This window comes from Aeromonas sp. 5HA1, assembly GCF_029237245.1.
Lineage (GTDB): Bacteria > Pseudomonadota > Gammaproteobacteria > Enterobacterales > Aeromonadaceae > Aeromonas > Aeromonas salmonicida.
This window is the reverse complement of sequence record NZ_JAACFW010000020.1, coordinates 1-57,671: the sequence shown is the minus strand read 5'-3', so window position 1 is coordinate 57,671 and position 57,671 is coordinate 1. Positions and strand designations below refer to the sequence as shown.

The 57,671-nt window shown below is 61.8% G+C and carries 44 protein-coding genes and 1 tRNA gene (1 of these 45 running past the window's edge); 25 read left to right on the top strand and 20 right to left on the bottom strand.

Translation table 11 applies throughout. The features are described 5' to 3' along the window. A protein-coding gene (locus GWQ27_RS17075) for an ATP-binding cassette domain-containing protein (RefSeq protein WP_275907852.1) crosses the window boundary here: on the top strand, positions 1-140 show its 3' end. 502 nt of this gene lie to the left of the window's left edge; the window shows 140 of its 642 coding nt (coding positions 503-642); the start codon falls outside the window, past its left edge; its stop codon occupies positions 138-140. A gap of 89 nt (positions 141-229) precedes the next feature. Here the strand turns inward: GWQ27_RS17075 and hypB are convergent, their stop codons facing one another. Further along, entirely contained in the window at positions 230-1,057 is an 828-nt protein-coding gene (gene hypB, locus GWQ27_RS17070) for a hydrogenase nickel incorporation protein HypB (protein WP_275907851.1), read from the bottom strand. Between hypB and GWQ27_RS17065 the strand changes: the two genes are divergently transcribed. Beyond that, complete coding sequence (locus GWQ27_RS17065; RefSeq protein ID WP_275907850.1) at positions 941-1,297, top strand: hypothetical protein; 357 nt, start codon at positions 941-943, stop codon at positions 1,295-1,297. The genes hypB and GWQ27_RS17065 overlap by 117 nt on opposite strands. On the opposite strand, the gene hypA is transcribed toward GWQ27_RS17065, so the two are convergent. The 16 genes from hypA to GWQ27_RS16985 form a co-directional block, all read right to left on the bottom strand. Continuing rightward, entirely contained in the window at positions 1,275-1,616 is a 342-nt protein-coding gene (gene hypA, locus GWQ27_RS17060; protein WP_275907849.1) for a hydrogenase maturation nickel metallochaperone HypA, read from the bottom strand. The two genes, GWQ27_RS17065 and hypA, sit on opposite strands and share 23 nt — an antisense overlap. A gap of 9 nt (positions 1,617-1,625) precedes the next feature. Next, the gene (gene hypE, locus GWQ27_RS17055; protein ID WP_163130189.1) at positions 1,626-2,630 is read right to left on the bottom strand and encodes a hydrogenase expression/formation protein HypE; all 1,005 of its coding nucleotides are present in this window, start codon (positions 2,628-2,630) and stop codon (positions 1,626-1,628) included. Next, positions 2,627-3,739 carry a hydrogenase formation protein HypD gene (hypD, locus tag GWQ27_RS17050; RefSeq protein WP_275907848.1) on the bottom strand — a complete coding sequence of 371 codons (1,113 nt, stop codon included), beginning with the start codon at positions 3,737-3,739 and terminating at the stop codon, positions 2,627-2,629. Before hypD ends, hypE begins: the two co-directional genes overlap by 4 nt. After that, positions 3,733-3,984 (bottom strand): HypC/HybG/HupF family hydrogenase formation chaperone, encoded by a 252-nt coding sequence (locus GWQ27_RS17045; protein WP_234579454.1) that lies wholly within the window; start codon positions 3,982-3,984, stop codon positions 3,733-3,735. The genes hypD and GWQ27_RS17045 overlap by 7 nt, the downstream gene beginning before the upstream one ends. A 5-nt stretch (positions 3,985-3,989) precedes the next feature. Then, the gene (gene hypF / locus GWQ27_RS17040; protein ID WP_275907847.1) at positions 3,990-6,419 is read right to left on the bottom strand and encodes a carbamoyltransferase HypF; all 2,430 of its coding nucleotides are present in this window, start codon (positions 6,417-6,419) and stop codon (positions 3,990-3,992) included. Next, entirely contained in the window at positions 6,416-8,317 is a 1,902-nt protein-coding gene (gene selB, locus GWQ27_RS17035; RefSeq protein ID WP_275907846.1) for a selenocysteine-specific translation elongation factor, read from the bottom strand. The genes hypF and selB overlap by 4 nt, the downstream gene beginning before the upstream one ends. A gap of 4 nt (positions 8,318-8,321) precedes the next feature. Continuing rightward, the gene (gene selA, locus GWQ27_RS17030) at positions 8,322-9,797 is read right to left on the bottom strand and encodes an L-seryl-tRNA(Sec) selenium transferase (protein ID WP_275907845.1); all 1,476 of its coding nucleotides are present in this window, start codon (positions 9,795-9,797) and stop codon (positions 8,322-8,324) included. A gap of 224 nt (positions 9,798-10,021) precedes the next feature. Then, positions 10,022-10,113: transfer RNA gene (locus tag GWQ27_RS17025), tRNA-OTHER, on the bottom strand. Between the two features lie 199 nt (positions 10,114-10,312). Continuing rightward, a complete protein-coding gene (gene hycI / locus GWQ27_RS17020) occupies positions 10,313-10,804 on the bottom strand; it encodes a hydrogenase maturation peptidase HycI (RefSeq protein WP_275907844.1) in 492 nt (163 codons plus the stop codon). Then, positions 10,804-11,217 carry a formate hydrogenlyase maturation HycH family protein gene (locus GWQ27_RS17015; RefSeq protein WP_021140363.1) on the bottom strand — a complete coding sequence of 138 codons (414 nt, stop codon included), beginning with the start codon at positions 11,215-11,217 and terminating at the stop codon, positions 10,804-10,806. Before GWQ27_RS17015 ends, hycI begins: the two co-directional genes overlap by 1 nt. Continuing rightward, positions 11,210-12,025 carry an NADH-quinone oxidoreductase subunit B family protein gene (locus GWQ27_RS17010; protein ID WP_021140364.1) on the bottom strand — a complete coding sequence of 272 codons (816 nt, stop codon included), beginning with the start codon at positions 12,023-12,025 and terminating at the stop codon, positions 11,210-11,212. Before GWQ27_RS17010 ends, GWQ27_RS17015 begins: the two co-directional genes overlap by 8 nt. Continuing rightward, positions 12,025-12,582 carry a formate hydrogenlyase complex iron-sulfur subunit gene (locus GWQ27_RS17005; protein WP_275907843.1) on the bottom strand — a complete coding sequence of 186 codons (558 nt, stop codon included), beginning with the start codon at positions 12,580-12,582 and terminating at the stop codon, positions 12,025-12,027. Before GWQ27_RS17005 ends, GWQ27_RS17010 begins: the two co-directional genes overlap by 1 nt. Positions 12,583-12,591: 9 nt before the next feature. Next, positions 12,592-14,310, bottom strand: coding sequence for a hydrogenase large subunit (locus GWQ27_RS17000; RefSeq protein WP_275907842.1), 1,719 nt, complete (start codon positions 14,308-14,310; stop codon positions 12,592-12,594). 65 nt (positions 14,311-14,375) lie between these two features. Beyond that, entirely contained in the window at positions 14,376-15,329 is a 954-nt protein-coding gene (locus tag GWQ27_RS16995; RefSeq protein WP_265433618.1) for an NADH-quinone oxidoreductase subunit H, read from the bottom strand. A gap of 1 nt (position 15,330) precedes the next feature. After that, positions 15,331-17,214, bottom strand: a complete 1,884-nt coding sequence (hyfB, locus tag GWQ27_RS16990) for a hydrogenase 4 subunit B (RefSeq protein WP_275907841.1) — start codon at positions 17,212-17,214, stop codon at positions 15,331-15,333. Then, complete coding sequence (locus GWQ27_RS16985; protein ID WP_265421516.1) at positions 17,214-17,909, bottom strand: 4Fe-4S dicluster domain-containing protein; 696 nt, start codon at positions 17,907-17,909, stop codon at positions 17,214-17,216. The genes hyfB and GWQ27_RS16985 overlap by 1 nt, the downstream gene beginning before the upstream one ends. A gap of 416 nt (positions 17,910-18,325) precedes the next feature. Between GWQ27_RS16985 and GWQ27_RS16980 the strand changes: the two genes are divergently transcribed. From GWQ27_RS16980 to GWQ27_RS16910, 15 genes are all read left to right on the top strand, one after another. Next, positions 18,326-18,994 carry a hypothetical protein gene (locus GWQ27_RS16980; RefSeq protein WP_275907840.1) on the top strand — a complete coding sequence of 223 codons (669 nt, stop codon included), beginning with the start codon at positions 18,326-18,328 and terminating at the stop codon, positions 18,992-18,994. A gap of 423 nt (positions 18,995-19,417) precedes the next feature. Further along, entirely contained in the window at positions 19,418-20,017 is a 600-nt protein-coding gene (locus GWQ27_RS16975; protein ID WP_265421514.1) for a 4Fe-4S dicluster domain-containing protein, read from the top strand. 55 nt (positions 20,018-20,072) lie between these two features. Next, positions 20,073-22,217 carry a formate dehydrogenase subunit alpha gene (gene fdhF, locus GWQ27_RS16970; RefSeq protein ID WP_275907839.1) on the top strand — a complete coding sequence of 715 codons (2,145 nt, stop codon included), beginning with the start codon at positions 20,073-20,075 and terminating at the stop codon, positions 22,215-22,217. 82 nt (positions 22,218-22,299) lie between these two features. Beyond that, on the top strand, positions 22,300-22,698 hold the full coding sequence (locus GWQ27_RS16965) for a hypothetical protein (RefSeq protein WP_275907838.1): 399 nt from the start codon (positions 22,300-22,302) through the stop codon (positions 22,696-22,698). A gap of 358 nt (positions 22,699-23,056) precedes the next feature. Then, on the top strand, positions 23,057-25,171 hold the full coding sequence (locus GWQ27_RS16960) for a sigma 54-interacting transcriptional regulator (RefSeq protein ID WP_275907837.1): 2,115 nt from the start codon (positions 23,057-23,059) through the stop codon (positions 25,169-25,171). A gap of 12 nt (positions 25,172-25,183) precedes the next feature. After that, entirely contained in the window at positions 25,184-26,008 is an 825-nt protein-coding gene (gene fdhD / locus GWQ27_RS16955) for a formate dehydrogenase accessory sulfurtransferase FdhD (RefSeq protein ID WP_275907836.1), read from the top strand. A gap of 196 nt (positions 26,009-26,204) precedes the next feature. Then, entirely contained in the window at positions 26,205-26,807 is a 603-nt protein-coding gene (gene recR, locus GWQ27_RS16950) for a recombination mediator RecR (RefSeq protein WP_042871452.1), read from the top strand. Positions 26,808-27,024: 217 nt separating this feature from the next. Next, a complete protein-coding gene (gene htpG, locus GWQ27_RS16945) occupies positions 27,025-28,938 on the top strand; it encodes a molecular chaperone HtpG (protein ID WP_265433626.1) in 1,914 nt (637 codons plus the stop codon). A 257-nt stretch (positions 28,939-29,195) separates the two neighbouring features. Next, complete coding sequence (gene adk, locus GWQ27_RS16940; RefSeq protein WP_021139171.1) at positions 29,196-29,840, top strand: adenylate kinase; 645 nt, start codon at positions 29,196-29,198, stop codon at positions 29,838-29,840. A gap of 105 nt (positions 29,841-29,945) precedes the next feature. Further along, a complete protein-coding gene (gene hemH, locus GWQ27_RS16935; RefSeq protein ID WP_005315225.1) occupies positions 29,946-30,920 on the top strand; it encodes a ferrochelatase in 975 nt (324 codons plus the stop codon). Between the two features lie 71 nt (positions 30,921-30,991). Continuing rightward, positions 30,992-31,384, top strand: a complete 393-nt coding sequence (locus GWQ27_RS16930; RefSeq protein ID WP_021139169.1) for an MAPEG family protein — start codon at positions 30,992-30,994, stop codon at positions 31,382-31,384. Between the two features lie 186 nt (positions 31,385-31,570). Then, on the top strand, positions 31,571-32,875 hold the full coding sequence (locus GWQ27_RS16925; RefSeq protein WP_058394055.1) for an inosine/guanosine kinase: 1,305 nt from the start codon (positions 31,571-31,573) through the stop codon (positions 32,873-32,875). A gap of 158 nt (positions 32,876-33,033) precedes the next feature. Continuing rightward, positions 33,034-34,665, top strand: coding sequence for a methyl-accepting chemotaxis protein (locus GWQ27_RS16920; protein ID WP_275907835.1), 1,632 nt, complete (start codon positions 33,034-33,036; stop codon positions 34,663-34,665). 113 nt (positions 34,666-34,778) lie between these two features. Continuing rightward, positions 34,779-35,141 (top strand): DUF2750 domain-containing protein, encoded by a 363-nt coding sequence (locus GWQ27_RS16915; protein ID WP_005315249.1) that lies wholly within the window; start codon positions 34,779-34,781, stop codon positions 35,139-35,141. A 180-nt stretch (positions 35,142-35,321) separates the two neighbouring features. Then, positions 35,322-35,816, top strand: a complete 495-nt coding sequence (locus GWQ27_RS16910; RefSeq protein ID WP_005315253.1) for a hypothetical protein — start codon at positions 35,322-35,324, stop codon at positions 35,814-35,816. Here the strand turns inward: GWQ27_RS16910 and GWQ27_RS16905 are convergent. Continuing rightward, positions 35,779-37,422 (bottom strand): GGDEF domain-containing protein, encoded by a 1,644-nt coding sequence (locus GWQ27_RS16905; protein ID WP_275907834.1) that lies wholly within the window; start codon positions 37,420-37,422, stop codon positions 35,779-35,781. The two genes, GWQ27_RS16910 and GWQ27_RS16905, sit on opposite strands and share 38 nt — an antisense overlap. Positions 37,423-37,609: 187 nt before the next feature. On the opposite strand from GWQ27_RS16905, the gene glgC reads away from it, so the two are divergent. After that, entirely contained in the window at positions 37,610-38,884 is a 1,275-nt protein-coding gene (gene glgC, locus GWQ27_RS16900) for a glucose-1-phosphate adenylyltransferase (protein ID WP_087755565.1), read from the top strand. A gap of 95 nt (positions 38,885-38,979) precedes the next feature. On the opposite strand, the gene GWQ27_RS16895 is transcribed toward glgC, so the two are convergent. Both GWQ27_RS16895 and GWQ27_RS16890 read right to left on the bottom strand, forming a co-directional pair. Then, positions 38,980-40,980: a hypothetical protein gene (locus GWQ27_RS16895; RefSeq protein ID WP_275907833.1), complete on the bottom strand. Its 2,001-nt coding sequence runs from the start codon at positions 40,978-40,980 to the stop codon at positions 38,980-38,982. 146 nt (positions 40,981-41,126) lie between these two features. Then, on the bottom strand, positions 41,127-41,678 hold the full coding sequence (locus GWQ27_RS16890) for a lipoprotein (RefSeq protein WP_275907832.1): 552 nt from the start codon (positions 41,676-41,678) through the stop codon (positions 41,127-41,129). 323 nt (positions 41,679-42,001) lie between these two features. Between GWQ27_RS16890 and GWQ27_RS16885 the strand changes: the two genes are divergently transcribed. The 7 genes from GWQ27_RS16885 to GWQ27_RS16855 are packed head-to-tail and all read left to right on the top strand — an operon-like array spanning position 42,002 to position 57,478. Beyond that, a complete protein-coding gene (locus GWQ27_RS16885; protein ID WP_275907831.1) occupies positions 42,002-43,195 on the top strand; it encodes an isochorismate synthase in 1,194 nt (397 codons plus the stop codon). After that, on the top strand, positions 43,192-44,862 hold the full coding sequence (locus GWQ27_RS16880) for a (2,3-dihydroxybenzoyl)adenylate synthase (protein WP_275907830.1): 1,671 nt from the start codon (positions 43,192-43,194) through the stop codon (positions 44,860-44,862). The genes GWQ27_RS16885 and GWQ27_RS16880 overlap by 4 nt, the downstream gene beginning before the upstream one ends. Before the next feature lie 23 nt (positions 44,863-44,885). Beyond that, complete coding sequence (locus GWQ27_RS16875; protein WP_275907829.1) at positions 44,886-45,794, top strand: isochorismatase family protein; 909 nt, start codon at positions 44,886-44,888, stop codon at positions 45,792-45,794. Beyond that, positions 45,791-48,880, top strand: coding sequence for an amonabactin biosynthesis non-ribosomal peptide synthetase AmoF (gene amoF, locus GWQ27_RS16870; RefSeq protein ID WP_275907828.1), 3,090 nt, complete (start codon positions 45,791-45,793; stop codon positions 48,878-48,880). The genes GWQ27_RS16875 and amoF overlap by 4 nt, the downstream gene beginning before the upstream one ends. Before the next feature lie 20 nt (positions 48,881-48,900). After that, complete coding sequence (gene dhbA, locus GWQ27_RS16865; RefSeq protein ID WP_059168046.1) at positions 48,901-49,650, top strand: 2,3-dihydro-2,3-dihydroxybenzoate dehydrogenase; 750 nt, start codon at positions 48,901-48,903, stop codon at positions 49,648-49,650. An 8-nt stretch (positions 49,651-49,658) separates the two neighbouring features. Next, on the top strand, positions 49,659-55,895 hold the full coding sequence (gene amoG / locus GWQ27_RS16860; RefSeq protein ID WP_275907827.1) for an amonabactin biosynthesis non-ribosomal peptide synthetase AmoG: 6,237 nt from the start codon (positions 49,659-49,661) through the stop codon (positions 55,893-55,895). Next, positions 55,892-57,478, top strand: coding sequence for an amino acid adenylation domain-containing protein (locus GWQ27_RS16855; protein ID WP_275907826.1), 1,587 nt, complete (start codon positions 55,892-55,894; stop codon positions 57,476-57,478). Before amoG ends, GWQ27_RS16855 begins: the two co-directional genes overlap by 4 nt. Positions 57,479-57,671 lie beyond the last annotated feature (193 nt).

Sequence of the window (57,671 nt, the reverse complement as noted above, 5' to 3'; positions counted from 1 at the left end):
TGATTGAGTGCGAGCAGCGCGGGCTTGGCATGCTGGTTTTCAGTCACCAGCAGGCGCTGCTGCGCCAGATCTGCCATCGAGTGCTGCGTTTTGGTGAGGCACCTGCTGAGCAGGAGTCGATGGTTTGCAATGTGGCCTGAGGGCTGGGGGAGCAGTCAGCACAATAAAACAGAGGGAGGCATCAGCCTCCCTCTCTTTATCTGCCGTTAGCAAACGGTGTTTAACCGGTTCAGGCACTGGCCAGCCAGTTCAGCCAGGCATCCATCCCTTCACCTGTGGTGGCGCTGACCTGGATCACCTGAATATAAGGGTTGACCCGCTTGGCGTTCTCGATGCAGCGGGCCACGTCAAAGCTGACGTAGGGGAGCAGGTCAATCTTGTTGATCACCATCAGCTGGGCGGCGGCGAACATGTCCGGGTATTTGAGCGGCTTCTCCTCCCCCTCGGTGACGGAGAGGATCGCCACCTTGTACTTCTCGCCGAGATCGAAGCTGGCGGGGCAGACCAGATTGCCCACGTTCTCGATAAAGAGGATGCCCCCTTCATTGGCGGGCAGCTGGTGGCAGGCGTCGTGAACCATTTTGGCATCCAGATGGCAGCCCTTGCCGGTGTTGATCTGCACGGCAGGGACGCCGGTGGCACGGATGCGATCCGCATCGGCGCTGGTCTGCTGATCCCCTTCGATCACGGCGCAGGGGCGCTTGTCAGCCAGCTGGCACAGGGTTTCGCACAGCAAGGTGGTTTTGCCTGAACCCGGGCTCGACACCAGGTTAAGCACCAGCTGGGCCGCCTCGTCGAAGTGCTCGCGGTTGTGGGCTGCCAGGGCATTGTTCTTGGCCAGCACATCCATCTCGATGGCGATCAGCTGGCGCTGCCCCATGCCGGGAACCGACAGTCCCGCTTCCCCTTTGCCATAGTGCAGATCACCCTGCTGATGGTCATGGTCATGGTCATGGCTGTGGTCATGCCCGTGATCATGAGAGTGGGGATGATCATGCTGATGGTCGTGAGGGTGATCATGGTGGTGCTCATGAGGGTGATCATGACCCTCTGTCACCACGGGGGCCCGCACACCGTGGTAGTGGTGATGGACATCTCCCTGATGGTGATAGTGGTGGTGAATGATCAGAGTACGTGGCGCGCTCTGCTCTTGGTCATGATGGTGATGTGCGTCATGAGCATGTTCATGGTCGTGATCGTGGGGGTGGGCATGGTTGTGCTTATCTTCATGGCCGGCGATCCGCGCCTGGCCGCATCCGCATACGCTACACATATCAACTTACCTCGATGTCGGTGATGCGCAGGCTGTTCCCCTGCGCGACGCGTAATTTGTATCCGCCACATTCGGGACAGGCTTGCCCGCGCTCGGTGAGGGTGACCGTCTTGTTGCAGTCGTAACACCAGGCCTCTGCCGCCTGGTGCTGAAAGTGGAGCTGGGCCCCTTCGACGGCGGTACCCTTGGCGGCGGCCTCGAAACAGAAGACGATGGTGTCCGGGTCAACGCAGGAGAAGCTGCCGACCTCGAGCCAGAGGGCGGTCACCTTGTTAAAACCCCGCTGGGTGGCCTGTTCGGCTGCCAGATCGATGGCTGCCATGGCCAGAGACATTTCGTGCATGGTGATTCCTTAACAGATCCGCGGGAGGAGTTCCCCCTGGGGCAGCTCCAGATAACGGCGGCTGCCCCAGGGGTTATTGAGGATCACCTTGTGACGCTCGCTCGCTTGCACCACACCGATCTGGCTGGCTGCGGGGTTGAATTGCTGCAAGATGCCCAGTGCGTCCTGCGCCTGTTCGGCAGGCAGGGCCAGCACCATGGTCCCCTCGTTGGCGAGATCATGGGGCTCGAAGCCGTAGAGCTCGCACAGGCCACGCACCGGATCGCACACCGGAATGGCGGACTCCTCCAGCTCGATGGCCACTTGGGAGGCGGTGCTCCATTCATTCAGCACGGCGGCGAGGCCACCGCGGGTGGCATCGCGCAGGGCGTGAGGGGTAATGCCAGCTTTTAGCAGTGCTTCTACCTGCGGCCAGAGGGTGGTGCAGTCGCTCTTGAGATCAGACCCCAGTTGCAGGGCGTCACGGGCCATCAGGATGCAGGCGCCGTGGCTGCCGATATCCCGCGACACCAGAATGGCGTCACCGGCCTTGAGGTTGCGTACCGAGATGCCCCGGCTCTGCTCAGGCAGCGGGAAGGTGCCGACCCCGCTGGTGTTGATAAAAATCTTGTCGGCCGCTCCCTTGGGCACCACCTTGGTGTCGCCGCAGACGATGCGGGCGCCGCTGTTGGCAAGCTCTGTTGCCATCGACTCGACGATGCGGGCGAGATCGGCGTAGGGGAAGCCCTCCTCGATGATAAAGCTGCAGCTCAGGTACTCGGGTTTGGCTCCCATCATGGCGAGATCGTTGGCCGTGCCAGCGATGGCCAGTTTGCCGATATCACCCCCCTCGAAGAACAGTGGCGAGACGGTAAAGCTGTCGGTGGTGAAGGCGATGGGGCCGCTCACCGGCAACAGGGCGGCATCCTCACCGCGCAGCAGGATCTCGTTGCCAAAGTGGCGAAAGAAGAGCTGGTTGATCAGCTGATTCATCTCGACACCGCCGCCGCCGTGGCTTAACTGAATTTCTCTCATTGGATCCCCATATATCGGTAGTAGGCATTGCAGGCCCCTTCGGAGCTGACCATGCAGCTGCCCATGGGCTGGGTCGGGGTGCAGCCCCGGCCAAAGACGTTGCACTGGTTCGGTTTGGCCAAGCCGCGCAGGATATCGGCGCACTGGCACGCCTTGTGGTCATCGATGGGAGTCTGATTGAGCGCGAAGTGGCGCTCCGCATCGCGCTTGGCAAACGCATCGCGCAGGCGCAGGGCGGAGGCGTTGATATCCCCCAGACCTCGCCAGCGAAAATGCTCGCGGGTCTCGAAAAAGCGCTCGACCAGCCGCTGGGCGGCTTTATTGCCACTGGCAGTGACGGCGCGGGTGTACTGCACCTCCAGGGCGTAGCGGCCTTCCACCTTCTGGCGCACCATCATCAGCAGTGCCTCCATCACATCCACCGGCTCGAAGCCGCTCACCACCACAGGCACCTGATAGCGTTGGACTATGGGCAGGTAGATATCGGCGCCTGTGATGACGCTGACGTGGGAGGGGCCGATAAAGGCGTTCACCTTGGCAACCCCGTCAGCCATCACAGCGTGAATGGCGGGCGGTACCAGCACATGGTTGATATGAAACAGCAGGTTATCGACCCCTTCGGCTTCAGCTGCAGCCAAGAGCGCGGCTGTCATCGGGGTGGAGGTCTCGAAACCGATGGCGAAGAAGACCACGGTTTTGTCCGGATTCTCTTTGGCGATGCGCAGGGCATCGAGGGGGTCATAGACGGGGCGAATATCGCTCCCCTTGGCCCGCTGTTGGGCCAGCGTGCCCTTGGAGCCCGGCACCCGGATCATGTCCCCCAGGGTGACCAGAATGACGTTGGGTTGGCGGGCCAGCTCGATGGCCTGATCGATGCGCTCTTTGGGCATGATGCAGACCGGGCAGCCGGGGCCGTGAACGAACTCGATGCTGGCCGGCAGCAACTGGTGCAGGCCGTACTTCATGATGGTGTGGGTATGGCCGCCGCACACCTCCATCACCCGCAGCGGTTCGGGCAGATCTTTGGCCAGTTCGGTAATTTGCGCGGCGAGGGCGCGGATGACGTCGGGCTGACGAAAGCCCTGAAACAAGTCATTCAAGGTCAGCATGGCAAGATATCCTGATCGGGCATCAGGGCCACCATCTGGCGGAAGCTCTCGAGGCTGGCCTGCGCCTCCTCTTCGTCAATCCTGCTCATCACAAAGCCGATATGGAGCAGCACATAGTCGCCAAGGTTGAGGGGCTCTTCGAGCAGCATACAGCTGACGCGCCGCTGCACCCCCAGGGTATCGACGGTGACGCAGTTATCTTCTGGGTGCAGCTGCACCACCTGAGAGGGGATGGATAGACACATGGATTTCAGGACTCCGACAAGGTGGCACAACCTGTTGTGGCAGGCTGGTGCGTGGCAATATGGTGGATGGCAAACCAGAGCTGACCGGCGGCGATGCCACCGTCATTGAGCGGCAGGGTTTCAGAGGTTAAGACCTGGCGGCCGGCTGCTTCGAGGCCGGGCACAAGCTCGTCCATCAGCACCCGGTTTTGAAATACGCCGCCCCCGAGCGCCACCGGATAGCCGGGGAAGCGCTCGGCCAGGGCGATGACCAGAGCGCTGATGGCGCGGATAAAACCGGCGGCCAGGCGGGCGGTGGAGGTGCCTTTGCGCCGCTCGTTGATGAGGGTATTGAGCAGCTCGGCCCACTCGATCTGCAGTGGCCCCTCCGCTGATTTGCTCAGGCCAAAGGCGAGGGGGAAGGGCAATTCATCGGGGGTCAGCTGCAAGGCAGCCGCCTCCAGCAAAAGTCCCGCCTCGCCCTCGTAATCGGGGGTGTCGATCACCCCCAGCAGCGCCGCCACCGCATCGAACAGGCGGCCGATGGAGCTGGTGTAAGGGGTGTTGCGGCCCAGGCGCCAGAGCTGATGCAGGTTGTTGATCCGCTCAGGTGGCAACGTGTTGATCAACGCAATATCGAGGGCGCTGATCTGCTCCACGTCATAGGATTCAAACAGCAGCCCCAGCAGCTGGCGCACCGGCTCGCGAATGGCCGCCTCGCCGCCGATGAGCTTGAAGGGCCTGAGGTGGGCAGCCCGCGTAAAGCCCTTCACATCTGCCAGCAGCAGCTCGCCACCCCAGAGGGTGCCGTCATCCCCAAGGCCGGTGCCGTCGAAGGCAAAACCCAGCACCGGGCCTGTGATCTCATGCTCGGCCATCACCCCTAGCAGGTGGGCGTGATGGTGCTGCACCTCAAGGTGGGTCGCACCCTGTTCGCGGCAATAGTGCTTGGCCCACTGATGGCTGAGGTAGCCCGGGTGGCGATCCGATACCAGCAGTTCGGGCTTGAGATCGTAGAGATCGCGAAAGGTAGCCAGGGTCTGCTCGAAGTGGCCCTGCATTGGCAGGCTGTGCAGATCGCCGATATAGGGGCTGTAGATGCGCTGGCGGCCAAAGGCCAGCGCCAGCTGGTTTTTCTGCTGCGCCCCGACTGCCAAGAGCGGCAAATTGACCGCCTGTTTCAGGCTGGGAGTGCAGGGGGCGTAGCCCCGGGCGAGGCGCAACGTCTGGCGCCGTCCACCTGCCCACTGCACCAGGCTGTCATCGCACGGGTGCAGTATGGGGCGGTTGTGATCCAGGATGCCGTCAATCTCGTCCCCGAGTTCCCTGACCACAGCATCGCATTCGATGAGGATTGGGCTGCCGCGACCATTGGCGCTGGTGGCCACCAGCGGTATGGCGCAGGCATCCAGCAGCAGTTGGTGGAGCGGGGTGTAGGGGAGCATGACGCCAAGGTAGGGGATGCCGGGGGCGATCCCCTCGGCCAGCGGCGCCGCTTGCTGTTGCATGAGATCTGACGGCCGATCATCCTTGGTGCGCTTGCGCAGCAAGGTGATGGGCCTGGCCTGGGAGCCGAGCAGTTGCCACTCTGCCTCGCTGCCGGTGACATGCAGTTTGGCCTCGGCAAGGGATCCCATCATCACCGCCAGCGGCTTGCGCGCGCGCCGCTTGAGCATTCGTAATCTGGCAACACTCTGTTCATTGCGGGCATCACATATCAGGTGATAACCCCCCATGCCCTTGACCGCAATCAGCGCCCCCGCCTGCAGGGCGCTTGCTGCGGCCTGCAGGGCATCCTCGCGCTCGGCCAAGGCATCGCCACGGCCGCTGCGCCAGCTGAGATGGGGCCCACACTCGGGGCAGCTCACCGGCTGGGCGTGGTAGCGCCTGTCCAGCGGGTTTTCATAGGCCGCCGCACAGCGTGGGCACATGGCAAAGCCCGCCATGGCGGTGTGGGGGCGGTCGTAGGGGAGGCGGCGGATGATGGTGTAACGCGGGCCGCAGTGGGTGCAGTTGGTAAAGGGGTAGTGGTGGTGGCGATCGGCCGGATTGGCCACATCCCGGGCGCACGCCTCGCACATCCCCTGATCCGGTGAGATGGCGACCGTGGCGGCGCTCTGTTGCTCGCTCGCTTTAATTTGAAACTGGCCATGAAACTGGCCGTTAAAGTCGGGATCATCGTCAAGGGACAGCGCCCGCTCGCTGAAGTGGTCGATGCGGCTGAGCGGCGGTGCCAGTTCCCGCAGCTCGCGGGCAAAGTCGGCCAGCTGCTCGGGGGAACCCTCGGCACCTATGGTGACGCCGTTGGCATCGTTCAAGACATAACCGGTAAGGCCGTGGCGCAGTGCCAACCCATAGACGAAGGGGCGAAAGCCGACCCCCTGCACTATACCGTCCATATGAAATTCGCGGCGCAATCGGGTGGCCGCAAGGTTGGGGACTAGGGTGGTTGTCATGCCAGCGCCTGTTGCACGGCATCTTGTCTTTCTGGCAAACGCAGCACCCGGCGCTCGTTCTCCTCGCGCCGCACCCAGCCATCCATCTCCATGCGCAGGCAGAACGGGATGGCGTATTTACGCGACAAACCGGTGATCTCCTTGAGGGATGCCATGTCGATCAGATCTCCCACCTGCTGGCCTGCCAGCACGGCGGCGACCATCTGGTTGTAAAGGGCAGCGTCGTAGTAGATGGGGCCATCGAGCTGCACCAGGTATTTGAGCCTTGCCAGATTGCGCAGCTGCTTTTGCAGGGCGCCTTTTTGTTGCAAGCCCTGCTGCAGGGCCGCGGGCAGTTTGCGGGTGATAAAGGGATCCAGTTCCACGCCGCCGGGGCCAAGTTTACCGGGCTCGTAACCCGCCTTGCCTTGATCTCGCACCACCTTGAGCACCAGCTGTGCCTCTTCCCCCAAATCATCTTCTGACTCGCCGCTGCCCGGCTGCCACTTGTCATGGTGCAGGCGAACAAGCTGCTCCCCCTTGAGTTGCTGGAGGAGGGCGTGAGTGACCGGCAAGGCGATGCCAAATCGGGTCGCAAGCTCGGCGGCGCTGAGCGGTTCGCTAGCCAGCGTAGCGAGCAACTGATCGCGGCTCTGGGCTAGCCAGTGGTTATCCAGCAGCCAGTCACCGAGAGGGGTGACCTGCTCGGGTCGCTGGTCAAAGCGGCTGGCCGCTACATAGCCGTTGAGCCCCAGCTGCAGGGCAGCAGGGTTGTAACCGGCGAGCACATTTGGCAGCTCGCCAAGCAGGGTATGCAGTGCCTTGCGTCTGGCGGGGTGGATATCGCCGCACCAGATGATGCGGGCACCGTGTAGCAGTTCGCTGCTGCCATGGCGAATGATGGCGAGCGGCTGGCCGAAAAAGCAGGGGATGGGAGTCGCAAAGATCAGCCGCGCCAGCCGGGTATCTTTTATTGGTACAAAGCGCGCCCGGCCATGCCAGCTGCCGAGGGCCACTTCGACCTCCTTGTTGTGCAGAGAGGGACGTAGCGTCTTGCTGCTCAGGCGCTCGGCGTTGAGTCGTACGATAAGGTGGGTTGCCGCCTCGCACTTGCTTGTTGCGCTGGTGAGGCAGTGACCACGGGCCACCTCCTTGTGGGGCACTTTTTTCAGGCCCACCGCCACCCTGCAGACGGCGCCAATTTCATCGACGCTCTGGTGATAAGCCTGCAGGGAGCGCACCTGCACTTCCCGATCGGCGGGGTAGAGGCGCAGCTTGTCTCCCACCTTGAGGCTGCCCTGCTGCAGGGTGCCGGTAAGCACGGTGCCGGTGCCATTGGCGGTAAAGACCCGGTCTACATACAGTCGCGGCGCACCCTGTTCGCGGGCAGCGTGCGATTCTGGTACATCGGCAAGCCGGCGCACGATGGCGGTGTGCAGGGCATCGATGCTTTCGCCGGTTTTGGCGCTGATGCTGACGATATCAGGCACCATGCCGCTCTCGTCCATCACCCGCTCCAGCAGGCTCTCTTCGAGGAGTGCCCGCTCGTCGGGTTCCACCAGATCGCACTTGTTGATGCAGACCAGCAGGCGCGGCACCCCCATCGCCTTGAGCAGGCGCAGGTGATCGCCGGTCATCGGCATCCACCCCTCGTCGGCGGCAATGACCAGCAGCACCAGATCCAGACTCCAGAGCCCCGCCACCATGTTGCGGATATAGCGCTCGTGGCCGGGCACATCGATGACGCCTATGGTGTTGCCCTGACCGTCGTCGAAGTGGGCAAAGCCGAGATCCTGGGTCATGCCGATGGCCTGCTCGTGGGCGCGGGCGGTGGTGATGCCGGTGAGGGCCTTGATCAGCAGGGTCTTGCCGTGATCCACGTGGCCGGCGAGACCGATAACGGCGCGATAGGGGGTCATGGGATCAGGGCTCCTCAGTTGCATTTATCGAGGCAGGTAGCAGCAGCTCGTGAAGCTGGGCGATTAAAACCGACATATCAGCTGGCAGCAGAGTCGCCATATTGAGCAGCACCTTCTGCTGGCGCACTGTGGCAATGACCGGCACCGGCAGTTCGCGCAGGGCATCTAGCAACTGCTGGGCCGGACGTGGGTCGGTGCATTCGAGCGCAGGTGCGGGGTAGAACTCGTCCGGCAGGGTACCGCCGCCCACCACCAACTGGGCGGGGACCGGCACAAAGCAGCCGGGCAGGGCGGCCATCAGCTGATCGGCCCGTGTCTGCATGGCGGCCGGGTTGCTCAAGGTGCGCTGGGCAATGCCCTCGCCGATGGGGGATTTGTTGAGCTTGTGAATGAGCAGGCGTTCCAGCAGGGAGTAGACGATGCGGCTCGGGCGGAAGGTGCGCATCATGGGGTGTTTTTCCAGCCGCTTGATGAGGTCGCTGCGGCCACTGATGATGCCCGATTGCGGGCCGCCCAGCAGCTTGTCGCCGGAGTAGCAGACCAGATCCACCCCCGCCTTGATATACTGGCGCACCGAGGTTTCGTCCGGTGCAAACTCCTCTGTGGTCAAGCCCGAGCCCTGATCCACCGCCAGCACCACCTGCTCTGGCAGGGCGCGGGCCACCTCGCCAATATCGGGGGATTCGGTAAAGCCGCGAATGGTGAAATTGGATTTGTGCACCATCAGCACCAAGGCGGTCTGATCGGTGATGGCATCGAGGTAATCCTTGGCGGTAGTGATATTGGTGGTGCCCACCTCCACCAGTTTGGCGCCGGAGAGCGCCAGAATATCGGGGATGCGAAAGCCGCCGCCAATCTGGATCTGCTCGCCCCGCGAGACGATCACCTCGCGCCCCTTTGCTATCTCCTGCAGCAGCAAGAAGAGCGAAGCGGCATTGTTGTTGACCACCAGCGAATCCTCCGCCTGGGTGAGGCAGCCGAGCAGGGGTGCGATCAGCCCCTTGCGCCCGCCGCGCTTGCCGGTGGCGAGATCCAGCTCCAGATTGTTGTATCCGGTGTTGAGGTCGCGTACCTCGTCCCACAGCTCGTGACTTAGCGGCGAGCGCCCCAGATTGGTATGCACCAGGGTGCCGGTGGCGTTGATCACCCGGGTCTGACGCTGGCGCAACTGCTGCTGGCAGCGCTTGGCAATCAGCGCTTCAAGGTGCTCGGGGGTAACCCCGTGCTGGCGAAACGCCTCGCTCTGGCGCAGCGCACTCAGGGTATCGCGCACCGCCTGGGTCACCAGCGGGCGGCTCAGCGCTTCAATATAACCGGCGAGAAAAGGTTGCTGCAGCAGCTGTTCCACTTGCGGTAGACGGCGCGCTTGTTGCTGGCTGGGCTGTGGCAGTGAATCTGGCAGTGAATCGTCGGCAGTCGGACATGATTCGGGCTGACTGTGGGAGTGGGCGATGGCTGGCGCGTGAGACGAGTTCGGCATGGGATTACCAGGGCAGTGCGTGGGTTTGAGATACGCGCAGCTTCGCCGATAGAAGGGCCGAGCTGACGGATTATTCTGCGCTGGCAATGTCAGCATGAATTAATGGTTGATTCATGCTGGCAAATTAACGATTGGCCAGGCTGAACACCGATGTCCGGATTATATTGGCAAGCAGTACGCACCTTTGTTAAACAAGGTGAATTCGACTATTCACTATATTAAATTGGCGGAAGAGGCAGGAATCGAACCTGCCAAAGCCTTCTCGGCTAACATCGGTTTTGTAGACCGAGGAGGCCACCAGACCCCATCAACTTCCGTAATGGCTGATATTTTGAGCCAGTAAAATCAGACTGGCAATGATTTTCTTCATATTTTACAGATGCTTGGTAAATGTGGTCTGACGTTGTTTCATATCAATAAAAGGACAGTTAGCCCGACGTTTGAATACAACGTCAGGCTCTTTTGATATCTCCAGTGTTACGAATAAATAACTTATTTAACAGCTGATAAAATAACTATCGCTCGTCATTGGTGATATTCCACTGATCCAGTCTTTCTATTAACAAGCTGGTATCTTTGGCGGCATCAAGATGCTGATAAAGATAATCCATCGCCTCGCTTACCATCTCGGTCATCGGGAAGGAGAACGCAACGATGGCCGGTTGTACCCCGACAAAGATCACCTCGGGGACAAAGGTCTTGAGCTCGTCGATCAGGAAATTGAGCGGCATATTGTGGGTCGAGAAGATAAACATCTCGGCGATGGTCTCGGGGGGGATCACCTGCAGGGTGCCCGCCTTCTCGCCGATCTCGGCGGCATCCACCAGCACCACCCGCTCCGGTTGCAGCTCCCGCACCTTGTAGACCATATTTTCCGGCGCTATGCCGCCGTCGATATGGATCCAGTCGGGCAGGGGGGCGGCTTGCAGCTTGTCCGCCAGATAAGGGCCGGCACCATCGTCCCCCATCATGGCATTGCCCACGGTCAACATGAGATTGCAGCCCATCAGCGGCTCCTTACCATCAGGTACATATGGGGGTCGTTATAGAGGGCGGTGAGCTGATCCATAAAGGTGTTGGTCCAGCCCAGCTCCTGCTCATCGAGCACATTGTCGGCTTTGCGCAGTCGGTCGAAGGCGCAGGCCAGCATATGGCAGTGCTCGCGATAGATGGTGATCTCGCCAAAGGTGAGAAACCCCTCCATCTTGCGGCGCGCCTCGCTGCCGGCTGGCAGCTTGGCCACCCAGTCGCGATAACCCGTTAGCGGGCAGACCAGATCGGCACTGAGGCAGTCGACGATGCCGAGGTGGTGGCCGATGGCGAGGCTGTAGTACATCACCTCCTTGGCTTCCTCGGGCACGTCGAACTGTTCATCCACAAACTTGCGCGAGAGGCGGTAGAAGAAAACCTGATCAGCCATGCACCGCCTCTCCCTTGCCTGCTGCCCGGTTGAGGCAGGCGTTTGCGAGGTTGTTGACGATCTCCGACAGGCGCGGGTCGTCGTGCTGATCGAGGTAGCTCTGGATACGCAGATCCACATCCTGCTGGGTCGCCCCTTCGAGCAGTGCCATAAACTCGTCGGCGATGATCTGTCCTTGCCGGTAACCGGCCATGCGGCGCGCTTCGCGCTCGATCATCACCCGAATTTCGTTGGGGATGCCGGTGTGGCGCAGTTCGACCCGCTCACCCGGTTGCACCTCGTGGCTGGTGGCTGTGAGTTTTTGCTCAAGCAGACCGAGCGCCACCGCAAAGCCGTAGATGGTGGCGGCAGGGGTGGGCGGACAGCCCGGAATATAGACATCCACCGGCACTATCTTGTCGGTGCCACCCCAGACGCAGTAGAGATCGTGGAAGATGCCGCCGTCACAGCCGCAGGCGCCGTAGGCGATGCAGATCTTGGGATCGGGGGCTGCCTCATAGGCGCGCAGGGCAGGGACTCGCATCGCCCGGGTCACAGCGCCGGTAAAGAGCAGGATGTCGGCGTGACGGGGAGATGCGACCACCTTGATGCCGAAGCGCTCGGCATCAAACAGCGGTGTGATGGTGGCGAAGATCTCGATCTCGCAGGCGTTGCAGCCGCCGCAATCGACCCGATAGACATAGGCCGAGCGGCGAATGTCTTTGAGCAGGGTTTTTTTAAGTTTGGTGATCTCGGGATCCTGTGCCAGCGGCACGGCGCGGGTATGGGCATGGCCGACAACCGGTTCTATGCCTTTGATCTTGCTCATCACATCCACTCCTGTTGTGTGGCTATCGGTGTGGCAATCGGTGTGGTCATGGCCGAGTCAGGCTGGCTCAGCATGCTCTGTTTTCGTTTGCAGTTGGGGCAGTGGTGCAGGCGCTCCGGGGTAGTGAGCGGGGTGCCAGCCTGCTTGAGGGTGTCCTCCACCAGCGCCACCAGCTTGCTCGGGGCAAAGTAGGTGCCGCACAGGGTGCAGGGGGCCAGCGCGAAGCGGGCCTCCTCATAGAGATCGGCCTTGTTGGTCACCGCCAGCTCGAACTCGGGGGAGAGGGCGATGGCATGGGTCGGGCAGACCTCTTCGCAGCGGCCGCAGAAGATGCAGCGGGCCATGGAGATCTCCCAGCGGCGCTCGCCAGTCTCCATATCGACCTCCATCACCAGCGCGTTGGCCGGGCAGGCCTTGGTGCAGGCGGCGCAGGCGATGCACTGATCCGCCTGATATTTCGGTTTGCCGCGAAAATCCCGGTTCACCTCGTAGGGGGTGAAGGGGTACTTGGCGGTCGGTTTGCCAGCCTTGAGGATGGTCTTGAACAGCTTGATCATGATGACCCCTTACTTGAGCGGAGAGTTTTTGCGGTCGATACCGTAGCGCTCGATCTCCTTGTAGGAGACCACGGTGGACTTGCCCTTCTTGGGGTCGACCAGGGTGACCCGATCGGTACAGGAGTAGCAGGGATCCAGACTGCCGATGATCAGCGGCGCATCGGCGACGGTATTGCCACGCAGCATGTAGCGCAGGGCGGGCCAGTTGGCGTAGGTAGCGGCGCGGCAGCGCCAGCGGAACAGCTTCTGGTTGTCGCCGGTCATGCTCCAGTGGACGTTCTCGCCACGGGGCGCTTCGGTAAAGCCCAGCGCAAACTTGCCCGGCTGATAGGTGAAGCCTTCGGTCAGCAGCGGCCCTTCCGGCAGGTGCTCAAGGCCAAACTCAATCATGTCGAGGGAGTCGTAGAGCTCGTGGATGCGCACCAGCACTCGGGATTGCACGTCGCAACCCGCCAGCGTCTGGATCTCCATCGGCAGCTCGCGATAGGCGGCAAAGTCGTGGACCCGGCGCACATCGCGCTTGAAGCCGCTGGCCCGCACCATGGGGCCGACGCAGCTGAAATCGCGGGCGATTTGCGGGTCGAGGCGGCCTATCCCCACCAGACGGGAGGTGATATTGGCGGTGTCGAGCAGCATGGCCACCAGGGGTTTGAGCTCATCACGGAGTTCGCGCACCAGCTGGGCGCCCTTGATGCGATCTTCCTTGAAGATGTCGCGGCGTACCCCGCCAATCAGGTTGAGGCCGTAGGTCTTGCGCGCGCCGGTCAGCAGCTCGGCCAGGGTCATGGACTTTTCCCGCACCCGGAAGAACTGCATAAAGCCGGTGTCGAAACCGGTGAAGTGGCTCGACAGCCCGATGTTGAGGATATGGCTGTGCAGGCGCTCCACCTCCAGCAGCACGGCGCGGATCATCTTGGCCCGCTCGGGCACCTTAATGCCCATGGCGTTCTCCACCGAGGTGGTGTAGGCGACGCTGTGGGTAAAGCCGCAGATGCCGCAGACCCGGTCGGTCAGAAACGCCACTTCGTTGTAGCCCATGCGGGTTTCCGCCAGCTTCTCCATGCCGCGATGGACATAGAAGAGGCGGTAGTCGGCGTCGATGATGTCTTCCCCATCGACAAACAGACGAAAGTGACCCGGCTCGTCCGAGGTGATGTGCAGCGGGCCCACCGGCACTATGCGGTTGGCCTCATTGCCCAGTTCATTGACGAAGGGGTAGGTCTCGGTGTCGGTGGTGGGCATCGGGCGCTGGCGATAATCCATGGCGTCCTTGCGCAGCGGGTGGATATTCTCCGGCCAGTCATCCGGCAGCACCAAACGGCGTTCGTCCGGCAGGCCGACGGCGCGCAGGCCATACATGTCGCGGATTTCCCGCTCGCCCCACACCGCCGCTGGTATGGTCGGGGTGATGGAGGGGTACTCCTGTTCGATGGCGTTGACCAGCACCCGGACTGTGATCCAGCTTTTGGTGTCGCCCTCCATGGAGAAGACGTGGTAGACGGCGAAGTGGCCGTTGAGGCTGCGCTCGTCATTGGCAAACGAAACCGAGAGCCAGCCTCCCTGCTTGTGAAAAATCAGGCTGGTGAGGGCCACCAGGCTGGTGGGCTTGACGGTCAGGGTGGCCTGATCGGCGGTCTGCCACTGCTCGTCGATGATGGCGTGGGGCAGTTGCGCTCGCAGTTGCTGGATATAGTCGCAACCGATGCGATCCTGGATGGCGATGGTCATGCAGTTCTCACTTTAAATTCGCAAATGATGAAATCGAAAAAAGCAGCTGTGATGGCGGGCATGAGTTATACCCCGACCAGATAGGCGAGCAGCGCCAGCAGGGCCAGCCCCAAGCCATAGCGGGTGAGCTTGTGGGTGCGCACGAACTGGGTGCGGGCCATGGAGTTCTCGATGATGCCCGCAAGTCCAAAGGCCACCAGCAGCTTGCAGAGCAGGATCAGGGCGGCCACCGCCAGCGCGGGCAGGCTCCAGTTCGCCGCCTTGCCGAAAGGCAGGAAGATCACCAAAAAGAGCTGCACCACCACTAGCTGCTTGAGGCCCATGCCGAGTTTGAGCAGGGCCAAACCGGCGCCCGAGTACTCGGTGAGCGGCCCCTCCTGCAGCTCCTGCTCGGCTTCGGCGCAGTCAAAGGGCAGCTTGCCCATCTCCACAAACACCGCGAAGGCGCAGGCGGCCCCCGCCAACAGGGTAGCGATGGGCGCGGCCAGCGGCTGGGTGGCGACGTAGCTGCTGATGTTGCCCAGATCCGAACTGCCCACCATCATCGCCATGATGAAGCAGGCGAGCACCAGAATGGGCTCCACCAAAATCCCTAAGGTCAGCTCGCGGCGGGCACCGATCCCGGCAAACATGCTGCCGCTGTCCAGCCCCGCCAGGGAGAAGAAGAAGCGGAAGATGGCGAACAGGTAGATGTCGGTGATGAGATCCCCGGCGATGGGAAAGGGGGACTCGTGGGTCAGGGTCGGCAGCGCCATCCCTACCAGCAAGAGGGCTGCGATCAGCAGCGCCGGCATCAGGTTGAAGATGATACCGGCAGGCTCCGGGGTCACCTCCTGGCGGCGCAGGAGCTTCCCGATATCCCGGTAATCCTGCAGCAGGCCGGGCCCCTGACGGGAGTGCATCTTGGCCCGCAGCACCCGGTTGAAACCGGTGGCCAGCGGCGCCAGCGCCAGCATGGCGATGGCCTGGGTCAGGGCGAGGGCAACCATGCCCCAGCTCGGCATTTCAAGAACAGGCATATCAGACTCCTACAGCCATCAGGATAAAGAGCGCCAGCACCAGGCCGTGCAAGAGCCAGCCAGCGGCCGAGGGAGACGCGCTCACCCCGTGCAGGGCGGTGGCCAGATCGAGCTGGGGCTGTTTGCGATAGAGCGGTGCGCAGAGCTGGCGCAGGGTATGGGTGACACCGCCGGAGGTGAGGCTCATGCGCTCCTCGTAGGCGTAACCGCAGGCCCACGGCGTACCGGCGTGACGACGACCCAGCTTGGGCCCCTTGAAGATGGCCACGACCAGCAGCGGGATCAGGAACAGCCCCAGCAGGGTGATGGCAATCACCGGCGGGGAGAGGATCGCCTGTGAGCTGTCGAGCGGCAGCAGGGTTGCGCCAGTGGCCACGCTCATCTGGCCCATGAGCTGAGAAGAGACGAGGGCCTGACCGTAGCCGCTGACAAAGGGGGCAATCCAGAGGGCGCCCAGACCCAGCACCAGACAGACCGCTGCCAGCAGCAGGGTGCCTGCCACCATGGCATTGGGTACTTCGCGGGCCTGACTCGCTTTTTCGCTACGCGGTGCGCCGCAGAAGCAGATGCCATACACCTTGACGAAACACATCACCGCCATGGCGCCGGTCACCGCCAGCATCACCACCGCCAGCGGGGCGACGACGGAGGTGCCGAGTTTGGTCATGGAGAGGAGCGCCTGATAGATAAACCACTCGCTGACAAAGCCGTTGAGGGGCGGCAGCGCCGAGATGGCCATGGCACCGATAAGGAACGCCAGCGCGGTCCAGGGCATCAGTTTGGCCAAGCCACCCATCTTGTCCATGTCACGGGTGTGGAGGCGGAACATCACGGAGCCGGTGCCCATAAAGAGCAGGCTCTTGAAGATGGCGTGGTTGAGCAGGTGATAAAGGGCGCCGAGCAGCCCCAGCACCACCAGCGCCGGTTGCTGGTTGGCGATGCCGATCATGCCGATCCCCATCCCCATCAGGATGATGCCGATGTTCTCCACCGTGTGGTAGGCGAGCAGCCGCTTGAGATCGTGCTCCGCCAGCGCAAACAGCACCCCGAGCACTGCCGAGCAGGCACCGAAGATCAGCACCATGTAGCCCCACCAGAGCTGGCTGGCACCGAGAAAATCGATGCTGACTCGCAAAATGCCGAACAGACCCAGCTTCACCATTACTCCAGACATCAGCGCCGAAATATGGGAGGGGGCGACGGGCTCTGCTACTGGCAGCCAGCCGTGCAGCGGCACGAAACCGGCGCGCAGGCCAAAGCCGCAGAAGCTGAGCAGGAAGACCAGGGATGCCAATGCGCCCGCCAGATGGTGTTCACGCAGCGCGGCGAACTCCAGCGAACCAGACTCGCGGCAGAGCAGCCAGAAGGCGACCAGCACCAGCGCCATGCCGATATGGTTCATCACCAGATAGAGGCGGCTCTGTTTGGCGGCATCCGGATTGGTCTTGACCAGCCAGTAGGTGGTGAGGGTCACCAGCTCGTAGCAGAGCAAAAAGCCCAATGCGTTGTCGGCCAGCACCATGCCCACCATGGCGAACAGGAAGAGGTTCATCAAGACGCCAATGGCCACATCCCCCTTGCCCTGATATTCGCGGATATAGGCAAAGGAGTAGAGGGAGACAGCCAAGCCCACGAGCGTGATCACCAGCAGCATCAGCGCGGCCAACATATCCAGATGGACCGAGCCCAGCAGCCAGATCTGGCCGTCGATCGGTGCATCTTGGGCCAGGGCCTTGATGGCGGCAACAACACCGACGAGCGAGCCCAGCAGGGCGAAGCCACTATTGAGACGGTTTGCCAGCCAAGGCTGCTTTTGCAGCAGCAGACCGGCGGCAGCGCCCAGCAAAAAGAGCAGGAGCGTGGCCATAACAAGGGGGGACAACATCAGCAGGCTCCTTCAGTGATTGAAGCGTCGGGTGAAACAGGCGCAGTCGTGGCGGTCGAGCAAGATGCGGTCGTGCAAGCAGAGGCCGAGAAGGCGGGGGCACCTTGCGGGTGAGCATTGGCCGCTTGCAGGCGGCGATCGCGGGCGGCGTTGGCACAGGCCATGTCGTTGACCATGCTCAGTGACTGGGAGGGGCAGGCACTGACACAGGCGGGGCCTTCGGCGCGAAACTCGCAAAGATCGCACTTGACCGCAATGCTGCGCACGCCCGGCTCCCAGCTCAGCAGATCTTCGCCAAAGCAACGCAGACCAGCGGAGGTGGAGGGGTTGCTGGAGCGGATGGAGCAGGGAATATAGGTGTCGTAGCTGTTGGCCATGGCCACCGGACGGCTGCCACCGCTCTGGATGGCGCCGAACGGGCAGGCCACTGCGCACAGGTTGCAGCCGATGCAGAGCGACTCGTTGAGCTGCACGCAATCGCCGGTCTGGCGAATTGCTTCGACCGGGCACACCTTGATGCAGGGGGCATCGTCACAGTGACGGCACTGAACCGGCATGGTCGCCTGCTCGTGTCGCATAACGGTTAAACGGGGGGCTTGCTGCAAACCTTGCGCCTTGTGAACCGTGCTGCAGGCCGCCATACAGGTGCCACAGCCGATACACAGCTTGGGGTCAGCGATAACGAAGCGGTTCATAGCCTACCTTGTCGTGTCGCGAACGGAGAGAATAGGGGCAGGATGGCAAAATGCGGGCCAAATCTGATAAGGCGCCAGAAATGAGTTTAACTTTATGTTTTTTAAATGATTTTAAATTTTGTGTTGAGCCGCGGCGAGGACGCGGCACAGTGTCGAACCGTGACGTTCGTCACTTGTGACGAAGGGCGAGAGAGGGTTCGTCACCCCGGAAAAGGCAGTATGAGTAGGGTGCAAAGAACGAAGTGAATTGCACCGCTAATTAAATGCGTAAGAGCAGAGGTGCAATGCGCTGCGCTTATTGCACCCTACGGTACTGGTTAGCTGATCTAGCCTTCAAGGAACCGCTGTATTATGCACTCTTGTGAGTGCTCTCCTCTTGGCCAGCGTGTACTGTGCCACAGTATTCGAGTTGTCGCTTGAATGCCTTTTTGTTTGCAGATTTGAAATTTTCGAGCATAGGGGGGAGAGGTGTGTTCATCGATTTGAGGCGTGTGTTTAAAAAATTACTTAAAGGGACGCATGAGCGAGCATCCCTGCATATGAGAGAAGTATTCAAAGGGAGTGGCTTTACCAGTTTGCCACCCTGTATGTGTGACCAATACCCTGTGCCAATTCCGCCTGGCATGACAATTGAGGCTTATGTAGTCCGATTCTTGGTATCAGAGGCGAGCCTGACGCGGTTATTCCAGATCTGCCTGCATGCTGGTTATGTGGTTAATCCAAATCTGAGCACTCAGGTCATGATGAAGAATGCGCAGCATTTGCCCGTCCAAAAAATGATGCTCTTTCTGTACCCCGCATTTGGAGGTGTCATTGTCTCGTTTGCTTGCAATGATCTTGACGTGCTTGCGGCGGTTCAGTGCAGTGCTTTGCAGCCGCCACTGCCAGCAGAGTCATTTCCCTGGTTTGAGCCCGAGAACGTGGGGTCACTACAGGGGGATGTGGAGTATTGGTGGGATTATCTGTGGTTGCCCTTCTGGGTTTCACTAAGTCTGCAAGAACAGGCTGATCTTGCGCTGGAGCCAGAGTGGCGTGAGTTTATGGAGAGTCATCATATACCTGATGATCCCGTGGTTGCGGGTTAACATCCTTCCTCTCCCTGTTCTGGTTTATCAAGGCCAGCATTCCTGCCGCGCTGACCTTATCCTTTTCTGCCCTACATCGTAACCACGTGTTTGTGAACGCTTGCCAGAGGTTTTCGACGTTCGATCTGGCGTGCCTGTCAGCCGGTGTCGAGCTCGTCACTTTTGTCGTGTCGATCACTGTTACGGCCTGCGGTTGTCATCGTCACCGGCCTGAAAACCTTCGTCTACGATTCTGATTACTCCTTTATTTTCAGTTGCTTGCTAACTTCATTTCGCTCATTTCCTTTTCTGGTCTGATAAATGCTTTGTGGGTGAGCCGGCTGCGTCGTCGGTGTTTGAGTGTATTGCCCCCTGAGGTGATGACACTTGGGCACGCCGGGCGATGCCAGTGCGGCAGTAACGAACCATTTAGGATCCCTCTCTATGAACAGCTTCGTGATTGCAGATCCCAGTCTCTGTATTGGGTGTCGTACCTGTGAGGTGGCGTGCGCCGTGTCACACCAGTCAGGTTCCTGTACGGGAACCCTTGAGCGGGGAGGCGGCCTGCATCTTGCCATCGAGGATGGACATCTGGTCTCCAAGGACAGCTATTTTCAGCCGCGCCTGAAGGTGATTGTGGGCAGCAAGGTGACCACGCCCGTGCTCTGCCGCCAGTGTGAAGACAAGCCGTGCGCCATGGCCTGCCCCAACAATGCCATCGTCAGCGAGGATGGCTGCGTCAAGGTCATACAAGCGCGCTGCATCGGCTGCAAATCCTGCGTGGTGGCCTGTCCTTATGGCGCCATGAGCGTGGTGATGAAAGAGGTGGCACCCGCAGCGGATGCGCTGTTCAAGCGCCCGCAGACCAAGGCGCAAGCCTTGAAGTGCGATCTTTGCCGTCATCGCGAGGCCGGCCCGGCCTGCGTCGAGGTGTGCCCCACCCAGGCACTGCGTCTGGTGACCCCCGAGATCCTGGAGACGCTAAGCCGGCAGAAACAGCTGGCCAGTGTCGAGGCGATGGCGTCCTGTTTGCCCGGAGCGTGAGGTCCACCCATTGGTGGTGCCCTCCGTTTATCGTAAACAAACAAGAGTGTGAGTCATGAAAAAAGTCATTACCGTCTGCCCTTATTGCGGCACCGGTTGCAAGATCAACCTGCTGGTTGAAAACGACAAGGTGGTGGGCGCCGAAGGCGCCAACGGCCGAACCAACGAGGGGCAGCTGTGCCTCAAGGGGTTCTACGGTTGGGATTTTCTCAACGACACCAATCTGCTGACCCCCCGTCTCAAGAGCCCCATGATCCGCCGCGAGCGCGGTGGCAAGCTCGAATCCGTCTCCTGGGATGAGGCTATCGCCTATGCCAGCAGCCGTTTGGCGGCCATCAAGGCCAAGTATGGTGCCGACGCCATCATGACCACCGGCTCTGCCCGGGGCCCGGGCAACGAAGCCAACTATGTGATGCAGAAATTTGCCCGCGCAGTGCTGGGGACGAACAACGTCGACCACTGCGCGAGGGTGTGTCACGCACCCTCAGTCTCCGGTCTGGAGACAACTGTAGGCAACGGCGCCATGAGCAACGCCATTCCCGAAATTCAAGATGCCAAGTGCCTGCTGGTGTTTGGTTACAACGCTGCCGATTCTCACCCCATCGTGGCGCGCCATATCCTCAAGGCGAAAGCCAGGGGCGCCAAGCTGATCGTCTGTGATCCCCGCATGGTGGAAACCGCCCGTATCGCCGATCAGTGGCTGCCGCTCAACAACGGTTCCAACATGGCGCTGGTCAATGCCTTTGCCAATGTGCTGATCACGGAGGGGCTCTACGACAAGGAGTATGTCGCCAACTACACCGAAGGGTTCGAGACCTTCAAGGCCACGGTAGCCAGGTACACCCCGGAATACGTGGAGGGGATCACCGGCCTCAAAGCCGCGGATATCCGCGCCGCCATGCGCACCTATGCTGAGTCACCCGCTTCCATGATCCTGTGGGGCATGGGGGTGACCCAGTACGGTCAGGCGGTGGACGTGGTGAAAGGGTTGGCGAGTCTGGCGCTGCTGACCGGCAACTTCGGTCGCCGCGGCACCGGCTGCGGCCCGGTGCGCGGGCAGAACAACGTGCAAGGCACCTGCGACATGGGGATGCTGCCGCACCAGTTCCCGGGCTATCAGTCCGTGAGCGACCCCGCCATCAGCGCCAAGTTTGCCAAGGCGTGGGGCGTGCCGTCCCTTTCCCAACAGCCCGGTTATCGTCTGACCGAACTCAGTCACAAGGTGGAGGAGGGCAAGTGCAAGGCCTTCTACATCTTCGGTGAAGATCCGGCCCAGACCGAGGCCGACCTGGCCCAGTTCAGGCGCACCCTGGGCGGCATGGATCTGGTGATAGTGCAGGACATCTTCATGACCCAGACCGCCGAGATGGCGGATGTGATCCTGCCCGCCACCAGTTGGGGCGAGCACGAGGGGGTTTACAGCTCGGCGGATCGCGGCTTCCAGCGCTTCTACAAGGCGGTGACGCCACCCGAGAACGTGAAGCCGGACTGGGCAATCTTCTCGCTGATGGCCACCGCCATGGGGTACCCCATGGAGTATCGCGACACCCAACAGATCTGGGACGAGATGCGCGCCCTTTGCCCGCTCTATACCGGGGTCAGCTACGACAAGATGGCGGATCTCAAGAGCGTGCAGTGGCCTTGCCCGACCGAGGATCACCCGGGCACCAGCACCCTGTTCGAGGGGAATGTGTTCACCACCCCGAGTGGCAAGGGTCAGCTGATTGCCTCCGAGTGGCGTGCGCCGCTGGAGCAGCCTTGTGCTGAGTATCCGCTGGTGCTCTCCACCGTGCGGGAGGTAGGACACTACTCCTGCCGCTCCATGACAGGCAACTGCTCGGCGCTGCAGACCCTGGCCGATGAGCCCGGCTATGTGCAGATCCACCCGAGCGATGCGCAAAAGCTTGGGGTGAAGGATCAGGCGCTGGTGTGGATCTCGTCGCGACGCGGCAAGGTGATCACCCGGGCCAACTACAACGAGCGGGTCAACGCCGGTGTGGTCTACATGACCTACCAGTGGTGGATCGGGGCGTGCAACGAGCTCACCATAGAGCACCTTGATCCCGTCTCCTACACCCCCGAGTACAAGTACTGCGCGGTGAAGATTGAGCGTATTGAGGATCAGCCCGAGGCGGAAGTGTACGTCCAGACTGAATACAGCGCGCTCAAGGCGAAATTGCGCAGCGCCGCCAAGGGGTAATCGTCGTTAAATAAAGTGGATCCAGGCTCTGTTCACAGGGCCCGGATCCTCTCATCCTTTTTTCAGCTGGCAGGTGTCCTTCATGAAAAATGAATTAACTCTCTCATTCGGGATCTTTTATGTTTCCGCTTATTTTCTGGTGATGTTATTGGGGCTGGTCTGCTTTTGGTGGTATGACGAGTTGATATTTCTGCTGGGGTTTGGTTTCTTCGGCTGTTTTATCGCCGCACGCATCGCCATGGGCGCCGTGCTGGCGGCACTGAGCGTGCAGCTGGCCTGGTTGATTGCCTTTCTCTCCACCACCTTGATCAACTGCCTGCTGATGAGTCTGATGACGCTGTTCATCTACCTGACCCATCAGGCCGTCTCGGCAGAAATAGCCGACAATATCAGTGGGTTATTGATGGCCTTTCAACTGCTGTCGGCCGGTTTCATCCTGGGTGGACTCAAGCTCTATCACTACCAGATCATCTCATCTTGACCCTGGCAGCATGGGGGCTGTTTGGTCACGATATGCAGCGAACGGTGCCGATAGTGCGGCTTTGATAGCGCTGTGGCGATAATGATGTTTCGATAGTGGCGCAATATTGACAGTCGATGCTGACATATTTCAAGGTGGTGAGTGGATATAGGTCAAGGCTGGCTTGGTTGTAATGCCAGTGGCACTACTTTATTATGCGTCAGCCAGTGCGGCGCTATTTCAAAGCATGTTAGTTTTTATAATTAAGCGTTAAGTTTTTAAAAATTAATTATAACATCTGACGAATATGGCTGACGCTGTGCTTACCGTCGTGGCTGACTGCAATCTTTTGCCCATACAGATGTAACGTGAGGCCAGAATGCTGAATGTGAGTGCCATTCCGTTAACCGACATATCCCCCATCTGGGATGACGGCTTTCTCTCCCTCTCCAAGAACCTGCTCTCCGCCGTCACCCTGGATGATTTCATCAAGAAGCTGAACCGGATTGACGCCTGTTTTGGTGGTGTGACCCGGGTCAACCTGATCCTCAATCTGGGGGCGGGGGAGGAGGCCCTCTTCTACTTCATGGGGGAGAAGGGCCCCAAGCACCTGGTCTGCGCCAAGGCCGATCTCTATTTCTCCAGGGAGCAGGCCATAGTGCTGCCCGTGGCCCGCTTTCAAAACCGCTGCGAGTGGCTGGCGGCGGCCGGAGTGTATGAGGGGTTGCAATCTTATTGCCAGCTGCCCATCACCACGGCACGCAGCCATCTGGGGGGCGTGGAGTTCATCAGCCCGCAGGCCAATGCATTCCCGATGGAGACCCTGGCCAAGCTGACCCAGTTGGCGGCCATCGTCGCCATTGCGCTCGAAAACGTGCTCGACAAGGAGCGCACCCTGGAGCAGGCCAACTCCCTGCGTCTGGAGCGCGACAGCTGCAAGATCCTGGTGGATGTCACCAATGCGGTGATTAAATTGGTGCGCATCGCCGAGCTGCCGAGGAGCCTTTTCTCCATACTGCAGCACCACTTCGCCATCAGCAGCCTGTGTCTGGCGGAGTACAACGCCACCTCCGACAGCTTCAAAAGCTATCTGGTCAATCAGCAGGAGTGCGATCAGCCCGGCATCATCAACCACTCCTGTTTCGAGAAGAACTGTCTGCAGGGTGCGCTCGGCCATAGCGAGCCCTTCTTCATCTATCGGGAGCAGGGCCACGGCTGCGATTCGAGCTGCCGCTTCAGCACCCAGATACTGCCGGCCGATGCGGACAGCTCCTGCATACTGCCGCTGCGTTATCGGGGCAATCTGCTGGGGGTCTTGATCCTCTCCCACCCGGATGCCGATTTTTTTGCTGACATCGACATCTCCCTGCTGGAGCAGGTGGCGGCCCGCACCGCCATTGCCATGAACAACGTGCAGGCGCAGCAGGAGATCTCCAACACCAACGGCGCCCGCGAGAAGACGATCCGGGTGGCGGAGCTCGAGCCCAACGCCGATTTTTCCAGCATCATCTATCAAAGCGCCGCCATGGAGAGCGTGCTGGAGAAGGTGAAACTGGTGGCCCAGAGCGATTGCTCCGTGCTGATCCTGGGGGAAACCGGCACCGGCAAGGAGCTGATCGCCCAGGCCATCCATCGGCTGAGCGCCCGCCGCGAACAGGAGATGGTGAAGGTGAACTGCGCCGCCATTCCCACCGGCCTCATCGAGAGCGATCTGTTCGGCCACGAGAAGGGGGCCTTTACCGGCGCCCTGGCCCAGCGCATCGGTCGCTTCGAGCGGGCCCACAAGGGCACATTGTTTCTGGACGAGGTGGGGGACATGCCGCTGGACTTGCAGCCCAAGCTCTTGCGGGTATTGCAGGAACACGAGCTGGAGCGGGTCGGCAACAGCAATCCCATCGCCATCGACGTGCGGCTGGTGGCGGCCACCAATTGCGATCTGCTCTCCATGGTCAAGAACAAGCGCTTTCGCAGCGATCTCTACTACCGGCTCAACGTCTTTCCCATCGAGTTGCCGCCCCTGCGCGAGCGGCGTGAAGACATACCGCTGCTGGTCAACTTCTTCATCAAGAAGATCGCCAAGCGGATGCGCCGCAACATCACCTCGATCCCGGCCGATGCCATGAAGATGCTGGTGTCGCTCCCCTGGTACGGCAATATCCGCGAGCTGGAAAACATCATAGAGCGCGCCGTGGTAATGACCCGGGGCCATGTGCTCAACCTCTCCCCGGATGAACTGATGCCGCTCAAGGGCTTTCACAAGATTGAGACCCTGGTCTATGACGAGCCCGAGCGGGCCTTGTTCAAGGGCGGCAACGGCCAGCCTGACGGGGTGGAGGACGAGCGCCAGACCATCATAGACACCTTGCGCGAATGCAACGGCATAGTCGCGGGGGAGCGGGGCGCCGCCAACCGGCTCGGCATGAAACGCACCACCCTGCTGTCGAAGATGAAACGGCTCGGTATCTCGGCGAAAGCCCCCCAGACCCTCAACTAAGGGGCACTACAGATGTTGCTCGAACTCGATAGCGATACCCCGCAGGCGCTTTGCGCCCACCGGGAGGTGGTCCATTACCAGCGCGATGGTGTCACCACGGACAGCGCCATGCAGCTGCCCTGCGAAACCCCGGTGGCGCTGGTCTACAACGGCATAGCCCACAGCGTCATGATGTGTTCAGCCGCCGATCTGGAGGACTTTGCCATCGGGTTTTCCCTCTCTGAGGGGATCATCGATGGCCTGCAGGACATCCACGATATCGAGCAAGTTGACGGCTGTCAGGGGATCGAGCTGCATATCACCCTGGCCAACCGCTGCATTCATCGCCTCAAAGAGAAGCGGCGCACCCTGGCCGGGCGCACGGGGTGCGGCATCTGTGGCAGCGAGAGCCTGGAGCAGGTGGTGCGCACCCTGCCGCAACTGCCGGACAGCCAGCGCTTCGAGGTGACCCTGATCGACAAGGTACTGGCGACGCTGCGGCCCTTGCAGTTGCTGGGGCAGAGCACGGGCGCCACCCATGCCGCCGTCCATGTGGACGGTGAGGGCAATATTCTCGCCATTCGCGAGGACGTGGGGCGCCACATAGCGCTCGACAAGCTGGTGGGGCACCTGTGCCGCACGGGGCGGCGCGACGGCGCCATCCTGGTGACCAGCCGCGCCAGCTTCGAGATGGTGCAAAAGTGCGCCAGTGCCGGGGTGGAAATCCTGCTCGCCATCTCGGCCGCCACCGAACTTGCGGTCGAGCGGGCGGAGCAGACCGGGCTCACCTTGGTGGGCTTTTGCCGCCCCGGCCGCGCCGAGATCTACAGCGGTCGTCAGCGCATCGGGCTGGGGTAGTGCAGCCATGGATGCCGGGTTATCCGATCGGTGGTTTGAGAGGGTTGGCAGGCACAAGGCCATTGGCGGACGGGGGGCGGCTCGGGTATAGTCCTGCGCCAACAAGATTGGTTCGGCCGGGCGAAGAGCAACCCGCACCCGCAAGGGGTGCCTGAGGTCGCCGCCCGCCAACACAGCGTCAAAGGATACTTAGCCCATGAAATTCAGCCCCCTGCTGGATGAGATGATGAAGGCCCTGCAGGTGCTGCCGGGTGTCGGCCCCAAGTCGGCCCAGCGCATGGCCTTTACCCTGCTCGAGCGCGAGCGCAGCGGCGGCTTGCGTCTGGCCCAGCTGCTCAACCGGGCGCTGACCGAGATAGGCCACTGCAGCCACTGCCGCACCTTCACCGAGAATGCGCTTTGCGAGATCTGCGCCAATCCCAAGCGCGAAGAGAGCGGCTTGCTGTGTGTGGTGGAGAGCCCGGCGGATGTGGCCGCCATCGAGCACACAGGCCAGTTCTCCGGCCGTTACTTTGTGCTGATGGGCCACCTGTCCCCCCTCGATGGCATCGGCCCCGAGGAGCTGGGGCTGGAGATCCTGGAGCGGCGTCTGAAGGCGGAGTCCATCAGCGAGCTGATCCTGGCCACCAACCCCACCATCGAAGGGGATGCCACCGCCTGGTATATCGCCGACATGGCCCGTGCCGCTGGCGTCAAGGTGAGCCGGATTGCCCACGGCGTGCCGGTAGGGGGCGAACTGGAGCTGGTGGATGGCACCACGCTTTCTCATTCCTTGATGGGGCGTCAGCCCCTTAATTGAGTCCGCGTCAGCCCCTGAACTGAGTCCGCGCCAGGCTCACTGTTTCTTAAACCCGCTTCGGCGGGTTTTTGTTTGGCGGCTGTGCGGCGCATCGGGAGCGTTGGCGTAAAAATCGCCATTCGCACTGCCAAGATATTTTTCCCCCTTGAAATGGGGATCCCAGGCCCCATCTTGTATCAGGAATATGTTCAACCCGAATCGCCTGAGGATAGTGTCGATGACCCAAAGCGTTCATGCCGAAACCCACGGGTTTCAGACTGAAGTCAAACAACTGCTGAGCCTGATGGCCCACAGCCTCTACTCCAACAAAGAAGTGTTCCTGCGCGAGCTGATTTCCAACGCCTCCGATGCGGCGGACAAGCTGCGCTTCAAGGCGCTTTCCGATGCCTCTTTGTTTGAAAACGACGGCCAGTTGCGCGTTCGCCTGGTGGTTGATAAAGAAAATCGGACCCTGACCATCTCTGATAACGGTATCGGTATGACCCGTGATCAGGTGATTGAGCATCTGGGCACCATCGCCAAGTCCGGCACTGCCGAGTTCTTCAAGAACTTGTCCGGTGATCAGGGCCGCGATTCCCAGCTGATCGGTCAGTTTGGTGTGGGCTTCTACTCCGCCTTCATCGTCGCCGACAAGGTGACTGTGGTCTCCCGCGCCGCCGGTACTGCTCCAGAGCAGGGCGTGCAGTGGGAATCGGAAGGGGAAGGCTCTTTCACCGTGGCCGATGTGACCAAGGAAGGCCGTGGTACTGACGTCATCCTGCACCTGCGTGCCGAAGAGGAAGAGTTCCTCGACGACTGGCGTCTGCGCGCCGTGGTTGCCAAGTATTCCGACCATATCAGCGTGCCGGTGGAGATGTTCAAAGAGGGCACCCCGGATCGCGAAGAAGATGGCGAGACCGTCGTCGGCACGCCGGGCGAGTGGGAGCAGGTCAACCGCGCGACTGCACTCTGGACCCGCAATCCGAAAGAGATCAAGGACGAGGAGTATCAGGAGTTCTACAAGCACGTTGCTCACGATTTCGAAGATCCGCTCTTGTGGGGTCACAACCGGGTGGAAGGGGCGCAGGAGTACACCAGTCTGCTCTACGTGCCGGCCCGTGCACCGTTCGACCTCTACAACCGCGAGCAGAAGCACGGCCTGAAGCTTTACGTGCAGCGCGTCTTCATCATGGATGACGCCGAGCAGTTTATGCCGACCTACCTGCGCTTCGTCAAAGGGGTGCTGGACTCCAACGATCTGCCCCTCAACGTCAGCCGTGAAATTCTGCAAGACAACAAGGTGACCGTCTCCCTGCGCAAGGCCTGCTCCAAGCGGGTGCTGACCATGCTGGCCAAACTGGCCAAGGATGACAGCGAGAAGTACGCCAAGTTCTGGAGCGAATTCGGCAATGTCTTGAAAGAAGGCCCGGCCGAGGATTACGCCAACCGCGAAGAGATCGCGAAGCTCTTGCGCTTTGCCAGCACGGCGGGCGAGGGCGAAGCCCAGACCGTCTCTCTCGAGGATTATGTTGGCCGCATGAAGGAAGGCCAGCAGAAGATTTACTACATCACCGCCGACAGCTTCGCCGCTGCCAAGAACAGCCCGCACCTCGAGATCTTCCGCAAGAAGGGCGTCGAAGTGCTGCTGATGTGGGAGCGTGTGGACGAGTGGCTGATGAGCCACCTGACCGAGTTCGATGGCAAGCAGCTGGTCTCCGTCACCCGTGGCGAGCTGGATCTGGGCGATCTGGAAGATGAAGCGTCCAAGCAGGCGCAGATCGATGCCGAGAAGGCCAACGCCGGTCTGGTGGAGCGGGTCAAGACCAGCCTGGGTGAAGCGGTGAAAGAGGTACGTGTCACCCACCGTCTGACCGATTCACCGTCTTGCATCGTCACCGATAACCACGGCATGAGCACCCAGATGATCAAGCTGATGCGTGCCGCCGGCCAGCCGGTGCCGGAGCAGAAGTACATTCTGGAACTGAACCCGGATCACGCTCTGGTGAAGAAACTCGACACCATCGAAGACGAGGCGCTGTTTGGCGAGTGGGTTACCCTGCTGCACGAACAGGCCCAGTTGGCAGAGCAGGGCGGTCTGAATGATCCGGCGAGCTTCGTCTCCCGTATCAACCGTCTGCTACTCCAGGCATGATGTTTCGGCCCACTGCATGCAGTGGGCTTTTTTTATGTGGCGCTTGTCCGACAAGGGGCAAGCGCCTCTCTTCGTTATTGAGGGGCGCTGCATTTTCACTCATTTTTTCAGGGCAGCATTGCGGCTCGAGTCGCATCGCCGCTGCGGGAACATGGTGAAAAATAAGCCACTCACACGGGGCAAGCTTGTGAAAATGAGCGAAACCGTGTAGTTTTTTGCCTTCTCAAGAATTGAATAACCAATCAATAGGAGCGTGTATGCGCATTGTTCTGTTGGGGGCTCCGGGTGCCGGCAAAGGTACTCAGGCTCAGTTCATCATGGAAAAACACGGTATTCCGCAGATCTCCACCGGCGACATGCTGCGTGCGGCGATCAAGGCGGGCACCGAGCTGGGCCTCAAGGCCAAAGCCGTGATGGACGCAGGTCAGCTCGTCTCTGACGACATCATCATCGGCCTGGTCAAAGAGCGTATTGCCCAACCAGATTGCGCCAACGGCTTCCTGCTGGACGGTTTCCCGCGCACCATTCCCCAGGCGCAAGCCATGAAGGATGCCGGTGTCGTGGTCGATTTCGTGCTGGAGTTCGATGTGCCGGACGAAGAGATCGTCAAGCGCATGAGTGGTCGTCGCGTTCACTCCGGCTCCGGCCGTACCTACCACGTGGTGTTCAACCCGCCGAAAGTGGAAGGCAAGGATGATGTGACCGGTGAAGATCTGGTGATCCGTGCCGATGACGAAGAGACCACAGTGCGCAAGCGTCTGGATGTGTATCATCAGCAGACTGCGCCGCTTATCGGTTTCTACGGTAAAGAGGCGGAGGCGGGCAACACCCGTTACGTCAAGATTGATGGTACCCAGCCGGTGGATCAGGTCAGCAAGCAGCTGGCGAGCATCCTGGGCTAAGCCCGACATTGCGAAAATGAGCAATGGCACTGTGCCATTAGACAAGGGTCCATGCAGGGCCCTTTCTTGCATTCAGATAGAACAACAGAAAGACAGGAAGCAATCGTGACCACAAAAACCGGGATCTTGCTGGTCAATCTGGGTACCCCAGCCGCGCCAACCACGGCGGCCGTCAAGGCCTTTCTCAGCCAGTTTCTGCACGACCCGCGAGTGGTCGACTTGCCTCGCTATCTCTGGTGCCCGCTGCTCCACTTCATCATATTGCCAACCCGCTCCCCCAGAGTCGCCAAGCTTTATCAGCAGGTGTGGACCGAGCAGGGTTCACCCTTGATGGTGATCAGCAAGCAGCAGCGTGCTGCGCTGGAGCAGGAGCTCAAGCGAGAAGGGGTCGATGTGCCGGTGGAACTGGCCATGACCTATGGCTCGCCCTCCATGGACGATGGCTGGCAGGCGCTCAAGGCCAAGGGGGTCAACCGTGTGATACTGTTGCCGCTCTATCCGCAATATTCGGTCAGCACCACAGCCTCTGTGTTTGATGCCTGGGCCAAGGCGATGAAGAAAGAGCGCAACCTGCCTGTGGTGCGGCTCATTCGTGATTACCATGCCCACCCCGAATACATTCAGGCGCTGGCTATGAGCGTGCGCCGCCATTGGGAGCAGAAAGGGCAGGGCGATCATCTGCTGATGTCGTTTCACGGCATTCCCGAGCGTTACGAAAACGAAGGCGACCCTTATGGTCACCAGTGTCGTCGTACCGCCGCCTTGCTGGCCGAGGCACTCGAGCTTGAAGCCGGGCAGTGGACGGCTTGTTTCCAGTCCCGCTTTGGCAAGGAGGAGTGGCTCAAACCCTACACAGATGTGACCATCGCCGGTTTGCCGGCAGCGGGCATCAAGCGGCTCGATGTGGTCTGCCCGGCCTTTGCCGCCGATTGCCTCGAAACCCTGGAAGAGATCGAAGTGCAGAACCGGGAGATCTTCATGGAAGCCGGTGGCGAGCAGTTTGAATACATACCAGCGCTCAACAGCGATCAGGCTCACATTCGCATGATGGTCTCCCTTATTTGCCGCGAGCTGGCATGATGGTCTCTTTCATGTGCCGCCAGCTGGCATAAGTTTCCCGCGTTCAGAACCCAAGGATAAGGAGTGTCATGATGATGCATATCACGTTGATTTACGCAGGCCTGCTGGGGCTGCTGTTTCTGTTGCTCTCCTTCTGGGTGGTCAAGCGCCGTGCCCAGTTCAAGGTGATGATAGGGGAAGGGGAGGCACCCGAGATGCGCTCCGCGATCCGGGCTCATGGCAACTTCGCCGAGTATGTGCCGCTGACTCTGCTGCTGATGGCCCTGTGTGAACTGGCTGGGGTGGGGGCGTTCTGGCTCCATGTCGGCGGTCTTTGCCTCCTGGTGGGGCGCATCCTGCACGCCATCGGTATCCAGATCCCCAAGGCCCCCAACATGCCGCGGTTGTTTGGCACCCTGTTGTTCTGGCTGGCACTGGGGCTGTTTTCTGTGCTGGCACTGGTGCAGGGACTCTCGTTCGGCTGATCGCCTCGTCTCGGCCGACCCGAAAAACCACCTCCCGGCGAGGTGGTTTTTAAGATGAATCCTGGTAAACGTTTTCCTCTGCAGCCCTTGTCTATACTGACCCCATATTTTAATCAGGCGACTTTTCGGCACGGCGGATTGTGTTAAAATCCCGCCCCTCTTTCCCCCAGAGCACAGAAGATTGCCATGAAATTTCCCGGTCAGCGCAAGTCCAAACACTACTTCCCGGTCGACAGACGCGATCCTCTGATCCCGCAAAATCCCCTGCTTACCGAACTGGGCAAAGCCTATGTAGTGGGTATCGATCAGACACTGGTGGACATCGAAGCCCATGTGGATGAAGACTTCCTGAACCGTTATGGCCTGAGCAAAGGCCACTCGGTGGTGATCAGCGACGACGTGGCCGAGCGTGTTTACGAAGAGCTCAAGGCCAACAACATGGTGGTGAGTGAGTTTGCCGGTGGCACCATTGGCAACACAATGCACAACTACTCAGTGCTGGCCGACTCCCATTCCATCCTGCTCGGGGTCATGAGCCAGGACATCCGCATCGGCAGCTACGCCTACCGCTATCTGTGCAATACCTCTTCTCGCGTCAACCTCGACTACCTGCAGCCGGTCAACGGCCCGGTCGGTCGCTGCTTCACCTTCATTACCGAGGGGGGAGAGCGCAGTTTCGGCATCAATGCCGGCAAGATGGATCACCTCGATGTGGCGCACATTCCCGAAGCCATCATCAAGGAGTCCTCCGCTCTGGTGATCACCGCCTATCTGGTGCGCGGTGAAGATGGCACGCCCATGAAGGAGGCCGCCATGGCCGCCGTGCGCTACGCCCGCGAGGCCGGTGTGCCCGTGGTGCTGACTCTGGGCACCCGCTTCGTGATTGAAGGCAATCCCCAGTGGTGGCGCGACTTCATCGCCGAGAACGTGACAGTGCTTGCGATGAATGAAGATGAGGCAGAGGCCCTGACCGGCATCGCCGATCCCCTCGGCGCCGCCGACAAGGCGCTGGACTGGGCCGACATGGTGCTCTGCACCGCAGGCCCCATCGGCCTCTACATGGCGAGTTACACCGAGGAAGACTACAAGCGCGAGACCACCCATACCCTGTTGCCCGGCGTCATTCCCGAGTTCAACATGTATGAGTTCAGCCGCCCCATGGCCCGTGACAAGTGCCGAAATCCGGCGCGCATCTACTCCCACATCTCCCCTTACATGGGGGGCCCGGAGAAGATCAAGAACACCAACGGGGCAGGGGATGGTGCCCTGTCTGCCGTGTTGCATGACATGGTAGCCAACGATTACCACCGGATGAATGTGCCGAACTCCGCCAAGCACCTGTCCGAGTTCCTGACTTACTCCTCCCTGGCCCAGGTGTGCAAGTACGCCAATCGGGTGAGCTATGAGGTGCTGGCCCAGAGCAGCCCCCGTCTTTCCCGTGGTCTGCCCGAGAAGGAAGACAGTCTGGAAGAGGTTTACTGGGAGCGTTGATCCCCCCGTTTTCCCGTATCGAGAAAGGCGCCCAACAGGGCGCCTTTCTGTTTTGGGGCTGGATCATGTTTCTGACGCTCAATTGGCTATGGTCATGGACATTTATCAAGCTGGCGACATATGTTGTTAACAAACTGTACCAAGGTCGGGTTCACGCTATGTTGAGGCAATGGAGTATTGGCCACCGGTTATTGCTGGTGGCGTTGATGGTGCTGGTCATAGTGGCTGCGCTCCTCGTTACCTGCCTGCGGGTTTATCATCAGGGATTGATGGCGGAGAAGAGCAATCAGACCCGCGCCCAGGTGGAGACCGCCTACAGTCTGGTCGCCGGTTTCGAGGCGAGGGCAAGACAGGGTGAGCTGGACGACGCTAGTGCCAGGACCCAGGCTCTGGCGGCCCTGCGGGGATTGCGGTATGGCCAGGACGACTATTTCTGGGTCAATGACAGTCACCCCACCATGGTGATGCATCCTATGAAACCCGAACTCGATGGCAAGGATCTCTCCGGGGTGGAAGACAAGCAGGGGCTCAAGCTGTTTGTTGCGTTTGTCGAGCGGGTCAAGCAGCAGGCTGCCGGCGGTGAGGTGGCTTACTACTGGCCCAAACCCGGCGTTGACGAGCCGGTTCGCAAGATCTCCTACGTCAAGCTCTTTGCCCCCTGGGACTGGATCATAGGTACCGGTGTCTATGTGGATGATGTCGATGCCCAGTATCAGGAAGTGCTGCGCACCCTGCTGGGGATCGGTGCCGTCTTGGCCTTGCTGTTGCTGGGCGCCGTGACCCTGATTGGGCGCAGCATAGTGACACCGCTGACTCAGTCCGTCTCGGCACTGGGCAATATTGCAAAGGGTGAGGGGGATCTGCGTTTTCGTCTGCCAGAGAGCGGACGAGACGAGGTGAGTCTGCTGTCGGCCAATTTCAACCTCTTTGCCAACCAGATGGCTCAGCTGGTGGCTCGCACCCAGCAGATCGCCTATCAGAACCGGGAGGCGGCTCATCAACTGGAGCAGGTCGTGGTGCGAACCAGCGCCATCGTCACGGATCAGGAACAGGATACCCAGCGGGTCGCCGACGCCATGGCCCAGATGACCATCAGCAGTCGCGCCGTCGGCGTGAATGCCGAGCAGGCCGCAACGGCAGCCGACACGGCGCAGCACCTGGCTCAGCATGGCCGCCAGGTCGTAGCGCAGACCATTGCCACCATAGGGCAACTGGCCGATGAGATGGAGGAGACTGTGCAAGCGGTGGCGCGCCTCGAGCAGGACACCAAGCAGATAGGCTCAGTGCTTGACGTGATCAGGGGGATCGCCGAGCAGACCAACCTGCTGGCGCTCAATGCGGCCATTGAAGCGGCGCGGGCCGGTGAACAGGGGCGTGGATTTGCGGTGGTGGCCGATGAGGTGCGTACACTGGCAACCCGCACCCATAACTCGACCGACGAGATCCGGCAGATGATCCAGCGGTTGCAAGAGGGGGCTGGCAAGGTGGCGACCGGGATTGGGCAGTTGCAACAACTCTCGCGTTCGACGGCAGAGAAGGCCGGGGATGCCGAGGGCGCCATCGGCGATATTGATGAGGCGGTCGGCACCATCATGACCATGAACAATCAGATAGCCGAGGCCGCCGGCGAGCAGAGTCGATCGACGGACGAGATCACGCAGCGCCTCTCCGCCATCACTCAGCTTGCCAACAAGGCACTTGCTGAAAATCAGCGCACAGGGCAGGCGGCAGGTACCTTGGCTCACTCCAGCGATGAGCTGAGTGCCCTGGTGGGGCGATATCGCACTTAATGAGGGGGGCTCCCGCCTTTTTAGGGATTTGACTTGAGTCTGGGGGGCTTTTGGGACACCATCTGCCCCATTCTTGGCCAGCACTGGCCGACAGCCTGTAAGAGAGAGACCCCATGAGCAAACTAACTGACAATCTTGACGCCAATTTCAAACTGTTCATCGAAGAAGTCCGCGAGTCGGGTCAGGTCTGGGGCTTGCGTTACGGTGAAGACTGGGTTGTCTGCCGCTCTGCCGAATTCGAAGATGCCGATGTGATGCCGCTCTGGTCCGCCGAAGTAGATGCCCGCCTGCACTGCGTAGACGAGTGGGCTGACTACGAGCCGGAAGTGATCGAGCTGGAAGAGTTCCTCGACATCTGGATCAACGACCTGAACGAGGATGATGTGCTGATCGGCCCGAACTGGAACGCCGATCTGGAAGGCCAGGAGCTCGAGCCCATCGAGCTGGCCAAGGCGCTGGTTGAACTGGACGCCTGAACAGTTCTGCATTGACGGATGGCCCCTAACAAGGTCACCGGCAGCAACAAAGAACCGATATCCGCAAGGATATCGGTTTTTTTGTGGCCCAGCGCCATCATGATGGATTAAAAGGCGATTTGGCTTTGCACCTGTCAGGGGGATGGTCCATCATCACTCTTTTGCTGATCGGGAGGAGCCATGTTTGTATTTGACGTAACCGGCGTTGCAGGGGAGCGTGCCGAGATCCGGGTCCAGGCGCTGGACTGGGGGCAGACAGGCCCTGTCACCTTCAGCTGTGATGACGATAAACTGGCGGTGCTGCTGCTCACCGACTGTCGCTGTGATGCGGTCGGCTTCTTCAATCTGCTGGCCGGCAGCAAGCCCCTCTATGTGGAACAGTGGCTCTCTTATTTGCAGGAGACTGGCCGTATCGCCAGGCAGAGCAGCCAGCTGGAGAGCCCGGCCCAGACCGATTACCTCGCCAGAGCCGGCTTTGAACATGAAGAGCTCAATGCGCTGCTTGGTCAAATCTATCAGGTGGCGGGTTTCAATCGCCTGCAGATCAACCGTTACCTCAAGAATCGCCACAATCCCACCACCCTGGCGACCCGTTACGATCAGAAAGAGCTGGAGCGCTATCGCCAGCTCAACGATATCATTCTGACTCTGCTGAAGTTGAAACGTCCTCAGTAAACAGCCCCAGCTGGCTGATGTCCGGTCGCAGCGGTTGCGGCCTGGCGATAAGATAGCCCTGCAATCCGTCCACATACATGCCTTGCAGCAATTGCTTCTGCCCCAGTTGCTCCACCCCTTCCGCTATCACCTGGCAACCCATGCGGTGTGACACATCGACGATCATCCGCACGAACTGCTGGTTGGTCAGATCCTGCTCCAGCCCTGTGATGAGGGCGGGATCCAGCTTGATGTAATCGGGTTTGAGCTCACGAAACAGGTTGAATGACCCGATTCCCTTGCCGAAGTTGCAGATGGCGGAGCGACTGCCGTTGCGCCTGAGCAGCTCGAACACCCGTTTGGCCCCCGTCATGTTGCGCTCCAGATGCTCCTCATCCAGTTCGAACACCAGATTGGCGCTTGTGTTGGGATCCTTGAGCAGCTGCCTGTCCAGCCAGATCAGGAAGGTGCTGTTCTGCAACAGGTTGCTGGAGAGGTTGATGCCCCAGCGGCTCTGGTTGGCGCCAAATGCCCGGTACTGGCGCATGATGTGAACCACCAGCATCTGTTCCAGCTTCATCACCATGTCGAGGCGTTGGGCCATGGCAAACAGGGTGTCCGTTGGCAGCACAGTGCCGTCAGCACTGCTGAAGCGGGTATAAATCTCGTTGTAGGCCAGCATGCTGCGGTGCATGGATTGAATGGGTTGATAGGTGAAGCTTATCCGTTCCTGATCCAGCAGCTCGTTGAGCACCAGTTTCCAGTGGTGCTGACCCTGCAAGTCGACTACCTCATCATCGTCCTGCTGGATGGCCCAGCCGTTGACTGTCTCCGTCTGGGCGCGAGCGAGTGCCAGATCGGCTCGCGCCAGTAGGGCTTCTATCTTCTGCCCGCTGCTCAGGCGCGTCAGCCCCGAATAGGCAGCGCTTTCCAGCTCGTGCTGCTGTTGATAGTGGTCAAAGGCAATTTTCAGATCTCGCCCGAGCAGGGGGGGGGGTATGTTGGCCACCGGCTGCACCAGCACGGCGAAGTCGGCCCCCGAGATACGGTAAACCTGATGGCCGGGAAAGCGGCTCACCACCCGGGTGATCAGATTGGCGATGTCCTTGATATAGGCATCCCCCGACTGAAAGCCGCGCTGGGCATTGAGTTTGCCAAGCTCGGTGGCACGGATCAGCACCAGGGTGGCGCTCTGGGTATCCTGATCCCGTTGCAGCAGGGCCGTCATGTCACGGCGAAATGCGTGGCGGTTTTGCAGCTGGGTCAGCTCATCCTGAGTCGCCAGATTGTGCAACTCGTCTATCTGGCGATGGGCATCAAGATCGGCTTCATTGAAGTGAGAAAGCAACTGCTGCAGTGCAGCCTGGGCCTCTGCCGTCTCCAGAACCGCAGGGTCACGCAGTTGCAGGGCTTTGATCCAGACGCGGTCCTGCTGGGCCCGCTCGGCATTGCGGGCACGATAGGCCAGCATGAACAGCAGTCCGAAACCGAGCAGGGAGGTGCCAAGAATGAGTGTCAGGGTGAGAGGGGTTGCCTGTGCGGCGAGCCAGATGCCTTGCAACAGCAGCAGAGGAGCACAGGTGACGGCTGCGATCAGTAACAGGTTACTCCCGAGCTTGTTCAACATCTTGTCATCCTTGATGATGTTTGTGATGCTGAAATTCTAACCAAGCTCACGACGCAAAGCATGGGATACCGCTCAACTCCTGGAAAAGGGCCAATTGAAATCGGCTAAATGTGAGTGAAACCACTTTCATAAGCCCTTAAAAAGGCGAAGATGGGTTGAAAATAGATCAAACAAGGCAGAGGTAATTATGTTGTTAGAACCCGTAAATACTGCCAAAGCACGGCAACTATTGAATCAGAGTATGGCCTTGGTGCTCGCGGGGGGACGCGGCAGTCGCTTGAAGCAGTTGACTGACAACCGCGCCAAGCCTGCCGTCCATTTCGGCGGCAAGTTCCGGATCATCGATTTCGTGCTCTCCAACTGCATCAACTCCGGCATTCGCCGGGTGGGTGTGGTGACCCAGTACAAGTCCCACAGCCTGCTGCGCCACCTGCAATCGGGCTGGTCCTTCCTGCGCTACCAGATGAACGAATTCATCGACCTGTTGCCCGCCCAGCAGCGGGTGGACGAGGTGCACTGGTATCGCGGCACCGCCGATGCCATCTATCAGAACGTCGACATCATTCGCGACTACGGTCCCAAATACATAGTGGTGCTGGCGGGGGATCACATCTACAAGATGGATTACGCCGCCATGCTGCTCGATCACGTGCGCCTCGGCGCCAAGGTGACAGTGGCCTGTATCGAGGTGCCGCGCGCCGAGGCGTCTGCCTTCGGTGTCATGGACATAGACGAGCAGCGCAAGATCCGCGCCTTCGTGGAGAAACCGGCCAATCCACCGGCCATGCCCGGCTGCGAAGATCGCTCCCTGGCTTCCATGGGCATCTATATCTTCGAGGCGGAGTACCTCTATCAGCTGCTGGAAGAGGACATCAACAATCTGGAGTCCAAGCATGACTTCGGCATGGACCTGATCCCGCGCATCGTGGGCGAGGGCAAGGCGTTTGCCCACCCCTTCACCATGTCCTGTGTCGGTGCCAAGGAGGGGCAGGAACCCTACTGGCGTGACGTGGGGACCCTGGATTCGTTCTGGGAGGCGAACATGGATCTCGCCTCCGTGGTGCCCGAGCTCGACATCTATGACGAGAGCTGGCCCATCTGGACCAGCCAGAACATGTCTCCCCCCGCCAAATTCGTGCAGGACAGAAACGGCCAGCATGGCATGACCATCAACTCCATGTTCGCGGGGGGATCGATTGTCAGCGGCTCTTTCGTACTCAACTCTGTGCTCTTTACCAATGTGCGGGTTCACTCCTTCTGTACCCTGGATCAGGCGGTAATTTTCCCCGGTGTCGAGATAGGTGCCGGTTGCCGTCTGCGCCGGGTTGTGGTGGATAAAGGCTGCGTGTTGCCAGATGGACTGGTGGTGGGTGAAAACGCCGATGAGGATGTACGTCGCTTCTACCGTTCAGAGCAGGGAATCGTGCTGGTGACCAAGGAGATGCTGGCCAAGCTGGCGTGAGAGAGAAGCTTGAAACTGTGTCAGACGTTGTAATGCAAAGGGAGCCGAATCGGCTCCCTTTCTTTATGGGCTGATCGCTGGATTTACTCGCGGACTTATTTTTCGCTCACAATGGCCTTGGCGGCCATCACCATGGCGGTGCCGTGCTTGCCACCGGCTGCGGTGACTTGCGGCACGCCATCTTCGTCGGTGTCGCCACCGGCCCCTTCGATGACGTTTTCACCGGAGTCGCCGATCCACTCGGCCATCTGCATGCCGCCGTTGACTGTGCCACGGAACCAGCCCACATAGCGCTGGGTCAGCTGTGCCAGCTCCAGCTCGGGGGCCTTTTCCGTGCCTTCGTTGCGCAGATTCAGCATGGCAGCACGCAGGGCGCCGGAGATGGCGGCCTGGGTCCAGGGAGTGTATTCACCCTGCTTGCCCGCAAGCCAGGTGCCTGCCTTGGCATTGAAGTACGCCTTGTCGGTTGCGATGAACAGCTCGCGTGCTGCATTGCGGTACTTGGCATCGGAGGTGGCGAGGAAGGCCGCGGTCAGCCCGCGCACGGCGGCAAATTGCGCATCCACGGATTGACCCGCATCCGGCTTGCCACCCAGAGTCAGGCCGTCATACACCAGGCCGTTCTTGCCCATCAACTGGCCAAGAATGAAATCAGCCTGCTGGCGAATGAGCACCAGCGCCTGCTGGCCTTGCGCGGTTTTCAGATCCAGCTCGCCGTTGTCACCGGCGGCATAACCGACCGGCAGAGCATCCTGCGCCCGCTGGAAAATCTGCAAGGCGACCAGGGCGTAAGCGGCGTCGAAAGTGGTGACGTGCTTGCCCTGTTTGCCGGCCTGCCAGCTGTCGACCAGGGTGCCGGCTTTTGGTTCGAAGTGCAGGGCGTTGAGGTTCTTGAACACCATGCCGGAGAGATTCAGCGCCAGGGAGAAGGCATCTTCCCCAGCCACCAGCTTGGCGGCATCGCTGCCCTTGTTGGCAGCAGGCGCAGCGGCGAACGGGGCACCGTCAAACACGGCGTGGAAGGCCGGGTTCTGGTTGGTGTTGGCCGTGCGTTGATCGCTGAAGGCGTAGAATTCGGAGAGCGGCCACAGCATCATCCAGGCATCGCGCAGCTGGGCTGAGCTATCCACCACCTCCAGCTTGCCGATGGCGCCCACCTCATTCTTGCTGGTTTCGGTCACTTTCACCTGATGGGGGAAGTAGACGATACCCTTGGACGGATCGTATTGCGGTGTGATGTTGGCACCCAGCTGCTTGCCATCGAAGCCGAGCTGGCCCTGCATGATGGCCAGCTTGTCGATGGACTGCTCGGTCAGCATCATGCCGTTGAAGCCGTCGGCGGCAGAGACGCCGAGCTTGTGCTTGCCGTCCTGATCCATGGTGGCGGACTCGGCTTCTACCTCTTCATCGCTCTCGGCCACGTGCATGCCGCCGAGGAAGTCCTGGGACCACATTACTTCCTTGAGCAGTATGCCGCCCACGGCCGCTGGGTTCAGCAGGTTGTCGGCACCGCTCCAGCGCAGGGTGGCGTAGTCACGAAAATAGGCGGGCACCTGGGTCTTGACGGTTTTCTCGGTGCCCTTGGCGGTCTTGATGGTGACCTGATCGCCATTGACCGGGGTGGTGTTTACCGCCTGGGCAAACTCCGGATTGGCGGAAGCATAGGGCAGGGAGAGGGGATACATGCCCTGTGGCACTTCATCGGCCGGGAAGCCGACGGCCTCGGCCATGGCCAGCACCCGCTTGCCGAGGTCGGCCAGGGTGCCGCCGCGGGCCAGGTTTTGCGGACCGTTCACCAGATGGGGGCCCATGCCGGACTGATAGTTCAGCGCGTACATGGCCTCTTCGGAATATTCATAGGACTCGATGCCTGCGGCGAAGTCGAACGGGGTCGGCTCATCGGCGCGGTTGGCATCCAGCACATCCAGATCCAGTCCCAGCGCTTCGGCCAGCGGCTCGCCGGAGAGCTCGAATTCGGTATAGGCCAGCATGTTGGCGGCTGTGTTGAATGTCTTGTCTTCCACCTTGACGGCAGCCTGTGCGGCGCCACTGAGCAGTGCGCAGGCGATCGCCTGTACCAGTACGGTTTTTCTCATGTCCCTTCTCACCATATGTTTGATTTTATTATGACGCTTCTCATGAATCTAAATGAGAATGGTGTGCATTATGAGACAAAGGGGGGAGCTTGAGAAGAAAAAACCGCGCCCCGGGGGTTGAAGAGAAGAGGGGCGCGGCCAGAGGGTCACAGCAGCTTGAAAGGGATGACCAGTCGACCCGGTTCTACCTTGAGTGCTTCTATCTTGTCTTTGATCCTGGCTTCGTTTTTGCGACTGCCATCCAGACGGTAGACGGGGGTCTGGGAGAAGAACAGGGAGAGGGACTGGTTGAAGGTGGAGAGCAGGGGAGTGAGGGCGGCGCCCACGTCGGCTGGCTCCGTCTTGACCGAGACGAGCTCCAGATCGCGCAGATAGATGGCACCCTGCTCGGCCACATAGTCGGGGCGGGCGCTGAGGGAGAAGCGGATCTTCATCTGCTGGCTGCCAAGGGGGCTCATCACCTGCAGATCACCGGCAGCATCCAGCTCTACCCGATCGGCGCGGCTGCGGCCGATGCGGCTCTGCATCTCGTCGAGACGAACCTTGCTCGACATGATGCCAGGGATCCCCAGCTGTTTTTCGAAGGCGACCCTCTCTTTGAGGTATTGGTTGATTTCGCTTTCGCTGACGTTGTACTGGGTGAGCGAACAGGCTGCCAGCAGCAGGCTGAGGGGAAGCAGAAGCAGGTGCTTTAACATCGACAGTTCCGTGAGTTGAGATACATGACCAAAAAGATGGCGCCATCTTAGGGGGAAACGCCCCTGGCTGCCAGCATGAGCACCTAGCCCCGTTTTTGTCGCAGCCTCATATGGGGTGTGAGCTGCGTGTTCATACGAGTAACTGCGGGTGTAATGACAAGGCAGCCCGCGGCTGGCGCGGCCCACCCAATATCCACAGATAAGTTCCCGTTTTAACGATATAAAAATCCCATTGACCGGGTGATTTCAAAGCGAGTATTTTACCGCCGCACAAATACAAATTGATAATCATTATCATTTTGAATCATGTTTGAGGGTGTAACGTGGATACTCTTGTGATGGAAAATAGCGCGCCTGCCCAGGCTGCGTCCCCGCCCGATTTCTGGTTTACCTCAGGTCAGGGCACTATCAGTGCCTACGACCTGGGCCAGCCTATCACCACGCCCGCCTGTGAATGGCCCTTGCTGGAGCGACAGATAGCCCGGGCGCTGGCGGCGGCCGAGGCCGCAGGGCAAGCCAATCCGCTGCTGATCGGTGCCTTCGCCTTCGATCCGGCCGAAGCCTCCTGCCTCTATGTGCCTGGTCGCTATGAACGGGGCGTGCGCATGGCCTCCGAGCCGATGACGTTTGCAGCCAAAGCCGCCCTGGCCAGCGCACCTGCGAGCAACCAGGTCATTTCGGTACAGAGCACACCGGCGGCGGCCGAGTTCAAAGCCTCGGTCAGCTCGGCGCTGGATGCGTTTGCACAAGGTCGTCTCTCCAAGGTGGTGCTGTCGCGCAAGCTGGTCCTCACGCTACACAAGCCAGCCGATCCCGAGCAGGTGCTGGCCCGCCTGATGAGCCAGAACCCCCATGCCTTCCACTTCTCCCTGCCGCTCGGGCAAGATCGCCGTCTGCTTGGGGCCAGCCCCGAGCTGCTGTTGCGGGTCAGCGGGGGAGAGGTCTTCACCCACCCGCTGGCGGGCTCTGCCAAGCGCGGTGGCGAGCCGGCGCAGGACCAACAGGTGGCCCGGGATCTGCTGGCCTCCCGCAAGGATCAGCATGAACACCGCCTGGTGATCGACGAGATCCGCCGGGTGCTGACCCCCCACTGTCGCGAACTGGCCATTCCCGCCAATCCTACCCTGATGAGCACGGATACTCTCTGGCATCTGGGCACGCCCATCGCCGGTCAGCTGCATGCGGGGCAGGCTTCTGTGCTCTCCCTGGCTTGCCAGCTGCATCCGACCCCGGCCCTGTGCGGTTATCCCACCGAGCTGGCGCGCCAGTTCATCCGCGAGCAGGAACCCTTCAGGCGTGCCCTGTTCAGCGGCATCGTCGGCTGGTGTGACAGCCAGGGCAATGGGGAGTGGGCCGTGGTGATCCGCTGCGGCGTGCTCGATGGCCATCAGGTGGAGCTGTTTGCCGGCGCCGGCATAGTGGCAGGCTCGGATCCCGCCATGGAGTGGGCCGAGACCGGCACCAAGCTGGGCACCATGCTCAAGGCTCTTGGTCTGGATCTGGAGGTGGCGCAATGACTCAGGCCAACCGCTTCCTGCCCTATACCCGCTGGCCCGAAGCCTTGGCGGAGCAGTACCGTGCCAAGGGTTACTGGCGCAGCGAGCCGCTGACCGCCATGCTGGATCGCCAGTGCGAAGTGGCGCCGGATGCCACCGCCATCCTCTGCGGCGAACGCAGTTTCAGTTATCGCGAGCTGAACGCCGCCTCGAGCCGACTGGCCGGGCGATTGGCCCGCCATGGTCTGGGGGTCGGGGACACAGCCCTGGTGCAACTGCCCAATGTGGCCGAATTCTATCTGGTCTTCTTCGCCCTGCTCAAAGCAGGCATAGCGCCGGTCAACGCCCTTTTTAGCCACAACCGGCTGGAGCTCATCTCTTACGCCGAGCAGATCACCCCCCGCCTCTTTATCGGCTCGCTCGCCCATGCGCTGTTTGCCAATGGGGCGCGCCACAGTGACCTGCTGCGAGGCATAGGCGCCGAGCTGGTGCTGCTCGATGGTGAGAGCGGGGAGCTGGGGCTGACTCATTGGCTGAGTGATCTGGCCAAGACCGAAGGATTGGCCGTCCCCGCCTATGGCCCGAGTCCGGCGGACGAGGTGGCCTTCTTCCAGCTCTCCGGCGGCAGCACCGGCACCCCCAAGCTGATCCCGCGCACCCATGACGACTACTACTACAGCGTGCGCAGAAGCAATGAAATTTGTGAGCTGGGGCCCCATACCCGTTATCTCTGCGCCCTGCCGGCTCCCCACAACTTCCCCTTGAGCTCCCCAGGTGCCCTCGGTGTGTTCGAGGCGGGCGGCGCCGTGGTGCTGGCGCCAGATCCCGGCCCCATGAGCTGTTTTCCGCTGATTGCCCGCCACCAGGTCAACTTGACTTCTCTGGTGCCACCGGCCGTCTCTCTCTGGTTGCAGGCGGCTGAATCTGACCCGTCAGTGTGCAGTCAGCTCGTGAGCCTCGACTTGCTGCAAGTGGGCGGCGCCAAGCTTGCCGAAGCGGTGGCGCGCAAGATCACCCCGCTGCTCGGCTGCCGGCTGCAACAGGTGTTCGGTATGGCGGAGGGGTTGGTCAACTACACCCGGCTCTCTGACCCCGACGAGAAGATCATTCACACCCAGGGCCGCCCCATGAGCCCGGATGACGAGGTGCGCATTCTGGACGAAGCGGGCAACCCAGTCACCCCGGGCCAGCCCGGCGCTCTGCACACTCGTGGTCCCTACACCTTCCGCGGTTACTACAAGAGCCCGGCCCACAACGCCCGTGTGTTCGATGCCGAGGGCTTTTACTGCTCCGGGGATCTGGTGGTACAGGATGCCGATGGTTACCTCACTGTGGTGGGGCGGCAGAAGGATCAGATCAACCGGGGCGGCGAGAAAATCGCGGCGGAAGAGGTGGAAAACCAGCTGCTGCACCACCCGGCCATCACCCAGGCGGCCCTGGTCTCCATGCCCGACAGCGCCATGGGGGAGAAGAGCTGCGCCTTCATCGTCAGCACGGATCCCGGGTTGAAGCCGCTGGCCTTGCGCAAGTTTCTGCGCGAGCGCGGGGTGGCGGACTTCAAGCTGCCCGACCGTTTCGAAACCCTGGATGCCCTGCCCATGACGGCGGTGGGCAAGATTGACAAGCAGGGGCTGCGAGCGCGCATCGCGCAAGTCATCGCCGCCAGCCAACCCCTGACAACAGCTTAAAACTAAAAAGGAATCATGACGTTATGGCTATCCCAACCCTGAACAACTACGCCATGCCCAGCCAATGGAAGGCCAACAAGGTCAACTGGACCCTGAACCCCAAGCGCGCCGCCCTGCTGATCCACGACATGCAGGAGTACTTCACCGCGTTTTATGGTGAGGACAGCCCGCTGATCGCCGCGCTTATTGAACAGCTGGTGGCCGTGCGCAAACAGTGCAAGGCCCTCGGTATCCCTGTCTTCTACACGGCCCAGCCCAAGGATCAATCCCCCGAAGATCGCGCCCTGCTCAACGACATGTGGGGGCCGGGTCTGAACAAGAGTCCCGAGCTGCAACAGGTGGTGGCAGGGCTGCGCCCGGAGCGTGACGACACAGTGCTGGTCAAGTGGCGCTACAGCGCTTTCCAGCGCTCCGAACTCGAACAGATGCTCAAAGACCTGGGGCGGGATCAGCTCATCATAGGCGGCATCTACGGCCATATCGGCTGCATGATGACCACCTGCGACGCCTTCATGCGCGACATCCAGCCCTTCTTCCTGGCAGACGGGATAGCGGACTTCTCCCTGGCCGATCACCAGATGGCGCTCGACTATGTGGCGACCCGCTGCGGCAAGGTGATCCCCTGCGAGGAGGTGCTGGCACTTGCCCCGGCTTCCACTTTCGCCGTCCAGACTAATCCGTTGCTGACGTATGAGGGGCTCAAGGCGCGGCTGCTGAGCCATATCGATGAAGACGAAGGGGAGTTTGACCCGGACGAGAACCTCATCGACTACGGCCTGGATTCGGTGCGCATCATGTCTCTGCTCACAGAGTGGCGTGCCGCCGGGGTGGAGGTGGGGTTCGTGGACTTGGCAAAGCTGCCGACCCTCAACGGCTGGTGGCGTTTGATCGAGGCCAAGCTGGCAGCACAGGCGCTGGAGGTGACCCCATGAGCCGCTTCCCTCTGACCATACCCCAACAGGGGCTCTGGTCCGGTCATCTACTCAACGATGACAAGGCGATGTTCAACACCGCCGAGTGTATCGCCTTCGATGGCAAGGTCGACGCGGCCGTGCTGGTGGCCGCGCTCACCCGGGCTGTGAGTGAGTGCGAGGCGCTCAAGGGCCACTTCGAAGACGATGGGGAGGCGGTCTGCTTCGTCTCGGACGAGGCACCCCTCGCCTATGGCGAGGTGAACCTTGAAAGCGATGACGAGGCTGCCGCCCGCGGCTGGGCCTGGGCCGATCTGCGCCGTCCGTTCGAGTTGACTAAAGAAGCACCCTGCCGCTTCGCTTTGCTGCGTGGCCCCGGCCGGGATTACCTCTACAGCTGCGTGCACCACATAGCGCTGGACGGTTTTGGCACCACCTTGCTGTTCCAGCGTATCGCCGAACTCTATGGCGAAGGGCTGGCAGGAGCTGTGCCGTCGCCATCGCCGTTTGGCCTGCTGGATGAGGTGCTGGCCGAAGAGCTGGCCCGCGAGGAGAGCGGCAAGAACGCTGCCGCCCGCAGCTTCTGGCAGGCGCAATTGCAAGGCTGGCCCGAGGTGAAATCCTTTGGTGACACCCGCGCGCCCATCGCCGCCGAATTTATCCGTGAGAGTCGCCCCCTGCCGGCGGCGCTGTGGCAGGCGCTGACCGGCTTTGCCGACGAGCACAAGCTGGGTTGGCCTGACCTGTTGCTGGCCGGCCTATCGGCCCAGCTCTCCCTTGCCAGTGGCCAGCAACAAACGTTGCTTGGCCTGATGATGATGAACCGCATCGGGTCTGCCTCCCTGACAGTGCCCTGCATGCAGATGAACATCACCCCGTTGGCGCTGGCGCTCGGTGAAGAACTGGATCTGGCGGGGGCGGCCGGCGCCGTGGCCAAGGCCAAGCGCGGCGTGCGCAAGCACCAGCACTATCGCTACGAACTGCTGCGCCGAGACCTTGGCCTGGTGGGGGGCGACAAGCGATTGTTCGGCCCCCTGGTCAACATCATGCCGTTCGATCACGCCCGTCGCTTCGGGCCGCTCAGTGCCCATATTCTTAACATCAGCGCCGGGCCTGTGGAGGATCTCACCATCGAAGTGCAGGTCGGCGGCGATGGCCAGCCCAGACTGGATCTGGATGCCAACCCCGGCTGCTACCAGCAGGCCGAGCTGGCGACCATCGCCGATACCCTGTTCGCTCTGCTGGGCCGCTGGCTTGCCGATCCCGCCCAGACCCTGGGCAGCCTCAAGGCCGACTGGCTGGCCGAGCAGCGGCTGGGAGCCCTGATCACCGGCCCCGCCAACGAAGTGATCAAGGTGCGTCCTGTGCTGGACGCGCTCTGCCACTTCGCCGCCCAGACCCCGCACAAGATTGCCCTGATGCAGGGGGAGGCGAGCGTCAGCTACGAGGCACTGCTGGCCCGCTGCGAGCAGATGGCAGCCGCTCTGCAGACGTCCGGCGTGCAGCCGGGGGACAGGGTCGGGGTCATGCTGGCCCGCAGCCCCCAGGCCATCTTCGCCCAGCTGGCTGTGCTGTTGGCGGGCGCCGTCTACGTGCCCCTCGACCCCGAACAGCCGTTGGAGCGCCAGGGTCATATCCTGTGCCTTGGGGAGGTCAAGACCCTGATCACCCAGGCCGAGTATCGCCACAAGCTGGCCAGCCTGTTCGAGGGGCGCACTCTCTTGGCCGGGGATCTGGTGAGCGACAACCGGCTCAACCAGCCGGCTGCCGGCCGCGCCGTCGCCTACCTGATGTTCACCTCGGGCTCGACCGGCCTGCCCAAGGGGGTGGCGGTCAGCCACGGGGCGCTCGATCACTTCGCCGCTGCCGTCCGCTGCCGCTATCACCTGAACGAGGGCGCCCGGATGCTGCAATTTGCCCCCTTCAATTTCGACGCCAGCATAGAGGAGGTGTTTGCCACACTGAGCGCCGGTGCCACCCTGGTGCTGCGTACCGACGCCCTGCTCGAATCAATGCCCGCCTTCGCGGCCGGGGTGGAGCAGATGGGGATCACCCACCTCGACCTGCCCACCGCCTTCTGGAACGAGTGGGTGGTGGCGCTGACGGCGGGCCAGGCCCATATCCCGGCCCGGCTCGCCACCGTCATCATAGGCGGCGAGGCGGTCTACCCCGAGCAGTTGGCCCAGTGGCAACGGCAGGGGCGTTCTGATGTGCGCCTGTTCAACACTTACGGTCCCACCGAGACCACTGTGGTGGTCACTACGCATGAGCTGCAGCAGGAAGACCCGAACCAGACCCAGCTGCCCATCGGCCTGCCGCTGCCCGGCATGCAGGCGCTCATTCTGGGGGCAGGGGAACAGCCTGCCAGCGAGGGGGAGCTGGTGCTGCTCGGCCCACAGCTTGCCAACGGCTATGTGGGTGGCGTGCAGGGGAGCTTTGACACCCTTCGGGTCGGTGAGCAGGCGCTGCCCGTCTATCGCACAGGCGATCGGGTGCGGCTGGAGGCCGGCCGGCTGGTCTATCTGGGCCGGCGCGACAACGAATTCAAGATCAGCGGTTATCGCATCCAGCCCGGCGAGGTGGAGGCTCAACTGCTGGCCCTGTCCGGGGTGGACGAGGCCTGCGTGCAGGGGGTGAGTATCGGCAACGTACGCCGGCTGGTGGCCTTCGTGGCCGGCTCCGAGCGCGACAGTCGGGCCATCAAGGCGCAGCTCGCCAAGGTGTTGCCCGCCGCCATGATCCCCACCGACTATCGCCACTATGACCAGCTGCCCCGCACCGGCTCCAACAAGCTGGATCGCAAGGCCCTGCTGGCTCAGTACCAGTCTACGGATGAGGCACTGACCCTCGGCAGTGAGACGGAGAACCGGGTCGGCGCCATCTGGCAGCAGATCCTGGGGCTCGCCACCATGGCGCCTGCGGACAACTTCTTCGAGCTGGGGGGCCAGTCCCTGCAGACCATACAGATAGTGAACCGGCTCGGCGCCGAGTTCGGGGTGCAGGTCAAGGTATCCGATGTGTTCGACCACCCCCGTCTGGACGACTTCTGCCGCTTCCTCGATGGCAAGCTGACCGAGGATGAAGAGAGCGTGGAGATGGTGTGGTGATGAGCAAGGAGCAACAAGCAATGGCCTTTGATTTCAGTGGCAAGCGGGTCTGGGTGACAGGTGCCGGCCGTGGCATAGGGCGCGAGGTGGCAGAGCAGTTCGTGGCCGCCGGCGCCGCCGTGGTGGGGTTGGATCTGGCGTTTCCCGAGGTCGGCTACCCCTATGCCACCCGGCTGATCGACATCGGCGATGCCGCAGCGGTGAACGCCTGCTGCTCCGCGCTGCTGGCGGACGGTGGGCTGGATGTGCTGGTCAACGGGGCCGGGGTCTTGCGCCTCGGCCCCACCGAAAACTTGAGCGACCAGGATTGGCACGACTGCATGACGGTCAACGCCACCGGCGTCTTCTATCTGCTTCGGGCCCTGGTGCCCCACTTCAAGGGGCAGCGGCGCGGTGCCATCGTCACCATAGGCTCCAACGCCGCCCATGTGCCGCGCATGCAGATGGCGGCCTACTGCGCCTCCAAGGCGGCAGTCACCAGCCTGACCCAGACGGTGGGGCTGGAGCTGGCCCCCTTCGGCGTGCGGGTCAACCTGGTGTCGCCGGGCTCGACGGATACCCCCATGTTGCGCGGCATGCTGCCGGACGAGGGGGCCATGGCTCGCACCATTGCCGGGCTGCCGGATCAGTTCAAGCTCGGTATTCCCCTGCGCAAAATCGCCACCCCGGCGGAGATCGCCAATACAGTGCTCTTCCTGGCCTCGGACTTGGCCAGCCATATCACGCTGCAGGATCTGGTCGTCGACGGCGGCGCCACCCTGAGCGCCTGAGGTAAGTCATGAACAATATGATAACGCTGCTAAAACAGCTGGAACGCCAGGGTGTCAGGCTGACCCTCAACGAGAAAGGGCAGCTGATTTCCCAGTCGAGCAAGGAGGCACTGACCCCCGCCATCGGCGCCCAAATCAAGGCGCACAAGGATGAGCTGGTGCGCTGTCTGGCGGCTCGCGCCGCCTTCGAGGCCCCCATTGTCGCTCAAGGCGTTCAGAGCGGCCCGCTCTCCTCCTCCCAGAGCGGGCTCTGGTTTATCGAGCAGTACGAGGAGGCCTCCCACCTCTACAATATGCCGGTCTACTTCAGGGTCCGTGGCGAGCTAGACACGGCGGCCCTGGAATTTGCCTTCGATCACCTGTTTGCCCGCCACCCCAGCATGCGCACCCGTTTCGTCAAGGACGAGGCGGGCAGGGGGGCCCAGGAGATACTGCCGCACGTGCCCTTCAAGCTGCATATTGAGGACGTGAGTGAGCAGCCCGCAGCCGAGCGCGAAGCCTATGTGGCCAGGCGGGTGCGCGAGGAGATAGGGAAGCCCTTCTCGTTGACCAAAGGGGACTTGAGTCGGGTGCACCTTATCCGGTTGGGGTCTCATGAACATGTGCTGTTGATCACCCAGCACCACATCGTCTCCGACGGCTGGTCGGTCAAGAACATGTTTGCCGACTTGAAGCGTGCCTTCCTTGCCCATCAGAACCGGGAGCCCTTGAGCGTGCCCGAGTTGCCGCTCACCTACCTCGACTATGCCCACTGGTTCAACTCGCCGCGCTTTCTGGATTACCACGCAGAGTTCAAGCCGTTCTGGGTCGACAGGCTCGGTGGCAGCCCCGAGGTGCACGGTCTGCCGCTGGACAAGCCGCGTCCGGCTCATCAGGCCAGCGGCGGCGAGCTGGTCTTCTCCACCATAGACAACGCCCTGTGGGAGAGCTTCAAGCGGCTGTGCCAGCGCCACAACACCTCCAACTTCATCGGCCTGCATGCCCTGTTTGCCCTGCTGATGGTGCGCCAGAGCGGCGAGAAGGAAGTCGTCATAGGCACGCCGCTCGCCTACCGCGAGCGCCACGAGATAGAGTCCCTGGTGGGCTTCTTCGTCAATACCCTGGTGCTGCGCACCCGGCTCGAGGGTTGCCCCAGCTTTGTCGACTACCTGCAGCAGTGCCGGGAGGAGGATCTGGCGGCCTTCGATCACCAGCTCTACCGCTTCGAGGCGCTGGCCGAGGCCATCGGCGCCGATCGCACGACTGCCATCAACCCTATCTTCCAGATCATGCTGGTCTATCAGGCCAAGGTGGATTTCAACGATCTCATCCCCGGCTGCCAGCTGGTGGAGGAGACCTCTCCGGTGCTGCCCGCCAAGACCGACATCTCGGTCAAGGTGACCGAGTTGATGGATTCCGTCAGGGTGGACTGGTTGTTCGCCACCGCCCTGTTCGAGCGAGAGACCATCCAGGCTTACGCTGATCGCCTGCTGCACCTGATGCGCGCCGTGGTAGCGGCCCCAGAGACCGACATCTGGCAACTGCCGCTGGAGGCGGGCACAGACCAGGCAGCGCTGGTCGCCGAGCTCGCCAGTCTGCCGCAGGATTACCCCAGCCGCGACACCCTGCTCTGCCATATCGAGCGGCGGGCCGGGCAGTTGCCGGGCGCGCTGGCGGTGAGTGATGGCGAAGGCGCCCTGAGTTACGGCGAGCTGGAGGCGAGCGCCAACCGGCTGGCCCACTGGCTGCAATCCTGCGGCGTGAAGCCGGGCGCCGCCATCGGCATCCAGGCCAGACGGGATGTGGCTTTCGTGGTCGCCCTGCTCGCCTGCTGGAAGGCGGGGGCGGCCTATGTGCCGCTCGACCCCGCCTATCCTGCCGAGCGGCTGGCCCATATCCTGAGCGATGCCAGCATTGCGCTGGTGCTGGGGGGAGAGCCGGATGCCCGGCTCGCCGAGGCCATCACGGGCACAGATGCCGGTTACCACAACCTGCATCGGCTGGCGCTGGATGGGTTGCCAACCAGCACTCCCGCCATCCCCCGGGACGCGGCCATGCTGGCCCAGATCATCTACACCTCCGGCAGCACGGGCCTGCCCAAGGGGGTCATGGTGGAGCAGGGCAGCCTGGTCAACCTGATGGCGGATCATGCAGAGCGCATCGCCCTTGATCACGAGGGCGCCATGTTCAACTGCATGTCTCTGTCGTTCGATGCGGGCAACATGACCACCTTGCTGCCGCTCTACTGCGGCGCGGCCCTGCACTTTGGCGAGCCGGGCGAGGGGGCCATCACGGTCGCGATCAACTGTGGCGCCAGCCATATGATCCAGCCCACCGCCCTGCTGGCGAACCTGCTGCCGCCGACCGATCTCGGTTCTCTGCGCGCCATCGGCTTTGGTGGCGAAGCCTGCCCGAGCAGCCTGATGGAACGCTGGGGGGAGCGGGTGGCGCTTTACAACATGTACGGCCCGACCGAGTGTACAGTCACGGCGCTCTGCGCGCGGCTGGTGCCGGGTCAGCCCATCACCATAGGCCAGCCCATCAGCAATTTAAAAGCGCTGATCCTGGACGAAGGGGACAACCTCTGCCCCGTGGGGGTGCCCGGCGAGCTCTGCCTGAGTGGTCTCGGCCTTGCCCGTGGCTACCTCAATCTGCCTGAGCGCACTCAGGAGGCTTTTATCGAGCTGGCTCTCGACGGTCGTACCCATCGCCTCTACCGCACAGGCGATCGGGCGCTCAGGCGCCGCGACGGCAACATCCAATATCTGGGCCGGATTGACGAGCAGATCAAGCTGCGGGGCTATCGCATCGAGCCCGGCGAGATAGAGACGCAAGTCGCCGCGCTGTGCCCGGCCATCCGCCAGATCAAGGTGGTGGTGCAGGAGGGTCGCCTGCTGGCGTACGCCTGCCTGCATGAGGGGGCGAGCGAGCCGGACGGCGAGGCCTTGCTGCAACGGGCTGGCGAATGCCTGCCCGAATACATGGTGCCGGTGCGGCTCTGCTGGCTGCCCGAGATGCCGCTCACCCCCAACGGCAAGTTGGACCTGCGCCGACTGCCTGCCATTGATTGGCAGCAGAGCAAGCGCGAGCCGCAGAGCGAGCTGGAGCAGACGGTGCTCGCCATCTGGCAGGGGGTGCTCAAGCAACCCCTCGGAGTGGAGGATGACTTCTTCCGCCTGGGGGGTGATTCCATCCTCAGCATCCAGCTCACCACAAGGCTGCGGGATGCGGGGCTGCACTGCAGCGTCAAGGACGTGTTCGAGGCCAAGACGGTGCGCCGCCTCTGCCGCCAGCTCGGCCAGCAGCAGGCGGTCAGCCACCAGACCGAACAGGGCAATCTGACAGGGGAGTTCCCGCTCCATCCCATCCAGCACTGGTTCTTCGAGCAGGGCTTCGCCAAGCCCGGTCACTGGAACCAGGGGGTAATACTGCGTCTGCCCGCCGGGGTGGGCGATGCCGCCCTGCATGGCTGGCTGACCACCCTGCGCCAGCATCACGACGCCCTGCGTCTGGCGGTGACCCCGACCGGCCAGCGCTATCTGGCCGAGCTGGCGCTGCCGCCCTTGCCGACTCTGGATGCAGGAACACTCGGCGGGGCTGAACTGCAGGCCCGCCTGACCGAACTGCAAGGGGATCTGGATCCCGCCAGTGGCCACACCCTGGCCTGGGCCCGCCTGCGCAACCTGGCCATCGAGGGTGTGGCAGAGCCGGTGGAGGGGCTTTTCCTTGCCTTCCACCATCTGGTCATCGATGCCGTCTCCTGGCGCATTCTGGCCGAGGATCTCGCCCGGGTGAGCAGGGGTGAGCCCCTGCCCGCCAAGGGCAGCAGCTATCGCCAGTGGGGAGAAGGGCTGGCCGCCTACGCCCTGCGCGAAGAGGATCAGCTGGCGTTCTGGCTGGCCCAGGGGGAGGGCAACCAGCGAGGACTGCTGGAAGCGCAGCGCGCCGAAGATGGCCGCGCCGCCGCCAGCCTGCTGCAATTGGACAAGGAGACCACGGCCCGCTTGATTGACCCGGCCAATCAGGCCTTCTTCACCCGGGTACCCGACTTGTTGCTGGCCGCCCTGACTCGCACCCTGAGCGAGCTGGGTTATGGCACTCGTCACTGTGTGATGCTGGAAGGGCACGGCCGCGAGGCAATCGATCCTGAACTTGATGTGAGCCGCACCCTGGGCTGGTTCACCAGCACCTATCCGCTGGCGCTGGCCGATGAGCCAGAGTGGGATGCGCTGGTGTGCACCACCAAGGAGCGGCTGCGGGCCGTACCGGACAAGGGGGTAGGCTTCAACGCCCTTCGTCTGCACCATCCCCGTGGCTGGGAACTGCCCGAAGCCCTCATCGTCTTCAACTATCTGGGAGTCAGCCATCAGGGCGCTGCAGGTCAGCCCTGGCAGCCCCTGCCCATGGCGCCGGGGGCGCCCTCCTCACCGGACAACTTGCCACGCGAGCTCATCAGCCTGCACGGGGGCGTCTATGACGGATGCCTCACCCTGCGCCAGGTCGGCGCCCTCAACCAGCAAGGGAGCGACGCCCTGATGGTGAGATTGGCGGCCAACCTGCGTGCCCTGGTGGATCACTGCTGTGGGGTGAGCGCCCCGCGCCACACCCCGAGCGACTTCCCGGGGCTTGGCCTCTCGCAAGCGGCGCTCGACCAGGTGCTGAGCGGGCGCGAGGTGGAGACACTGCTGCCCATGACGTCCTTGCAGCAGAGCATGCTCTATCACAGGGAGCTGGCGCCCCGTGACACGGCTTACCATCTGCAGACCGAAATGGCGTATCGCCAGCCACTGGACCTGGCCGTCTACCGCCAGGCCTGGCAGGCGCAGATCGCTCGCTGGCCGGCCCTGCGCAGCGAGCTGGTGCTGGCGGATGGGGTGGCACTGCAGCGCATCCTGCGCCATGCCGAGTTGCCATTCCACTATCAGGATCTGGTGGGGGATGAGCAGGCCGAGGCGCGCATCGCGGCCTATCGCCAGCAGGATCTGGCCCGCCCGATCCCGCTCGAGCAGGCTCCCTTGCTGCGGGTCGCCTGTTTCAAACTGGCGCCCGATCACCACAAGGTCATTTTCAGTGCCCACCATGGCGTGCTGGATGGCTGGAGTGGTCCCGTATTGCTGGGATCCCTGCATCGCTGCTATCAAGCCCTGATGAACGGTCTGCTGCCGCAAGCCGAACCGGATGGGGCCTGGCTCGAATTTGGCCGCCATATCGCGAGCCAAACCCGCGCCAGCGAGGCCTACTGGCAGGGGCGCGCCGAGCTGTTGGCCCGACCCAACGATCTCTCCCGTCTGTTCGGGGGGGCGCTGGAGCCGCAGCTGACGCAGCACAGGCCTGCGGTGTGCGGCCAGACCCTGGCGCCGCACGTGTCGGCTCAACTGGAGGCCCGCGCTCGCGAGTTGGGGGTGACCACGGGCTTGCTGGCCCAGTATGCCTGGCATCGCCTGCTGGCCCGCCGCTGTGGCGATGACATCACCCTGGTTGGCAACGTGACGCCGGGCCGGGATTTCCCCATCGAGGGGATCACCCAGAGCGTCGGCCTCTATATCAACAGCCTGCCGCTTATCCTGGATTGGCGCACCGAGGCGACCCTGGCCGAGCATATCGCCCGGCTGCAGTCGGATTTGATGGCACTCAACGAGCACGGTACCCAGTCGCTCGCCGCGCTGACGCAGGGCAGAGCGCGCCTGTTCCAGAGCCTGTTCGTGTTCGAGAACTACCCTGTGCCGGCGCTGCCGGAGGAGCCAGAACCCCATCAGCTGGTGCCGCGCTTTGGCGCCGTGGTGGAGAAGGTGGAGCTGCCGCTCTCCCTGGTGGTGAACGCCCGCAGCGGCCGGCTCAATCTGCGCCTCGAGTTCGACGGGGATCTGATCCCCATGGCGAAGGCGGAAGCCGTGCTGGCCGCCTGGCTGGCCGAACTCGGCTGGCTGGCGGAGGCGAGCCTTGCGCTGCCGGCCAGACCCGATGAGATGAGCCTGCCTGCCCCCGTGGCAGCGCGCGTCGCGGCGCCAGTCGCTGAGCCTTGCCCGCCCGCGGCTCGTCCGCTGGTGGTCCTGTGGGAGCGCCAGTGCGGCGTGCCCGGCGTCTGGCAACAGACCCTGTGTGAACTCGGGGTGGATTCGGTGCAGCAGCTCGCCCTGCTGGCGGCTCTCAATGCCGCCTTTGCCGGCGAGCGTGCGCCGCTCACCCTGCGGGATCTCAAGGCCCATTCATCCCCCAGCCGGCTCTATCAGCACTGGCTGGTGCGGCTGCCCGAGGAGGTGCTATGACGATCCTGACCCAGATTGACCAGGCTCCCGTCAAACCGAAAGCCCATCGGGAGTTGAGCCCTCCGCAAGGCGGGCTGGCAACCGAGCAGACCCTGGGCTCGCGCCTGGCCGATTGCCTCGCCGCCACCCCGCTGGCCCCCGCCATCGGCATGGGCGGGGTCGGTATGAGTGAGCAAGGCACGGGCGAGGCCGGCCCCGGCGCCTGGCTCAACTATGGCGAGCTCAGCCTGCGGGTCGGTCAGATCGCCGCCCGCCTGCAGGGGCTGGCGGTGGGAGAGCGGGTCGGCCTCTACTTGGAGAGAGGCCCGGATCTGGTGGCCTGCCTGCTCGCCTGCCTGCGCCTCGGCCTCACCTTTGTGCCGCTCGAGCCGGATTTTCCGGTGGAGCGGCTGCAGGGTATCGCCCGTCAGGCCCGGCTCTCGGCGGTGATCTGTGATGGGCATGGCGATGTGCCCGCGTTTGGCTGTCCGCTGCGCTCCCTCGCCGGCCTCGGTCACGCAGGGGCTACGACCGTGCAGTGGCCCAGCGTGGACGATGCGCTGACGGCCTACATGATGTTCACCTCGGGCTCCACCGGCGAGCCCAAGGGGGTGGTTATCAGCCGGCGGGCCCTGATCTGCTTCCTCGACGGGATCCGCGAGCGGCTCGGGCTATCACCTAACAGCCATTGGCTCTTTATCACCACCCCGGCCTTTGACATCTCCTTGCTAGAGATGCTGGGCCCGCTTTGGGGCGGCGGCCGCTTGACGGTGGCCGGCGGTGAGCACAACAAGGACCCCCTGGGAATGATGGCGCTGCTGGCGGCCGACCCCTCCATCAACTTCCTGCAGGCCACCCCGGCCTGCTGGCGCATGCTGCTCAAAGCAGGCTGGCAGGGGCGCGAGCGTCTCACCGCCCTGTGTGGCGGCGAGGCGCTGGACTCGGGATTGGCCGAGCAGCTTTGCAGTCGTACCCAGCGGCTGTGGAACTGCTACGGGCCGACCGAGGCCACCGTCTGGTCGCTGGTGAGCGAGGTGCGCTGGCCACCGGCGGATGGGCAGATCACCATCAGCCACAGCCTGCCCGGCTATCGCCACTGGGTGCTGGACGAAGCAGGGTTGCCGGTACCTGAGGGGGAGTGCGGGGAGCTCTGCATCGAGAGCCCTGCCCTGTGTGAAGGCTACTGGCGCAAGCCAGGGCTGACGGCGGCGGCCTTCCTGCGGGTCGATGCCCATCGGCTCTATCGTACTGGCGATCGGGTGCGACGACTGGGGGCGGATCGCTTCCTCTATCTGGGGCGGCGGGACGATCAGGTCAAGCTGCGCGGTTTTCGCATCGAGCTGGGGGAGGTGGAGGCGGGCCTTCGCCGCCAAGCCGGGGTGCAGGAGGCGGCGGTGCGCCTCTTTGGCGAGGGGGACGAGGCCATGCTGGTGGGCTATGTGGAGGCCAAAGCCGGGGTGATCCTCAATCGCCTCGCCCTGCGCAAGGGGTTGCAGGCCACGCTGCCGCACTATATGGTGCCGGCGCGGATCCTCCTGCTCGATGCCCTGCCCAAGACAGGCAGCGGCAAGCTGGATAGAAAGGCGCTGCCACTGCCTGAATAGGACGACCGGAAAGCGCCAAACGTCTATAAAAAAAAGCCCGCATGATGCGGGCTTCTTTTTGGCTGCCTGTCCCGTCCTGAATATGGTTTACACCTTTCCCCCACATAAACGGAGAGCCCGATGGGACAAGGTGTGAAACGGACACAGCGCGATTACTCGCTGACTTTTAAACTGGCGCTGGTCGAGCAGATTG

Bases quoted from the DNA above. Each gene is read 5' to 3' on its own strand.
- GWQ27_RS17045 (WP_234579454.1), bottom strand. From the start codon at position 3,984: ATGTGTCTATCCATCCCCTCTCAGGTGGTGCAGCTGCACCCAGAAGAT.
- GWQ27_RS17005 (WP_275907843.1), bottom strand. From the start codon at position 12,582: ATGATCAAGCTGTTCAAGACCATCCTCAAGGCTGGCAAACCGACCGCC.
- recR (WP_042871452.1), top strand. From the start codon at position 26,205: ATGAAATTCAGCCCCCTGCTGGATGAGATGATGAAGGCCCTGCAGGTG.
- GWQ27_RS16910 (WP_005315253.1), top strand. From the start codon at position 35,322: ATGTTTGTATTTGACGTAACCGGCGTTGCAGGGGAGCGTGCCGAGATC.
- GWQ27_RS16995 (WP_265433618.1), bottom strand. From the start codon at position 15,329: ATGCCTGTTCTTGAAATGCCGAGCTGGGGCATGGTTGCCCTCGCCCTG.
- GWQ27_RS16880 (WP_275907830.1), top strand. From the start codon at position 43,192: ATGACTCAGGCCAACCGCTTCCTGCCCTATACCCGCTGGCCCGAAGCC.
- GWQ27_RS16975 (WP_265421514.1), top strand. From the start codon at position 19,418: ATGAACAGCTTCGTGATTGCAGATCCCAGTCTCTGTATTGGGTGTCGT.
- amoF (WP_275907828.1), top strand. From the start codon at position 45,791: ATGAGCCGCTTCCCTCTGACCATACCCCAACAGGGGCTCTGGTCCGGT.
- GWQ27_RS17000 (WP_275907842.1), bottom strand. From the start codon at position 14,310: ATGACCATCGCCATCCAGGATCGCATCGGTTGCGACTATATCCAGCAA.
- hypF (WP_275907847.1), bottom strand. From the start codon at position 6,419: ATGACAACCACCCTAGTCCCCAACCTTGCGGCCACCCGATTGCGCCGC.
- GWQ27_RS16875 (WP_275907829.1), top strand. From the start codon at position 44,886: ATGGCTATCCCAACCCTGAACAACTACGCCATGCCCAGCCAATGGAAG.
- GWQ27_RS16930 (WP_021139169.1), top strand. From the start codon at position 30,992: ATGATGCATATCACGTTGATTTACGCAGGCCTGCTGGGGCTGCTGTTT.
- hypA (WP_275907849.1), bottom strand. From the start codon at position 1,616: ATGCACGAAATGTCTCTGGCCATGGCAGCCATCGATCTGGCAGCCGAA.
- GWQ27_RS17015 (WP_021140363.1), bottom strand. From the start codon at position 11,217: ATGGCTGATCAGGTTTTCTTCTACCGCCTCTCGCGCAAGTTTGTGGAT.
- hypD (WP_275907848.1), bottom strand. From the start codon at position 3,739: ATGCTGACCTTGAATGACTTGTTTCAGGGCTTTCGTCAGCCCGACGTC.
- GWQ27_RS16855 (WP_275907826.1), top strand. From the start codon at position 55,892: ATGACGATCCTGACCCAGATTGACCAGGCTCCCGTCAAACCGAAAGCC.
- amoG (WP_275907827.1), top strand. From the start codon at position 49,659: ATGAACAATATGATAACGCTGCTAAAACAGCTGGAACGCCAGGGTGTC.
- GWQ27_RS16985 (WP_265421516.1), bottom strand. From the start codon at position 17,909: ATGAACCGCTTCGTTATCGCTGACCCCAAGCTGTGTATCGGCTGTGGC.
- hyfB (WP_275907841.1), bottom strand. From the start codon at position 17,214: ATGTTGTCCCCCCTTGTTATGGCCACGCTCCTGCTCTTTTTGCTGGGC.
- GWQ27_RS16905 (WP_275907834.1), bottom strand. From the start codon at position 37,422: ATGTTGAACAAGCTCGGGAGTAACCTGTTACTGATCGCAGCCGTCACC.
- selB (WP_275907846.1), bottom strand. From the start codon at position 8,317: ATGACCCCCTATCGCGCCGTTATCGGTCTCGCCGGCCACGTGGATCAC.
- GWQ27_RS16890 (WP_275907832.1), bottom strand. From the start codon at position 41,678: ATGTTAAAGCACCTGCTTCTGCTTCCCCTCAGCCTGCTGCTGGCAGCC.
- dhbA (WP_059168046.1), top strand. From the start codon at position 48,901: ATGGCCTTTGATTTCAGTGGCAAGCGGGTCTGGGTGACAGGTGCCGGC.
- fdhF (WP_275907839.1), top strand. From the start codon at position 20,073: ATGAAAAAAGTCATTACCGTCTGCCCTTATTGCGGCACCGGTTGCAAG.
- glgC (WP_087755565.1), top strand. From the start codon at position 37,610: ATGTTGTTAGAACCCGTAAATACTGCCAAAGCACGGCAACTATTGAAT.
- GWQ27_RS16920 (WP_275907835.1), top strand. From the start codon at position 33,034: ATGTTGAGGCAATGGAGTATTGGCCACCGGTTATTGCTGGTGGCGTTG.
- adk (WP_021139171.1), top strand. From the start codon at position 29,196: ATGCGCATTGTTCTGTTGGGGGCTCCGGGTGCCGGCAAAGGTACTCAG.
- hypE (WP_163130189.1), bottom strand. From the start codon at position 2,630: ATGAGAGAAATTCAGTTAAGCCACGGCGGCGGCGGTGTCGAGATGAAT.
- GWQ27_RS16915 (WP_005315249.1), top strand. From the start codon at position 34,779: ATGAGCAAACTAACTGACAATCTTGACGCCAATTTCAAACTGTTCATC.
- hycI (WP_275907844.1), bottom strand. From the start codon at position 10,804: ATGGGCTGCAATCTCATGTTGACCGTGGGCAATGCCATGATGGGGGAC.
- fdhD (WP_275907836.1), top strand. From the start codon at position 25,184: ATGTTGCTCGAACTCGATAGCGATACCCCGCAGGCGCTTTGCGCCCAC.
- GWQ27_RS16960 (WP_275907837.1), top strand. From the start codon at position 23,057: ATGCTGAATGTGAGTGCCATTCCGTTAACCGACATATCCCCCATCTGG.
- GWQ27_RS16965 (WP_275907838.1), top strand. From the start codon at position 22,300: ATGAAAAATGAATTAACTCTCTCATTCGGGATCTTTTATGTTTCCGCT.
- GWQ27_RS16925 (WP_058394055.1), top strand. From the start codon at position 31,571: ATGAAATTTCCCGGTCAGCGCAAGTCCAAACACTACTTCCCGGTCGAC.
- selA (WP_275907845.1), bottom strand. From the start codon at position 9,797: ATGCCGAACTCGTCTCACGCGCCAGCCATCGCCCACTCCCACAGTCAG.
- GWQ27_RS17065 (WP_275907850.1), top strand. From the start codon at position 941: ATGGTCATGGTCATGGCTGTGGTCATGCCCGTGATCATGAGAGTGGGG.
- GWQ27_RS17010 (WP_021140364.1), bottom strand. From the start codon at position 12,025: ATGAGCAAGATCAAAGGCATAGAACCGGTTGTCGGCCATGCCCATACC.
- htpG (WP_265433626.1), top strand. From the start codon at position 27,025: ATGACCCAAAGCGTTCATGCCGAAACCCACGGGTTTCAGACTGAAGTC.
- GWQ27_RS16895 (WP_275907833.1), bottom strand. From the start codon at position 40,980: ATGAGAAAAACCGTACTGGTACAGGCGATCGCCTGCGCACTGCTCAGT.